This window comes from Paenibacillus vulneris (assembly GCF_039543185.1).
GTDB classification, from domain to species: Bacteria; Bacillota; Bacilli; order Paenibacillales; family NBRC-103111; genus Paenibacillus_S; species Paenibacillus_S vulneris.
In genome coordinates this window covers 115,343-173,013 of the sequence record NZ_BAABJG010000027.1, presented here as the reverse complement: position 1 = coordinate 173,013, position 57,671 = coordinate 115,343, and the positions used below count along the sequence as shown (strand labels likewise).

Below are 57,671 nucleotides of genomic sequence, written 5' to 3'. Positions count from 1 at the left end.
GATCAAATATTGGCTCTGTTCAAGGAAGAGCGCGGAAGCCATTTTGATCCAGCGCTCGTTGATACGTTCATGGAGCAGCTGCCCAAGCTGCTGGAGGTACGGGAAGCCTATTCCGATACGGTACGCTTCCCCTAGAAAAGGTAACAGCCATGCGGATGCATGGCTGTTGTTGTCATGTCGTAAGCGAAGGCTCCAGCGCTTCCTTCCAATGTACTCCCGGCGGCATCAGCCTCGCAATATGCTCCCATACACCTTCGAGCTCCGGACGCTCCTCACTGAAGATCGATATGATTCCGCGGTCCTCCCGCGAACGGATCAATCGGCCCATCCCTTGCTTCAGACGCAGCAGCATATACGGCATATCGACTTCTTCGAAGGGGGATGCCGAAGCCTGCCGTTTGGCCATAAAGACCGGATCCTGCGGCGGGAACGGCAGCGACCAAATAATGACGTTGGAGAGCGATGGCCCCGGCACGTCCAGGCCTTCCCATAAGCTGACCGCACACAGAATGCTTGGTTCGTCATTCTGAAATGCCGCTATCAGATGGCTAATCTCCCGCTCCCCCTCAAACCCGAAGCGCATATCGGCACATTCCGGGTAGTTGACAATCTCTTTCTTGAACCTCAGGAGCTCATCCTTTGCGGGGAACAGGATCAAGGCTCTCCCTTCCGTATGCTTCAATAGCCGTACGGCGGTTTTCATTTTCTCCGAGAACGTTCCTTTATGGGACCATTTGGGCACGATGACCTCCATTTGATGCTCATAATCGTAGGAGGACTCTACCGAGAACGATAAATACTTATCGATGCCCAAGCTTTCCGCAACGTAATCGAAGGAGCCCTCGACGGATAAAGTAGCCGATGAGAATATCACCGGCATCTGCGTGCTGAATACTCTCTCGCGAAGCACTTCCTTCACCATTCTTGGCATGATGACGAGAGACAGCCCGTTAATGCTTTCAGTTACCCAGCAAATCACATTGTCGGATTGATGGAACAGCGCAAGCGCCTTCTGCATCATCTCCAGATGCTCTTCGACAATCCGCAGCTGGTACTCGTTCAAAGTAAACAACTCACTCTCGAATACGAGCTCCTCCTCAATCTGAGTCAGCACATGTTGAAATGCTTGAATGGCCTGCAGCAGCCGATCATTTAGTATGACCTGCTTCCGGTCCGATCCGGCAATCGTCCTGCTCTGGGATTCGAGCACCTCAAACATCGCTTCACTCAGCATAATGGCTTCGTCTATGCGTACAGCCAGCGATTCTCGAACCTCTCCCTTGAGCAGTCGGGTGATAAGCTCCTCAAACACTACATGCTTCAGCTTATAGGTCAGTGCCTTCTGGGCAGCCGATTCCAATAAGTGCCCTTCATCGAAAACGACAGCACAGTGCTCAGGAAGCAAAGGCAGCTGCCCTTCCCGCTTTCTTCCCTCACTGGACCACACATGCTCCATATAAAAATCATGAGAGCATATGATCAAATCCGCTGCTCTCCGGTAATGATCCCGGGAAAGCGTCTGTCCGCAGCGATGCCTTCGATCGCATACGAAGCAGTCTTGGAAGGCATCCCAATTGATATTCTCCCATTGATTATCATTGAGAGAAGGGTACTGCCTACGGTCACCATAGGCATGAAATGCCTGCATCGTATCTCTGGCATGGACAAATTCGGGCAGCTGCTCATACACATCCGAGTAGGTGTCTACGTCAACGTGTCCCAGTCTGGCTTCATCCAGCTTAACCAGACACACATATTGGTCCGGCGATTTGCCTAATCTCGCGTCGATAGCCATGTTCAAGTGGCGAGACAGCTTGGCGATATCACCTTCCGGCTTCACCAGCTGCTCAATGAGCGATTCGTCCGCACAGGCAATGACAGCCGGTTTTCTCGTATATCTTGCGTAGCAGATCGCGTACAGCAAATAAACCAGCGTCTTGCCCGTGCCAACGCCCGCTTCGGCAAATATGGTCTGCTTTTCTGCAAAGGCCCGCTCGAGCTGGAACGCCATGTAAATCTGCTCATCGCGGACCTCAAACCCCGATTCCGGTAAAATATCGTAAAATACGTCCGCGACCCAATTCCCAACCTGTTGAAGAAAGGGCCGGGAATGATCATATTGAAAAGGATACCGCTCCAAAGTTCGTTTGCCCCCATGCTGTTCAAAATGTTGAAATCCCTCTATTGAAAAAAGGATACTGGAATCCATCCGGTATCCTTCCCCAATTATACCAATTGTACCGTAAATTCTCCCCAGGTTTCTTCTCCCCACAGGAGCTCCATCCGGTCGCCCGAGGACACAGCCGCCACACCCGCCGGTGTTCCGGTGTAAATAATATCCCCGCGACCCAGGCCATAATGCTTCGCTATGTAATCGACAATGACTTGAAGGTTGAAGATCATGTCATTGATGTTGCCGCGCTGAGCCTCCGCTCCATTGCGCCGCAGAGAAAATTCCGTTTGCTTCACCTTATCCGATCCCGGGAAGGCACGAAATGCTGTAACCGCAGCCGAGTTCCGGAATCCTTTGGCCGGCAGCCAAGGCTGTCCCTTCTTCTTGATAACCGACTGCACGTCCCTCAGCGTAAAATCAATGCCCAGAGCCATCGTATCCACCAGCTGATCCACGGTCATTCCCGGTTGATAATCAGTCCCTATGTGAAGCACCAGCTCCGTCTCAAAATGAAGCTCCCCCCGATCTCCCGGAAGCGCAATCGGCTGGCCCTGAATGACAGCAATCGCATGGGTCGGCTTCGTAAAAATCATTGGCTCATCCGGTACTTCATTGCCGAGCTCAGCCGCATGAAGGCCGTAATTGCGGCCGACGCAGTAGATATTGCGAATGGATTCCATAGAGGTCATTCCTTTTCTCATAATAGTTACTTTCCAATAGCATAATCGAATGGAGAAGAAATCTCAATGGCTGGCCTGGCTGCCTCTTCACATCCTTCAAGAGCCGCCAGCTGCGCATGGTCAATGCCCGAACAATGGCAGGACATGCACGCCATGATTGTTTCAACTAGCGAAATCAAGTTTCAAAATATAATTATATTCTAAACCATTCCATGCTATATATCTAGTGGTTTTGAAAGTATTTATTATCCTGATCAGCCATAGTCTTTACGAAAAGCAATAAAAAAGTGAAGGCATCCGATTAGATGTCCTTCACTCTCCTAAGCGATGATTATGGGTCCTTGTTATCCGAATCCGGAGTCGGTGTTGGTTTCGGCTTGGCCGACGTTTTCGGTTTCGGTGTCGCCGTAGGTGTCGGTGTCGGCTTTGGCGATGTGCTTCCCTTAGGTTTGACCGTCTGCTGCGGTTCTCCCGGTTTGGAGGTAGCAGAACCCGTATTATTTCCGGAGGACTTCGTCGATCCGTTATCGGAGGTGATTCCCGATTTCTGCGAAGGGGCTCCCTGGTCCTTCTTCGTGTCCGTTCCTGACGGCTTTTTCGTTGGGGCCGCCGGCTTAGGCGTAGGAGTGGGCGTTGGCTGCGGCGGCGGAGGTCCTTCCGTTATATTCCCTTCCTTATCCACCTTGGCGTTAATGGACAGGCTGCTAAGCTTGTCAAACAGCTTGGCTCCGTCCTCGTCCGTCATTCGAACGGGCTGCGCCCATTTCGTCAGGATCGGGACCATTTGCAGCTCACAGGTCCTCTCCTTTGTACATTCCGCATGGAGAACCATGCTTTCCCATGTGGCCGGCTCCTCATTCGTTGTGAATATAAAATTACCCAGGCTGTACGCAATCCATTTGCCTTTGTATACCTCAAAGCCCTGTACGACATGCGGATGGCTCGCAATGACCAGGTCGGCGCCCTCATCGATATATTTATGGGCCAGATCCGTCTGGTCCTTAACCGGACGATCTTTGCGTTCCACGCCCCAGTGAGCGATGACGACAACCAAATCCGCTTCCGCTCTCGCTTTGGCGATCGCCTCCAAGGGGAGCTTCGTGCTGTAGGATTCCGCTACGCCAGGCTTGTTCTTGCCCGCGTACCAGTCCGTATTTTCCGCTACCCGGCTGAATCCGAGAAATGCGATCTTGATTCCATTGCGTTCCATAATAACCGATTGATAGGCTTCATCACTGTTCCGCCCCGTTCCGACGCGCTTCATGCCTATCTTATCCAGCTCGTCCAGCGTATCGAGAAGGCCCTCCGGACCATAATCCAGAATATGGTTATTGGCAGTGTTCACCAAATCGATACCCGCTGCCTGCAGCGCAGGAAGTGCTTGCGGAGACGATCTGTATACATAATCCTTGGATTGGGCGCTTCCGCGCATCGTAATGGGAGTCTCCAAATTCGCTACTGTAATGTCGGCCTTCGATAAGTAGTCCTTTACATAACGGTATGGATAGTCCCAACCGTTCTTCTTCAGGATGTCCTCCACCTTGCTCCCGAACATGACATCCCCTACAAAGCTTAGCTTTACGGTCTGCTTGCCGCTATCCGCTGCATCTGCGGCAGGAGCGGGATCTTTGGCATTTCCGTTAAGCGCGGAATCGGTATTCCCTGTGCTGCCGTTGACGAGATTATTCCCCGGCGCGGCGCCGCTCGATCCCTTGGGAGATACTTCAACCGGAGGTGCGGATAATTCCGGATTATCCTTCTTGTTCAACCAGTTCATAAGATAACTGAATGAGGCAATGGTCAATACGGTCAGAACGCCGAGAGTGATCCAGGTCTTGCGAATATTTTTCTTTTCCTCCAGCTGTTTTTGGGTGCGTGATTCCACCAATTCCTTTTGTTCTTCGGATGGTGCTTCTATCAGTTCCTGCTGGATTTCGGATCGTGTTTCTTCTATGATGATCTACCCCTTTTTAAAAATGCTGCATGAAAGACAGCCGTCCGCTCAATGACGTCGTACGGGAAAAAGAAGACCTTCTGCCATTATACCAAATCTTCCCGAGCGGGTCATGGAACCAATAACCTATAAAGTCCTGTATAACTCGTTGGAGAATAAGCCATGGTACTAGTCGAGGGGGCAAAATGTGAATATTTCCCAAGCATATGGTACAATGAGATTAGACGGGTTAGGCGATTCTCAGGTCGCGACTCAATACGCATATGGATAGACATCAGGAAAAGAGGAGAACCGTTTTGGCAAGATGGCAAATTAATTTAATCGTCCTATGGATCGGACAATTTCTAGTGATGAGCGGCATGACGATGATTACTCCGTTTTTGCCGCTGTATATTCAGGAAATGGGCATGTCGGATCCCCATCAAATCGCGATGTGGTCAGGCTTCATCTTCGCGGGTAATTTCGTCACCTCATTTTTATTCCAGCCCATCTGGGGAGGACTCTCCGACCGTTACGGGCGCAAGGTCATGCTGCTTCGTTCCGGCTTCGGCATGGCTATTGTCATGACACTGATGGGCTTCGCAACAAGCCCCTGGCAGCTGCTCGGACTCCGCATTATCAACGGCGTCATCTCCGGATTCATGCCGGCGGCCGTCGCTTTGATGTCCACCAATACGCCCAAGGACAAAATGGGGTTTGCAATGGGAACGCTGCAGTCCGGCGGTGTTGCTGGCTCGATCCTTGGTCCGTTCATCGGGGGCTTGATGGCCGAATGGGTCGGCTTCCGACCGATCTTCTATATTACCGGACCGCTGCTATTCTTCGCTTCGCTGCTCGCCATGTTCCTTGTGAAGGAGAACTTCGACGCCGCCGCAGCCAAGAAAAAAGCGAATATTTCCACCATCGAGGGCTTCAAGGAAATTAAAAAAACGAAAGAGCTGCCCGCCCTTTATGCAGTGACTTTCGTCATTCAATTTTCCATGCTGAGCTCCATGACGCTGATCCCCTTGTTCGTTCAGGATTTACACGGCAAAGGCGAAATGCTGGCCTTCTATTCGGGGCTCGTCAGTTCTGTCACCGGTTTCTCCAACATGATCGCCTCACCGCTTCTGGGACGGTTAAGCGACAGAATCGGGTCGGTCAAAATCCTGGCCGTCTGTTTGATCGGCGCCGCTATCTCCTTCATCCCGCAAGCCTTTGTCACGAATATTTGGCAATTGTTTGCCGCACGTTTCATGCTCGGGGTCTTTATGGGCGGAATGCTGCCTTCCGTGCAGACATTAATTAGCAGCTTTGCTCCCAAGGGAATGGAAAGCCGCGCTTACAGCTTTAATACCAGCGCCCTGAGTCTCGGCAATATGCTGGGCCCGGTTATAGGCGGTGTATTGTCCGGCTGGCTTCATATTCAAGGGCTGTTTCTTATGGCCGCCGTGCTGCTGTTCGCCAATGCATTATGGGTACGCAAAGCGCTCTTCAAGTCTCAACCCCGTATTGGGGATTCATCTCCATAACGGGGATTATTTTACGAAGTTTCGGGGGTGCTTACGTGAAAGTGAGTGTAAAAAAGGTTTTGTTCGTCATCGTATGTGCAGAGCTGATGATATGGTATTGGTCACAGTGGGATGTCCTTGACCACAACAAGCAAGTTGTCTACCATCAAAACAATCATGAGAAGCAAGCACCTCAGAAACCGGAAGATAACGAAACCGTACTTCAGAAGGCTTCGTAAATCGGTAAGCTCCTCTTAGGAACGGATCCTGCGGAACAACGCGGGCCAGGTATTACATAATAAACCCCAGAGAAGGAGTGAACTTGAAGCCGATTCCGTTCTTTTTCGGGGAAATCTTAAAAAAAAGCCGCTGACACCGCGCCCCGATCAGGGAGCACGCATGCAGTGGCTTTGTTGTATGCGGCTTTTTAGCGGATTCTGGCAATAGCCAACCCGTCGTAGGCCGGCAAGATAACACCTTCCAAACGCGGATCGCGCGTGATGCCCTCATTGAACTCCCGCATCTTGATTACCCGGTTCCCGTTCTCCTCCGGGTTCATGGAATCCCCGTGCAGAAGCGTGTTATCCCCGACGATAACGGCACCCGGGTTAGCCAGTTTGATCGCCCATTCCAAATAATTCGGATAATTGCCTTTGTCCGCATCGATGAAGAACAGGTCGAACCTGTGACCTTCCGCTTCCAGCTGGGCCAGACTATCCAGAGCCTCCCCTACCCGATACTCAACCTTATCGCCAAGCCCCGCTTCCGTAAGATTGCGATGGGCCAGGTCGGCATATTCCTGCTTCAGCTCCAGCGAGTACAGCTTCCCCTGCTCCCCTAATCCGCGGGCCAGACAGATGCCGCTGTAGCCGCCGAGCGCCCCAATCTCCAGTACATTGCGTGCTCCGTTCATTTTGACAAGAAGCGTCAGCAGCTTGCCGTAGCCTTTGGCTACCGAAATGTCCCTCATGCCGCTTTCGGCAATGCTCTGCGTTACCTTTTCCAATTGCTCATCCTGTTCCAAAAGAGATTCTACGTATTGCTCCGCCGTCAGCTGCTCCATGCAATTTTTCCTCCCGAATCATTTGTATAAACGCCATGTTTATCCTATACTAGACTATTGTATGGCTTTTCCAAAAAGACTTCAACCGAAGATGAAGCGGCAATTTGAGATTGATCACAGACTACGGAGTGAATAATTGATATGTCAGAAATTCATTTGATTGCTACGGCTCCTATGGGTTTGGAGGCTATTGTAGCAAGGGAGGTTCGCGACCTCGGGTACGATCAGGTCACGGTCGAGAACGGACGGGTGACCTTCGTTGGGGATGAGCTTGCCATTGCCCGGGCCAATCTATGGCTGCGCACCGCGGACCGCATCCTGGTCAAGATGGGACAGTTCAAGGCAGTCACCTTCGACGAGCTGTTCGAAGGAACCAAAGCGCTGCCTTGGCCGGATTGGATCCCGGAGCATGCGGAATTTCCCGTGGAAGGCCGTTCCCATAAATCCCAGCTGTCGAGCGTACCGGCCTGTCAGGGGATTGTTAAAAAGGCGATCGTCGAGAGCATGAAGCAGCGCTACCAAACGGAATGGTTCCGCGAAACCGGAGCGCGGTACGTCATTGAGGTGGCGCTGTTGAACGACGTGGCGACGCTGACCCTCGACACCACGGGCGTCGGCCTGCATAAGCGGGGCTATCGCAAGCTCGTGACGGAAGCCCCGCTCAAGGAAACGATGGCTGCAGCGATGATCCTGCTGAGCCGCTGGCAGGCGGAGCGCCCGCTGTACGACCCGTTCTGCGGGTCGGGCACCATTCCGATCGAGGCTGCGATGATCGGGTGGAACTTGGCGCCTGGCCTCAGGCGCACCTTCGCCGCCGAGGCGTGGCCTGTCGTGCCGGAGGCCCTGTGGGCCGAGGCACGGGAGGAAGCCTTCGATCTCGTGCGGGACGATGTGCCGCTCGAGATCACGGGCTCGGACATCGACAGCAAGGCGATCGATGTGGCGTTGGCCGCCGCCAAGGCGGCCGGGCTGGCGAAGGAGCTGAGCCTGCAGGTGGTGCCTGTAGCCAAGGCGCATCCCCGCAGCGATTATGGCTGCATCATCACGAATCCGCCGTACGGCGAACGGCTTGGCGACAGCAGCGAGGTCGAGAAGGTGCTTCGCCAGCTTGGCGGGGTAACAGCCCATCTGCCTACCTGGTCCACCTTCATTCTGAGCCCAAGCAAGCAGCTGGAACGGTATATGGGCCGGCCGGCCGATAAGAAGCGCAAGCTGTTCAACGGACGGATCGAATGCAACCTTTATCAATACTTTGCTCCCGGCGGGCTCTATGGCTGGCGCAAAGAGGAAAAGAAGGAGCCCGGTTCAGCTGCTCCATGAGTGATTCCACTGCAAGCGCATCCTTGTGATACAAATGCTCAAGTATAATGTTCTTCGATTCCAGCGCTTGCTCCAACCGGTTCAGCAGGCGCTGCCGATCATATAAATCAGCAACCTGAATGCCGATTTTCAAATATTTATCCGCATAAAAAGGCGCTATCCCGGATTTCGTAGAACCGAATTGTCTGCTTCCGAGCCGTTCCTCCTCCAGCGCGTCGAACAGCAAATGATAGGGCAGAATGACCTGGCACCGATCCGAAATCCGAAGCTGAGGCTTCGGAACTTGTCTTGCCAGAAGCTTCTCATACTCCTGAACCAGGCCGCTTATATTGAGCGCCGCACCCGGCCCTATGACATTGATAACCCGTTCGTGGAAAACGCCGGAAGGAAGCATATGCAGCACGAACTTGCCGAATTCATTGATAATCGTATGCCCCGCGTTGTTGCCTCCCTGAAATCGAACCACCACATCCGCATCGGATGCCAGTAAATCCGTTACCTTCCCTTTCCCTTCATCTCCCCAGTTCGCTCCTACGACTGCCGTTACCGTTCCTTTCAAAGAGTATCCTCTCCTTTTTGATTTTGTAAGCCTCACATTGTCATTATATTGGTTATTGTGATATAAAAATAATGAATAATATGAATATCTACTATAAATGGAGATAATGGATGGAGACGAATCTGGAAGGATTAAAAGTATTTTTGGCCGTGGCCAAAGCCGGGAGCTTCTCGAAGGCATCCGAAGCATTGTTTATCACCCAGCCTGCGGTCAGCCATTCGATCAAGCAGCTGGAGGAGCAGCTGGGAGGTCCTCTGTTCTTCCGAACCTCCAGGGGCGTTAAGCTGACCGTAGAGGGGGAGGTGCTGCTTCGTTATGTGGATCAAGCGTTCCAGCTCCTGGCTGAAGGAGAGCGCAAGCTGACGGAAATGCATCAGATGCTTGGCGGCGTCGTGCATATCGGAGCTAATGATACCATTTGTAAGCACGTGCTGATGCCTTACCTGGAATCGTTCCACAATAGCTATCCGCAAGTGAAGATGCATGTAACGAACCGTACGACGCAGGAAACCGTCAAGCTCTTAAAGGAAGGGAAGATCGATTTCGGGGTCGTGAATCTGCCCATTCAGGATCATCAGCTAACCATTCGAAGCTGGAAGCCGCTGCATGATATCTTCGTTGCCGGAGCAAGCTATGCCGAGCTGATGAAAAGGCCGGTGACAGCCGCCGAGCTGGCCCTGCAGCCGCTCATTATGCTCGAGCGGGACAGCAGCATTCGTCAATATGTGGAACGTTTTTTCCATGGTCAGCAAGTTAGAATCACTCCGGAATTCGAGCTGGGGAGCATGGATCTGCTGATCCAGTTCGCCAAGGCAGGATTAGGCATTTCCTGCGTCACCAGGCAGTTCGTCAGCGATGAGCTGGCTTCGGGCGAGCTGTTCCCGGTGCTGCTGGAGCCCGAAATTCCTCCCCGTCATATCGGTATCGTGACCTTGAAGGATGTCCCGTTATCGATTGCGGCTACAACGATGCTTGATCTTTGTCTGAAGGACGGACCTGCCGCTCAATAGCCGGATAGAAGCAGCTTCTTATGAACAATTTTAAACTCCGACAAACATCTTTTTCAGTATGGCTATGTTGGTTTTTAATATTTCCGAGCATTGGTTCTATCATTTGTGTAATACTATGGTCGAAGAGGATTCCTTTTGGTTGAGAGGGGATAGTGAAATATGTCAGAGGGCAACATTGGATACGGTCAAGTGAACATTATTTGTGCAGAAGATTGTGGAAATGCAACAAAAAAAGAATTACTTAGAGCGTTTAATGCTGCCTTTGTACGTAACGATATTGGCTTCATCACGGATACCATCATAGAAAATATCCAATGGAATTTTATCGGCAGCAATGTATTACAGGGCAAGGATCAAGTGTTCAGAATGCTTGAAAAACTGATGGATAAAAAACCAACGGAGCTAGTTATTAGCAATATCATAACGCACGGATATTCCGGTTCTTTACATGGCACCCTAAAACTCGATGGCAACATTAGCTACGCTTTCTGCAATATTTATCGTTTCAATAGCAGTTTGAACAAAACAAAAATTAAAGAAATTACTACTTTTATTATTGACATTTCAAAGTAGTAATAGCTAAATCGGCCGCCTTTCTATTAGGCGGTTTCCTATTTGATCGAAAAACAACAGTTTAATTTCAATAGCCATATAAAAAAAAGAATGCACCGCTGCTTGCAGCAATGCATTCCTTTTGGCGGCTAAGCCAGCCTTCTTGCTTCGAGTCTGCAGCTTAAATAATCGTACAGGCTCAAAAACAAATCATTCACGAAATCGCACCGAAACGAGAATTTCACTTCCCCGCGCCAGTAAAAGGTCAGCAGATGGCTGTTTTTACCCATAACCATCTCTACGTCCCAACAGGGATGCTGCAGCTCGAACACTTCCTGGTTAATAAACATCTTGGGTCCTTCATTAGACAAATATACGCCGATCAAATTGCTTCCGAGCTTTGTAAAAAAGCCTTGCTTGGTCATAAACTCCCGTTCTTCACCCGACATGGCGAGACCCTCCTGACTGTAACTTTTGCGTACCCAAACACGACGAAAAGACCCCTCTGAGCCTAGGCAGGAGTCCGCTATCTATGCGTAACACCGTTCCTTCGGCAGCTGGCTGGCAAGAACCTCTGCAAGGATTCGTAGCCCCTGTAGCTTTGCGTCACAAGCTTTCACCTGCTTTGCCTTTTCGAGATCGAAATCTGTCAATTCGCGCAACAAAATACGACATTCCTAGCATATAAGATAGGCCCTAAGGAATACATATTCTTTAATACCTAATTTCGCAAATTTTCCACGGACTTTAGACCTAATTTATAAACTTGTTCTCCCCTGCGGTAGAATAAGGTTCCGAACAAGGTAATCACAGCCATTGTGACAAATAGTCCCGATCCGCCCCAATGCGTAAGAAGGACGCCCCCCACCATCGGACCTATGAAATGTCCCAAATTATTGAACGATTGCGCACCGAAATAAGTGCCCCTCATGCCTTCCGGTGCCAGCCGGTCTACCAGTACGTTTGCCTGCGGATAATTCAGAATTTCTCCCAGCGTGAAGAAGAACATGGATAGCATAAAACTGATCCAGCCCGCCGACAGAGCGAATCCGATATCCCCTACGGCAAACATCACGTTCCCGATTGCAATAGCTGTCATCGGCCCCCACCGTTCGAACAGTCTTGACAACGGAACTTGAAGCAGCACGACGACAACGGCATTCAGGCTCATAAGCAGCGCGAATAATGAGGCGCCGCCGGCAATATTTTGTTCAATATACTGCGATAAGGTCACGGTCATCTGGGAGTATCCGATCGCTCCCATGATAGCGCCGCCGATATAAAAGCGGAACACCCTGTCTTTTCGTACGATATTCCATGCGGATAATATCGTTACACTGCTGCGTTTCTCCCCCTCGATCCGTTTGATGCCGAACCTGCGCAGCAGCACTCCCAGACCTGCCGCATACAGAAGATAAAATAACCCCGTAATCATAAATGGCAGCCAAGCTTCCATCGTACCGAAGAAAGCGCCGAGCAGCGGCCCCACCGATACGCCTACATTAATGGCAATATACCGTAAGGAAAATACCTTGAGCCGTTTCTCCTTGACCGTCACGTCCGCCATTAACGCCTGGGATACCGGTTCGTATAAGGAACGGCAAAGTCCGTTCAGCATATTGAGCAGCATGAATGCAACCGGAGACTTCACCAAGGCAAAACCAAAAAATACGAGCACCCATCCGTACAGTGCCGCCAGCATGATGGTTTTCCGTCCCAGCCTGTCTGACAGCGCTCCGCCGACGAATCCTCCTACCGTGGAGGCTAACGGCCCTAATCCGATAATCATTCCTATGAGAACGGGACTGAGCTGCGTATCCTTGGATAAGTAGATAGCCAAAAACGGCATACTCATAGAGGAGGCTGTGCGGGCTAATATGGTTCCGAAAAGAAGAACGTGGACAATGGGATGATATTCACGAAAAAATGATGCTAATCGCTGCATGCAGTGTTCTCCTTTGCGGCCAACTCTAGTTTTTCTACCATTGGTAAATAAAAGATTTACTCATTATACTTCAAAACCTCCATCCTGTCTTTAGTCAAAAAAAGAGAGCCTCCCTCATGGGAAAGCCCTCTGGAAACATGTATTGTTATTTTAAATCTTCACTTACCTTGATCACGTACATTTGAGACGGGTTCTGGTTCAGCTTCAATTTGCCCTGATCATCGTAGCCGTCCACGCCAAAGTCGTTGTCGTTTACAACCGCAATCGTATTTTTATCAATGACCGTCAAGCCTTCCAATTTTTCATGTGGATAGCCTAGCTTGGCGACATCGACAACCAGTTCCTTCGTAACAGGAACGATTCCTTTCTCTTTCAGCTGCGCTATCGTCAGCTTCTCCAGATCGTTGCTGGCCTCAGTGCCTAACAGATTCGTTGCTTTGGAAAAATCCGCTCTGTAAATCCGCTTGAGCTGCGCTTCCTCTCCCGCGTTTTTATCACGCTCGTCTACCAGAACTACGTCAGAGCTAAGCGCGGACAAGTCGCTGATGACGACATCCTTTTGTTTGACATTTTTGAAGCTGCTTGCGTTTTCAGCAACATAGACGTACTCGCCGATGATTTTCTTGGTGGACAGATCCATCTTTAAAATCCGCAGATGGCGGGATTCCTCGCCGGTCTTTTTATCGGGTACCGCCATCGGACTTTGAATGGAGGTGTACAAATACTTCCCGTCCGGAGAAATGGTTACGCCCTCGAAGCCGCGATTGGCAATACGGTTGTTGTATACTGCAGGCAGCGTATCATAGATTTCCATCTGAGCGCCGGCAGCCACAAGCTTGTCCTTCGAGCCTTGAGGCACATAGCGGCCGATGACCGTTCCATCTCTCTTCACTTGAAGGATGGACGGACGGTATTCATCGGACAGCCAGAAGGTATCGTCGCTCGGGCTGTAGGCGATGCCCTCCAGATCCAGACCATCCGGATCGTAGCCCAGCTTCTTCGTGCCGGAGCCGTCATACGGTACCTCGTCGCTTCCTTCCAGGTTCGGCATTCCGGTCAATTCCGAGGTTTTGGAATAGACATCCGTTTTGCCTTCCGGTAAATGCAGCTTGATCGTTTCCAGCACTTCGATGGTTCCGTTCGCCGCTTTTATTTTATATATGCGCGGAGCGTACTTGTCGTCCGGGAACGTGCGCAGCTTGTCCTTGCCGAATTCGCCGTTCGGTCCGCGATCAGCCAGCGTATAGAACACATCGGCCGGATCGTTCGGCATGTGAAGCAGTCCGGAGAAGCCGCCTTCCTTAATTCCTGCCGTCAGCTCGGACGGGTTTTTCCATTCATGGATGGCCTCTACTTTAGGCTGCTCCTTTAGCTGAATCGTCTGGGTCGCTTCATTCCACTCTACCTGCTTGCCAAGTGCTTCACTGAGCGCACGCAGCGGCACGTAGGTACTTCCGTCGATGACGACTGCATCTTGATCCAGCTTCACCGGCTTGCCGTTGGATACGATATTGAACTTAACCGCTACCGCCTCCAATGCATTTTGCGCCGCTCCGGCCGCCTGCGTTCCCATTAAAGCAAAAACGGCCAATGATGCGATCAGCCATTTTCTTTTTCTTAACCACTTTTTCATAGAACCCCTCCGCACTCTTCATCGTAGACTCACGATTTCAAGTATAGAAGCGATTTGTTTATGGAATATGAAGGCCATTTGAAGATTTTGTAAAGACAACCTCATAGAGCCAGGACTTCACGTCGAACCTCCGGGTACTTTGCAGAATCAAAAAAAGAACGCCTAGCTTCAGCTAAACGTTCCCTTAATGTACAACTATCCTTTTTTGACATATTTACTGGCTTTCTCGATGGCTTCGTCCTCTGTAGCCCCTGTAACGTAACGGCCATTGATATAAATGAATGCAAATCTGGAGCAAGGACCACAGTACGATTTGCACGCCACTTTAATGTCGGCGTCCGGAGCCAGTTTTTGCAGCTTGGGCAGCGCCGTCTTCATCTTCATATGCTTGCACTTATCGCAAACGCGAATATCATTCGCCATGGTGAACCCAATCCTTTCGTAACCGAAGACGGCTTAGTGGTCTCCGTGGTTACCCTTGCTAGGATTGGTAACAGCAAAGCCCTCTTCTGGCGTATAGAAATAATCGATGCGCACGCCATCCAACAACGGCTGGTCTTTTTCCAGAATGACATCGATGTTCTTGTCCGTGCTTACGACGACGTCCTTATCAGTAGGCGTATCCAGGCTCATGCCATAATGGGCATGATCGCCATGGCTGTGCGTAATGTAGACACGCAGCTTCAAATCCTTATTTTCTTCTTTTTCCAGCTCAGCTAAAAGCATTTTGGCGGCATTGCGCGAAATTTTGCAATTCATCTGTATGACATCTCCTACTGATTGTTTTCTCCTTATTGTAAAGAAACCTGTCCGGGAAAGCAACCTGATCCTGCCGATTTATCGGGCAGTTTGTAGGAATCGGGTAATACTGGCTTCGTCAAGCTTGGAATAATGGAATGAATTGGGGAATCTACCTTTCGTCTCCTCTTCCAGATGATATTCTCTTATTGAGTCCGTATCCTTCAGTATATGCCCCGTCAATATGCAGACGGCTGTAGAGTCCTTATCTATAACACCTTGACCTGCCAGCTTGCGGAGTCCCGCAACCGAAGCCGCAGAAGCAGGCTCGCATCCAATACCGCTTCGGTCCACCTGCGCCTTGGCGTCCATAATTTCCTCATCCGTAACGGACACGGTGATTCCTTGAGTCGGCTTTAATGTGTACTGAAGGGCTTTCTTCCAGCTTGGCGGGTTGCCTATATTCAGCGCTGAAGCTCTTGTGGCAGGATTCGGCTCCGGCTTAAGCTCGCTTAAGCCTCCCTCCACCATCGCATGAAACGGACTTGCCCCGTCCGCTTGTACTATGGCAACGTTCGGCAGCTTATGGATGAATCCGAGCTCATACAGATCCTTGAGACCTTTACCCAAGGCCGTTGCGTTGCTTAAAGCTCCCCCTGGCACCACGATCCAATCCGGCAGCTGCCAGCGGAGCTGATGGGCAATTTCATATAGGATGCTCTTCTGTCCCTCGATCCGGAAAGGATTAACCGAATTGCATACGTATAAGCCGAGCGCCTCGCTGTACATTTTGCTAAACCGGATCCCGTCGTCGTAGGTTCCCGGGAACGAAATCAAGTGAGCTCCGTAAGCGAGGGTTTGCAATACTTTGTTCATCGAGATGCCTCGGTCCGGCAAAAATACGTAAGAAGAACAGCCTGAAAGAGCCGCATACATGGCTAAGGAAGAAGAGGTATTCCCCGTTGAGGTGCATGTAAACCTCGTATAACCGACGGAACGTCCATGGGAGACCGCTACCGTCATCCCATTATCCTTGAAGGAGCCGCTGGGATTCTCGCTCTGCGCTTTCAGCATCAGACTTCGTACTCCCGCATACGAGGCCAGGACGCCAGAGGAGTAAAGACCTGTGTTCCCCTCATATTTCGTCGTCATGAAGGCATCCGGCAGCAGCGGATGAATGAGCTCCTTATAGCGCCATACCCCGCTTGCATAAGGAGACAGGCGTTCCGACAACCGGTTATCGAACTCCCGCTTCAACCGTTCCGTATCGACAGACCGAAAATCCTGCACGATATCAAGCAGACCTCCGCACGAGCAAATATAAGGGTTCCTGGCCTCGTCTATTGATAATTCCGCTTGGCAGTCTATACATTGAAACCGCATCATAAGCACCTTCCTTCGGGTAGTTGAGTTTTCTATCGCTTACCCATTACAATAATAGAAACTCATTCATAAAACTAATATATGATTTTTATAAAAACATAAATTATATTGATGCTTTAAAGGAGAAGCGATTAGGTTATGAACTTGCATGCTCTAAAGCTTTTTTACGAGACGGCCGTTCGCGGCGGGGTCACGAGGGCTGCAGAAGCTCTCCATATCAGCCAGCCGGCTGTAACGGCGCAAATTCGTAATCTGGAGCAGGAGCTCAGCCTGCAGCTGCTGACCTCCCAAGGCCGGGGAGTCCAGCTGACGGAAGCCGGGGAACTGCTCTTCGGTTACGCAGCCAAGCTGTTCGCGCTGGAGAAGGAAATGGATGCCCGACTGAACGAATACCGCACCGGAAAGCTCGGTACTTTATCCATTGCCGCTACGTACCTGCCTGCCAATTTTGTTCTTCCTTCCCTCATGGCTGCCTTCAAGCAGCAGAACGAGCACGTTGATCTTACATTAACAACGGCCAATTCCCAATCGGTATTCAGCAAGCTGCTCCACTACGAAGCCGATATTGCCGTTATCGGGGGCAGTAAAGAGGCCCCTGCCGGTATCGAACGCGAGGAGCTGATGGAGGATGAGCTCTGGTTCATCGTGCCTTCCGGTCATCGACTGGCTAACACCACCGTTGAACTCAAGGAAATCGTCCGTGAGCCGTTCATTCTGAGGGAGCAGGGCAGCTCTACCCGGGAGAAGCTGTTCGCGCTGTGCTCGCTCCATAATATCGAGCCCCCGAAGGTCGGCTTGCAGTTCAACGGTCTTGGGGAAACGATCCGTGCAGTTTCGTCCGGGTACGGCGCCATCCTGGTATCCGCTATGGAAGTCGGCGAGCATGTGCGTCATGGTACGGTTGCGAGAGTTCATGTGGAGGGCGTTCAGCTAACCAATCCGATCGCATTGTACAGCAGAGCGAATGAGGAGCTTTCACCGGCTGCCCAGCATTTTGGTTCCTTTGTGAAGCAAAGGATGCCCTTTGTTCCTTTGACCTAGCCATTGTGCAAGAACCAGGCTTCCTCAAAGGGATGGGGTGTGATAATGACGTGCCGGATTCAGCAGCACTGTCTCTCGCAGTACCGTAACATTGCCTGGGATTCGCGAGCGTTGGAAAATGGCAATGGAGGTTTTTCAAACCAGTAAAGTGGGTAAGTTAAAAAGGCATAGGATAATCGAGAGGAGCTAAGCAAGAATGGATATCGCTAAAGCTGAACGCTATGCCAATATTCTGCCCATGGCCGAGCTGGATACGAAGGAGAAGAGACTGAACCCTTTTGCCGTATACAATCGTCTTCGGGAAAGCCATCCGGTCCGTTATGATGAAAGCCGCAGCTGCTGGGATGTGTTTCGTTATGAGGACGTGCATAGGATCTTGAAGGATCCCGCTACCTTCTCCTCTGTTCGCAAGCTGTCGGAGAGAGAAACCCTTCTGACGACGGATCCGCCGCGGCATACTCAGATGAGAGCTATCGTCAACAAAGCTTTTACCCCCAAAGTAGTCAACGATTTGGCTCCGCATATCGCTTCCATAACTAACGAATTGCTGGATAAGGTTATCCGCTCCGGCCAGATGGATACGGTTCATGATCTGGCAGTTCCGCTTCCCGTCATCGTTATTGCCGAGCTGCTCGGGGTTCCTCCCAAAGACCGGCATCTGTTCAAGGAATGGTCCGATGTTCTCGTTAAAGGACCGGAAGTGAATACGGATGAAGCCTTTCATCGCGTGATGACGGAAAAGGCTCAAGCCATGAAGGAACTAAATTCCTATTTTGCTACGATTGTTGAGGATAGACGACGGCAGCCGCAAGAAGACCTGATCACGCTTCTGCTGGCTGCAGAAATCGAAGGAAAAAAGCTGGAGCAGGAGGAGCTTCTCGGTTTCTGTATCCTCTTGTTAGCCGCCGGCAATGAAACCACAACGAACCTGATCACAAATGCCGTACGGCGATTGACAGAGGACCAGGAGCTGCAAAGACAGCTTCGGAATCAGCCGGAACAGACAGCCGGCTTCATCGAGGAAGTGCTGCGCTATTACCCTCCTATCCAGGCTATCGGCCGCGTAGTTACCCAAGATGTTGAAATCCACGGAACACCGATTCAAGCGGGCCAGCAAATTGTTTCATGGGTTGCGTCCGCCAATCGGGATGAATCGCATTTTCCGAATCCGGATCAGTTCATTGTAGACCGCAAGCCGAATGCCCATCTCTCCTTCGGCTTCGGCACCCATTTTTGCCTCGGCGCCCCCTTGGCCCGCCTGGAAGGTCGAATCGTCATCCAGCACTTGCTTGAACGGCTCGATGAGATTCAATTTATCGAAGGCACCGAGCTGGATACTATTCAAAGCCCGTTCGTCTATGGCGTGAAACAATTTCCGGTTCGTTTCAAGGCTAAGTCATGAGGCGAACCCCTGCGTAGTACCCAAAAGCCGCCCATCTCCCGAGAGAAGGACGGCTTTTTGAGTTGTCCAGCCTGCTTCATCTATTCGCCTGCATGGGGTTAACAAAGGAATGCAGAAGCATTCTTATCTATAGCGGTACGGGAGCATAGCCATCTGGAAGCCACCTTGCAGCATCTTTATATCGGCCTAGCGGACGTCATCCCGAATATCCGTTCCAAGCTTCTTTGAAGGTCAACCCGCCTCCGGCTTTGCTTCCGGCTTAGCTGCATACCGCATCTCAGGCTTAGCTTCCGGCTTTGCCGCTACCTCGGGTTTTGCTTCCGTTTTGGCACTCACAGCAATAGGAACTGCAAGCGCTGCAATCACCATCGCTCCTAAGATCCATTTCAAGCCTTTTTTCATGTTCATCATCATGACCTCCATACATTGAATTTGACTTTCTTCATCCATCTTACAGCAAGGGCAGCTGGGATACATGAGACATAGCCGGGAAAAGTCCGGGAATATTCCGGGAATCATCCTGCACCTATTCCCCTTATGCTAAATGCAAGCTTTGTTCAGACATTGCGAAAAAAAGAAGCCCCTCATCCTCTACAAAGAGGATTGGGCTTCTGTACCTTTAACTATCCTGAACGGCTGATCTCAATCGACCCGCATGTTTGCCGCTAATTGTGTCCTCGTGTTGACTCCCAGCTTAAAGCATATATTCGATTTCAAGTATTTTTGACCTCATCTCATCCTATTCCTCGCGCGATTTTTGAACCAAACGTTTTGCAGCATTACGGTCCGTAACCTGAAGTTTATTTAAAATATTGGACACATAGTTCGCCACCGTTTTATTGCTGATATGCAGCCGGTTAGCGATCTGGGCATTGGTATCCCCCTCAGCGATCCGCTCCAAAATTTCCAGCTCGCGTCTGGTCAGCTCTGCAAAAGCAGGATCATCCACAGCTACCGCTGAGGGCTGCGAGAAGTAGTGCATCATTCGGCTGGCAATATCCGAGCTGAACACCGCGCCGCCGCTGCCCACCATCCGTATGGATTGCAGCAGCTCTACTTCATCGGCATCCTTCAGTACGTACCCTTTCGCTCCCACACGCATAGCCGTAAAAACCGACTGATCATCCCTCGTTACTGTTGGTGCTTATGCTAATGTCCATTGTGCTCCCTGTGGAAGACAACAAATATTTCGCCTTCTTCTGGGGGCTGGCGTACGTAGGGATGGGCTATGCCATTTGGGCTGGCAAAACAAATCAAAATAAACATGGATAAGCCGTCGAATGGAGGAATAAATCGCAAACCATCTATTCCAATAAAATCTTAGGAAGAAGCTGTACCTTAGATGGCAGGCCTGGCTTGCTATTTTTTTCTTTGTTCTTTACTATTAATATAGTAGCGATTCTTTGATTACATAATTACCAATTAACTAGTAACTTACCCCGGTGTAATCAACTATAAAGGGAAAGGATGGTTGGCCATGTCCATGCCAGAAACGGAGAAGAACCAGGTCATTCAGAAGAACAATTACATCCCGAAGCAGCCTACCCATATCGAGTGCTCTATTGAAAAAACATTAGATGCGATCGGGGGAAAATGGTCCTTTCTAGTCCTGCGGGAATTGTTCGGCGGAACCAAGCGCTTCGGCGAGCTGCAAAAGAAAATAAAGGCCATCAGTCCCAAATCGTTAACCGAAACACTCCGCCATCTGGAGGAGCAAGGGGTTCTTGAACGTACCGCTTATCCGACTGTGCCCGTCACCGTAGAATACACGCTAACACCCAAAGGGCAGGATCTTCATCAAATACTGAAAGAAATGAAGCTGTGGGCCGCCAAGTGGTCCTAACATCCCCTGCTGACGAGGTGTAGAATGATAGCGTTTTACAAGAAATATTGGAAAACTGTTTTTGATATTGCCTTACTGCTGCTCACAGTATATTTGTTTATGCTGTTGTTCAGCTATTTGTATGGCATAGCCACACCGATTTTCCTCGCCTTTATCGTCTTTCTGATTATCGAGCCGTTCGCCCGCTTTCTTAACAGGAAAGGGGTAAGCAAGAGCATAGCCTCGGCTATTTCAACGATCGTGTTCATTCTTGTTATCCTGGGGGCGTTAACGGGAGTCGGCGTCATTTTTACAAGCCAAATCATGAATTTAAAAGAAAAGCTGCCGGAATACTCATCGATCCTGCAAAAGCAGCTGATTCTTAAGACAGAGCTTCTCCAGAGCCGTCTTGAATCCATGCCATCATTACCTGATGATATAGCCCAAAAAATAACGGAGTACTCCACACAAATTACGCAAAAATTGACCATGCTGGCCGGCCAGTTCTTGACCGGAACCTTCAACATGCTGACCAGCTTTTCGACCTTTGTCGTCAATTTTGTTATTGCTATCATTTTGGCCTATTTTTTAAGTATCGAGATAGAGTCATGGAAAAAAATCGCGAAGGAGAAAACGCCCAGAACTTTCAAGTCGGCCTTCACTTTTTTGCGGGAAAATGTTTTGAAGGGCATTATCGGGTACATAAAAGCCCAGGCCAAGCTGATCAGTCTGACCTTCATCGTCATTTTTGTCGCCCTGCTTGTTTTGGGGGTGAAAAACTCCTTTTCCATCGCCTTACTGTCAGCTATATTCGATGTGCTTCCGTTGCTCGGCGTTTCGACGTTGTTCATTCCATGGATCATCTACTTATTTGTCGTAGGACAAACCGTGCTAGCCATATGGCTGACTGCGCTGCTTGGGGTTGTCATCCTGGTGCGTCAAATTATGGAGCCCAAAATTACGGGGGACTCTCTCGGAGTATCGGCCTTCACCATGCTGTCCTTCATGATTATTTCGCTATCCTTATTCGGAGTCGCCGGGCTTCTCTTATCCCCGGTTTTGATCATCACGATCAAAGCGCTCTACGAACAGGGATACCTGCAGCGCTGGATTCGTTGGCCCGAAGGAGAATAATCCGGTGCGGTACCCAGTCTAGACAAAATAACCCCACAAAGTGGGGCATTGGCTTCGAAGCCGATTCAGGTACTTTGCGGGGAGCCCCGAAAGTTATAAATTCTATACTGTCTAGAAAGACTCGAACCTCCGTTCGGGTCTTTCTCTCATTTCGTGGATAAATATTTACGTTCCACACGGTCGGTGAACAGGTTCATTAAAAACAATGTGACCGCGATATCGTCAATGGGCAGATACGGCATCAAGTCGGGCATGACCCAATAGACGATAACCGGGACGGCAAACAGCAGCTTTTCGGATAAGGGCACTCTAGGAGAGGTAAGGATCGGCCCTATGCGGCGAAACACATGTCCCCAATATTTGAATGATAAAAGTCGTTTCCACATCTGTACTTCCTCCTGTAAGCGCGACTTCCCTATAGTATAACGAACTTTTCTTTAAAAACAAAAAGCCGTCCATCGGACGGCCTACACCCCACTAGCCATGGCCTCAAGTATCATTCGGGCAACGGCCTCATACATGGCGGGAAACTGGGAAAGAGGCAGCGGATTTACGCCAAGCCCCGCTTCGATCGTAAAGCCCGGCCGCCGAAATTCCTGGATGAACCAATCTTTATATCCTGCGTCGCTATCCGTTAACTTAATAGGGATATAGCCGCTCACGAGGGAGAGCCTGCAGGCCATCTCCTCCGACTCAGGCGGTTCCAAATCACGATAATTCCAATAAATTTCTTCCCCCTGAGTATGCAGCGCAAGGACCATCCGAAAATCACGGCTTCGCGTAAGCTCTGCGATAGCACAAGCTTCTGGCTCACTGAGCGGCTGCTCACCTCCGTAATCCCTGGGTCCTGGCGCCGTTACTCCTCTGCGTTCCTTTTCCTCCCCCCAGCCTGCAGGAAACTGGTCATTAAGATCGACGCCCCTGGCATTCGCCTTCCAGCCGGAGAAATCGGCGGAGCCATGGTTCCAATCCAGCAATTGGGCATATATCGGGGACTCTGGAGCCATTCGTCCGTGTACTAGCTCAACCCCGTCGGGATTAACCATAGGAACGACCCAAAGCGTCGTCTGCCCAAGCAGCTGATCAACATCCATTCCATACAGGCTCTCCTTATTTGCGCACGCTTGGGCCAGATCTTCAACGAATTTCATTACCAATAGCGACGTAATCCATTCATTGGCATGAAAGGATGCATTGACATGAATAGGACAATCTCCCGTTCCGATCCGAAGCACGGGTATGCTTTTGCCGAGAACACTTCTTCCTGCATGACCCGCTTCAAGAAAGGAATAACGCTGCTCAAGCTCCGCGATATCTGCCAAAAGCTCTTCATAGCCGTATACTTGGCTCGTATCTACGATACACCTCTTCATAGTCCGCCCCCTTGGCTATCATCTGAAGCTATATCAAATACATATGTATGCCATGCAAAGGCTGCCGATGATAACACCCTGCGACATATCCCCCCTCGTTTTATCCATAAAAATAAGACAGACAAGCCGGGACATTCCCAGCCTGCCTGTTCGGAATCAAATGATATGCGGGACTTGCCATACAACAGGAGATACACGAATCTGCTCATTCAGCCAAGATTGTGCAATCTGCTTAAACAGCACAGGATCCCCGCTGCACAAAAATTGATGAATCGGAATCGAATTGGAGGTCGCCAGCATTCCTTTGTGGTACAGGATGGTGCTAATTTCTCTGGCTGTCTCGTCCGCCGAGCTGATCAGCGTTACATCGGGTCCCATCACATCCGAGATCGCATCGGATAAGAACGGGTAATGCGTACAGCCAAGGATCAGGCAATCCATCGGCTCACTCTTCAGACGCTGAAGCGACTGTTCTACGACCGAGCGGGTATGTTCCGTGTAAAACTGCCCCGATTCTACCAACGAGGCGAGCTTGGGACAAGGCTCACTGACCACCCGAACGTAAGGCGAGATTTGGCGCAGAGCATACTCATATGCGTTGCTTTTGATAGTCCCTTCCGTTCCGATAACGCCGATCACACCGTTACGCGTCGTCTTGATTGCAGCGCGAGCGCCCGGGTGGATAACGCCGACCACAGGAATAGACAAACGTGCGCGAATTTCGTCTAATGCGACAGCAGTTGCGGTATTGCAGGCGATAACTACCATTTTCGGCTGAAACTGCAATAAATAATCAACAATTTGATGCGTATATTGAACCACTTCATGTGGAGCTCTGGGTCCGTACGGTGCCCGAGCGGTGTCGCCAAAATAAATGATCTTCTCTTGTGGGAGCTGACGCATGACTTCCTTCACTACGGTCAGCCCGCCTACCCCGGAATCCAGAATGGCTATCGCTTGCTGCACTAGTGTTCGCTTCCTTTGACTGTGAATTGATAATACGCTGCATGCCTCTAATAGAGTATGATGGTAGAAGAAGAAAGGTACCAGCAAACAAAGCTAGACCAGCGCCAATTCATCATACCAGAGGGAAACCGGGCCCATCCATCATGCGAAGCTGAAGAAACGTTATCATTTGGCTGACGCCGGTATATCGCTTAAAAGGGCAAATTCATAGCCTGCCTCACGCACGCCTTTAATTATGCGGTCCAGAGCCTGAATATTCTCCTCCGAGCCTTGATGCATCAGAATAATGTTGCCGTCATGCAAATTATTCATGATATCGTTGTAAGGATCGTCCGCCCCGTTCTTCCTCGGCTCCCAATCCCTCATGGCCGTAGACCAGAATACCGAAGTATATCCCATCTCGGAAACCAGGCTCAACAAATGCATATTGTAGCTCCCGTAAGGAAACCGGAAGTAAGGCTGAATGTCTTGTCCGGTTACTTCTTTATACAGCTTCTCGTAATCCTGTATTTCCTTTTTTACCTGTGCATCCGTCTGCTTATTCATATCCGTATGCGTCATCGTATGGTTGGCGACAAGGTGCCCGTCCGCTACAAGCTGACGAACAAAATCAGGATCCTTCTTCACGTTATAGCCTGCAATGAAAAAGTTAGCTTTCGCATCGTTATCCTTCAACGATTTGAGCAGCAGCTCCGTATCTCCCATCGGACCTCCCGTATCAATCGTCAAATATACTTTTTTCCCTGTGCCGACCCAGAGTGCCTTCATATCTTTGGTAAAAGATTTCGTTTCATTCGGAAATGAAGGAACCTGTCCCTTCGGTTTCTTCATGTAGTACCACGAAAGAGCCTTCTTATCGTTAGCCGATGCAGACTTGGTTCCCGTGCCCGATTGGTAGGTCGCCGACACGGCCGTTTCCGGTTTGGGAGCAGCGGCTTCCTTGACCGGCTCAGGCGATGCAGTAACAGACGGCGCAGCCGTCGGGCCGGGTTCTGCCTTGGCATCAGCCGCTGAGGAGGACCCTGCGGCCGGGGCTTGCGAGCCTGCGGCCGGGGTCGGCTGGGCAGCAGGAGTATGGCTGGATGCTTCGCCTGACGGCAGCGGCTTCTCCCCTGCGGAAGAGGTAGGGTTAGAGTTTGAACAAGCCAAAGTCGTCCATACGAGGCAAAAGATTACTGCAAAAGCACCTATCCTTGAGCTGTTCATCATCATCGATGTCCCCTTTAAGTAAAATGATCACACATTCAAACGGCAACTGCTTGTCCCGAAAGTTATGCAAAGACGGCAATGCGAATTTTTGTTCGTATATATTTTACCAAATACACCTACTTGTGACAATGAAATTCCGATGATATCAGATAAGCTGTCCGGATGCGATGAGCTTGTACAGCAGCATTTAGGCTGGAGGGGCATGTCAATCGTGTAGAGCAGATGGCTGACGAGCCACATAATGTAACATATCGGATTGTTCATAGCGGGAAGGTGCTGCTAATGAAAATTGATCTTGGATGCGGGACGCAGAAGAATCCCGGATTTATCGGAATTGACAAGAAAGATGGACCCGGTGTCGATATTGTATGTGATATCCTGCAGGGCATTCCTCTGCCGGAGGACTCGGCGGATTGCTTATTTGCGGTTCATTCGCTCCCCTACATAGATCCTCTGCTGGATACTATGAAGGAAATATACCGGATATGTAAGCACAAAGCTATTGTATGCATCGTCGCTCCTTATGCGCACACCTACTTTCATGCGGCTAATCCGCATTACAAAAGCTGGTTCAATGAATACAGTCCTTTCTATTTCACCGGCCGCCTTCTAAGGGAAACCTATTTGAGAGAGCTGATAACCCCCTATGCATTCCCATCGCATGATATGGATCGGGAGCCAACTGACTACGATTTTCAGCTCTTGAGGATGGAGTTCTTCTATTCCATGCCCTTCAAGACCAACATGTACGACGAGGAGGAACGCACAATTGTAAGGCATATTCAACCGAACGTCGTCGACGAAATTATGTACCATTTTCTAGTGGTAAAGCAGCCGCTTACCGTTGATGAAATCGAAGATATGGCTATGAGGAGTCTGGAGGAGCCTATGCAAATAACAAATCGCCGCCGGGAACGGCCGGAATCCGTGCAAGAGTTTGATGCAGGCCAGCTCCTGGAGAAGACCCCCTCTTTAAACGATACCCCGCCCCCTGTCATTCACAAGCGAAGCTCATCTAAGACAAAGTCATCTTTACGCCATAAGAAAACCGGTATGACCAAAGGAAGACGCATGATAAAAAAACAAAAAGCCAAAAACGGAACGAAATGATCTTGATTTTCGTTCCGTTTTTGCTTGACGTCAGCTATTCTTCCTCTTCCACGACAATGACTTCCGTTCGGTTTGATCGGGCTGCTGCCCTAAACACGGCCCCCGATTCTGCGGTATATTCATATTCTGCTACCGCGTCGTTTGCAAGATGCCTGTTGGCATGAATGGCTTCCACCCGGAACTGGATGACGGCTTCATCCCCTGGCTGTAACGTACCAAGTGGAATTCCCCCTTCAGGAGTAAGCTCTGACTGAATCGTTCCGTTGACTTTGACACTGCCTTGAATGAACGAGCTGCCGCTCTGTAAAAGATCCGACACCCTTATCTGCCTAGCTTCAAAAGGGCCGACGTTCCGAACGGTTATGGTGTATTCTATACTGTCTCCTACCGTGACTTCCCTCACATTGGCATGCTTCGTAACACGAAGCAGCGATTCCAATACCGTAACCGAAGCCGAAGCGGTGACCGGATCGGTCTGCCCGGACTGAGCTCTGACAGAATTCGTAATTACAGAACCTGCCGCTGCCGTATCGGGTATGGTGAACAGCGAGGTAATAATACCAAAGGCTTGAGCCAAAACCCGGACATTCTCCGGTAATGTATCAATCCGATTGTTCAGACCGAGCAGCGGGTCCACTATCGTCACCGGAGAGAGTCTAACATTGCCTTCATTCGCGATTCGGATGAGGAAGGTGACGGTTTGCCCCGGCCGTGCCTCGTTCGGTACGGCGATTTTGCTTAACCCCAGCTTGGGAGCCGCACCAACTGTCACCGATGCAGACGCTTGCTGCGGCGGTGTTTGATCTGAAAGCGCAGTAACCGTGTTGCGAATGATGGAGCCGGCTGCTGCCGTAGACGGAATCACAAAGCCGACGACCAGTTCAACAAAGGCGCCTGCCGGGATGCTCGTGACCCATTCGGATATTCCCAGTAACGAATCTACAAACCGTACATTCGTGATATCGGCGTTTGATTGGTTGCGAAGCATGACAGTATAGTGAACGATCTCGCCGGGAACGGCGGAAGGTTTATCGACGCTCTTCTCCAACGATAGACTAAAGCCTGGTTCCACAATGACGGAAGCGGAGGTCTGATCCGCGGCAAGTTGATCCGTCTCGACGGTGACCGTATTTACGAAAACGGCTCCTGCTGGAGCATCTAAAGGTATGGTAAAGGGCTGCTTGATGACTTCGGTCGCTCCGACAGCCAGAAAGGGCAGAGTGGCATCGAGCCCGATCAGCGTATCAGTGATATGAACCCCGGTCAGCGGTGTATTTCCGACATTGGTCACCGTCACGGAGTAGATGACCGTTTCCCCTGGGAAGGCGCTCGCCACATTCGTTGTTTTATCGATATCGATCCGCGGGTCGGCAAGCACGGTGACCGTGGCGCTGGCTTCCAGAGTCTCCGTTTGGTCGGATATAACGGTCGTTGTATTGACGATGCTGCTGCCCGCAAGCTCCGTCGCAGGAACGATGAAGGTGCCGGTGAGGACCCGTGTTTCACCAGATCCCAGCTCATCGAACCGCACCTCCAGACCGATCAGCGGATCGGACACCGTAACGCCTGTCAAGGTCACCCCGGTTCCATTCACGATAGTAATGGTATATTGAATGGCATCTCCCGGTGCGGCAAGGGTACGATCCGCTGTTTTGGCAATGGTCAATCCAACGGGAGGATCGATCGCCACTTGCTGTGGCTTCTTGTGGCGGTGTTTGATCGGAAACGGCGACAGCCGTATTCACCAGCACGGTCTGGGAAGGAGCTCCGGCTGGAATCGTGAATGGGACGGTGAAGGATTGAGTCCCGCCAACCGCAAGCAGCGAAAGGGTCGTATGGAAGCCGATAATCGGATCATCGATGGTGATATTCGTGAGCGGGATATTTCCGCCATTGTGCACGGTAATCGTATATTGAATCGTTCCTCCCGGGAGGACAAGATCAATATCGGAGGTCTTATCAATCGTCAATAGAGGCGCAGCAAGGACGACGACCGCCGTCTCATCGGATGCCGGCTCGGTCTCCGCCGTTGTTACCGTAGCCGTGTTGCGGATTTGAACACCGGCAGGCGTGTTCTCCGGTATGGTAAAGAAGGCTCTAAAGTCGACCGCTTCGCCGGGAACAAGCTTGGCAATCGATTCGTTCAAGCCGATGTCAGGGTCGATAATGACCAGGTTGGTCAGATCGGCCCCGCCCGTATTTCTGACAACGATCGTATAAGACACCACTTCGCCGGGGGAAGCGCTGGATGGTTCCACTGATTTGAAAATATCGACACCGAACGTAGGAAGAACGGAAATGGCTGCCTCTGCCTCCAGCGGCTCCGTTTGATCGGATACAACAACAGCCGTATTGGTTATTACGGTACCGGCCGGGACTGTCAGCGGGACGGTAAACGAAATATCGAAGGTTTGTACTTCGTTCGGCTGCAGCAACGGCACAATGGTTTGGAATGATAACGCAGGATCGGTAATCCTTACATTCGTTAACGGAATGAGCCCGGTGTTGACGACGCTTATTGTATAGAGGACTGTGCCTCCCTGTTGGATATGAGAATGATTGACCGTCTTCGTAAAGCCTATTGAAGGCTCCGCAACAATAGTCAAAGTAGCCGCATCCATTGCGGTTAGCCGTTCTCCGCTTGTTAGCGATTCCGCAACGGCAGTATTGACAATCGTCTGACCCGCCTGAACGATGTCAATCGAAACTGGAATATCCAGTAAGAAAGCATCTCCTGCCTTCATATCTCCAATAGTTAAATGAAGCTGGAGCGTTGCATCCATCAAGATAACGTTAGTTAATGTCGTAAGCCCGCTATTGAACACTTCAATGGTGTACACGACCACGTCTCCCGGCCTTGCGATGTCCGGAGATACGCTCTTCCTGATTCCGAGACTTCCCGGCTCCGGCAGCACGATTACGGTAGAGCTGTCAGAGATAGGCGGAGTTTCATTCGTCGAAGCTGTTACCGTATTCTCGATAACGCCGTTATGCACAAAGCTCGGATCAAACGTCAGTACATATTGGATCGTTCTCGTCTCGCCAATCCCCAAAGTAAAAGGCAGCTCGGAGATCGGAACCAGATGATACTGCAAAGTAACGTTCGTTAACGGCACATTGCCGGTATTGGTGACTTCGACGGTATACACGATGGGCGTAGAAGGCGTCGCCGCCGCCCGATCCGGTATTTTCACTATTTGTATCGAGGGCAATGCGGTAATAACCACAACAGCCTCGGCTTCCGCCGACACCCCTTCGTCCGTCGTAACGGCAGATAGGTTGATAAGAGTCTCTCCGCCCTGCAGCGGCGGTACGACAAAAGGAACTTGGAATACGACGGACTCTCCTGGAGGAAGCTCCGCAATATGCTCCTGAATCCTAAGAAGCCCGTCGGTGATGACTACATTATGTAAAAAAGCATCTCCATTATTCGTTACCGTAATGGAATAATGAATCACGTCACCCGGCAGCGCTTCAATCCTATCGACTTGCTTGGTTATTTGCACGCTCGACGTTAGCGATCTGCGATTCGAAATCGTAGTGAACGAATAGCCTTCCAGAAACAGCACCAAAGGCTCGTTTGGTTCAAAGCCCGGAGGGGTTATTTCCTTAAGGGTATATTCTCCCGGGGGAACCAGGATGACGGCAATGCCGTTGGCATCCGTAATGACGCTTTGAACAAGATTGCCTGCACTATCAAATACGTCGAATTGACGTTCGGTATGGGGGTTTGCGTTACTACATCGATCTTCTGTATAAAGTTCTCCGATATCTCCGGTATATTGAAAAACTCCAGGAAAGTAACGCTTCCCGGAAACAATTCAACAAAATGCTCGTGAAATTCCGGGAAAAACCCGGGCGGAGGCGCAATTTCCCTAACGATATATCTTCCTGACGGCAATTGAAGCTTCGCTCTTCCTTCGAAATCCGTAACCACTTCAAGCAGGATTTGACCCTGTTCATTAAAGATTCCGAATATCGCGTCTAGGAGCAGTCTTCCGGTGTTTCGATCGATTTTTATAATTTCAATGGTGGAGGTCACAAAAAAATCCCGCAGAACCGCGACTCCGTAAGGCCCATTCCCTACGGGAATGCTTTGGATCGGGAATCGGCCTATGGTATCGATAACTGTCAATAAACGATTGTTGGGCTCGACCACATAGGCCAGGCTTTGGAAAGGGTCGAATACCACACCCGCCGTTGGCCCGGAGAGCGGGATGAATCCCGATACCGTATTGGTGAAGGTGTCGATCACAATAACATTCGAACCTCCGGCATCCGTCACATAGACCGTCGTGCCATCAGGAGAAACCGCTGCAAACAATGGTGTCGTTCCGGCCGGAATCGTTGTGATCACGGTATCGGTTACCGCATCGATCACCGTAACGGTCCCGTCCCCCGAATTTGCCACATACACCCGTGAGCTGTCCGGCGTGACGGCAACTCCATTCGGCGCACTGCCCACAGGAATCAACGTCAGGACCGAATTCGCAGCCGTATCGATGACCGCTACAAAGCCGCTATCCAGCGTAATGTAAGCCCGGCTGCCGTTGTTCGCAAAAGCCCCCTGATTAGGCAAACCGCTTAAAGGAATGGTGTCGATCACAGAGTTTGACGGCGTCCCGATGACCGAAATCGAAGGATTTCCGCGATTCAGGGCATACACCGTCTGCTCATCGGGAGAAATGGCAATCCCGGAAGGGTTACTGCCTACCAGAATGGATTGAAATGCGAATTGCACGTTCACGTCAAGCCTGCGTTTGTGACATAGACCGAAGGCGGACCGAGATGAGGCGCAACGACTGGAATTTGCGGATTGACATCAACCGGAATAAATGCCATGACGGTATTGAATTCCGTGCTGACGACAGCTACAGTGTTATCCAGCGAGTTGGCCACATAAACAATGGACATAATAGCCTCCTCCTCTACATGATCTTCTGCAAAAACCCGCTGCATCAGACTTGATACATGGAGGCATGGCCTGATACTACCGCACTTCGGCGCAAAAAAACTCCCTCCAGCATTGCGCTGAAAAGGGAGTTCAATCGGATCATTTAGACAAACTTGGGAAGCCAGTTACCGTGAGCCTCGATCAAATCGTCGCACATAGCGACAATGTCGTCAATGGACAGCTCCGCCGCCGTATGAGGATCGAGCATAGCTGCATGATAAATATGCTCCTTCTTGCCGGTTATCGCCGCTTCCAATGTCAGCAGCTGCGTGTTGATGTTCGTACGGTTCAGCGCAGCCAGCTGCGGCGGAAGATCGCCTACATAGGTCGGTGTTACGCCGTCGGCATCCACAAGGCAGGAAACCTCGACGCAGGCTTCTTTCGGCAGGTTCGTAATTAAGCCGGTGTTCATCACGTTGCCGCCGATTTTGAACGGCACGTTCGTTTCCATCGCATCGAAGATATAGGAGGCATACTCTTTGGAGCGCTTATGCTCCAGGCTTTTGTTATTGACAATCTCGTCACGAATCGTCTTCCACTTATCGATTTGACGAATGCAGCGGCGGGGATATTCATCCAATGGAATGTTGAACCGTTCGATCAATTCAGGATAATTGCGTTTAATGAAATATGGATGGTACTCGGCGTTATGCTCAGAGGATTCCGTCACATAGTAGCCAAAACGGAACATCAGCTCATAGCGCACCATATCCTTATGAGTTTCCTTCTGCTTCTCGCGGGCGCGGCGTTTGATTTCCGGATACAGATCGACGCCATCCTTCGTGACTTCCAAGAGCCATGCCATATGATTGATGCCCGCAATTTTCCAATGAACGCCTGTCGAATCCATCTCCAGGTTTTTGAACAGATGCGATACGCAGCCCTGAACGCTGTGGCACAAGCCTACGGTCTTTACCCCGCCGTACGTAATCATAGCGTTGGTAAGAACCGCCATCGGGTTCGTATAGTTCAGGAACCAGGCGTCCGGACATACCTCTTGGATATCCTTGGCAAAATCAAGCATGACCGGAATGGTCCGCAGATTGCGGAAAATGCCGCCGATCCCGACGGTGTCGGCAATCGTCTGGCGTAAGCCGTATTTCTTCGGAATTTCAAAATCGGTAATCGTACACGGATCGTAGCCGCCGACTTGAATGGCGTTGACGACGTACTTGGCGCCGCGGAGAGCTTCTTTACGGTCCGTATACGCTTTTACCACACACGTGCTGCCGGTAGTTGCCTTAAGGTTGTTCAGCATGTTCTCCGAATCCTTCAACCGTTCCAGATCGATATCGAACAACGCCAGCTCAAAGCCCTGCAGCGATGGGGTCAGCATGCAATCCCCAAGCACGTTTTTAGCAAATACGGTACTGCCTGCTCCAAGAAAAGTAATTTTGGACATGTTTCTTCCTCCCCTATTTCCCAAGTTAAGTCTTACTACCTTACCTAGACTATACTTGCCGGAACCGGAAATGCATATGGAGACAAACCACTTTTACATGGATAATTGTAGTTTCGTTTCACCGGCTGTTCTGACGCTCGACGGCTAGCAGCAATAGATGCAATATCGTTATGAGAGTAAAGGCTATCAACGCAAGGAACGGGATCGTAATAAAGCCCAGCCAATTAATATAGTCGACATCGCACGGAACCGGTCCGCATCCGGTTGCCGCCTCTTTAAACCAAGAAGTCTTTTGCATCAAGTAATGATAGAGTGAAATGCCCATTCCCCATACACTGAGAGGAAGCACATAGAGGTACTGCTTCGTATCCTTGCGCACGGCCGCGATGGCTAGTATAATCACGAGAGGATACATAAGAATGCGCTGATACCAGCATAATTTGCAAGGCAAGAAATGCAAAACCTCGGAAAAATAGAGACTTCCGAGCGTGGCGACAAGAGCTACCACCCATGACAGATGTAGTGCATTTTCTTTTATAAATCGGTTCCCATTCATCTTAAACGGCTCTCTCCTCAAGTCATTAGTACCATACTTCTCCAAATCTTCTATCATCATATCAAAATTGATTGAGGTGTACCATATGAAGGCATCCTATCATTCCGTATCCTTTAATCCCCGTCCCGGCAAAGGCGAGCTGACGGTTCTTTTCAGCGGTCAATCCCAGACGAAGCCGCTGCACCGGGTCGGTCCCCAGGTGCTTGACTATTATCTCGTCCATTATGTTGTATCCGGGCACGGCACCTTCAGCTGCATGGGAACGGATTACCGTCTGGAGAAGGGGAGCAGCTTCTTTATCTTCCCCGGAGAGCTGGTCAGCTACGCTTCGGATGAGCAGGATCCTTGGTGCTACCGTTGGGTAGGGTTTAAGGGAAACAGGGCGGACGAATATTTAAGCGGATTCGGAATCTCCCCGCACCAGCCGGTGGCCTTAACCCAGAACCATCGTAAAATGCAGGCGCTGTATCATCAGATGGAGCTGACCATGCGCAGGAGGCAGCCGCATTGCGATATGCAGTGTGAAGGCTATTTGCGGCTGCTTCTGGCCGAATATGCACAGGAGCTCGGTCACGACAGCATCCCTAAGAAAGAAACCTCCGGCATCCAGCAGCAGATAGAGCAGGCGATTCGCTGGCTTACGCTGCAGTACCATCAGCCGATATCCATAGAATCGATGGCCCAAAGCCTCGGCTATCACCGTACGCATCTATCCAAAATGTTCAAGCAGCAGACAGGGCTCTCTCCCATGAATTTTCTGCTGAAAATCCGTATGGAGCGGGCAAAGCTTCTGCTGCAGGATGAGCTGACTGTCGAGCAGGTAGCCTCGTCCGTCGGATTCAGCGATCCCTTATATTTCTCCAAGCAGTTCAAGAAATGGTACGGCCGCTCTCCTTCGGATTACCGTCAGGATCAGACGATGAATCCATATGATTGCAGCCAATAAATCAACGCAAACAAGCGGGGCCTTGGCTTCAAAGCTTATCCAGGTACTTGGCGGGAAGCCCCGACATATATACAGAACAGCAGAGCGATTCTTCAGCCTGATGCCGATGAATCGCTCTGCTGCTATACCGAAAAGCTGTAAGCAACCTGACGGGCGTTGTCCGTAAGCAGCTCCTGCCATTGGGACTCGGGGACCAGATCGACAGCTGCCTTGATGGCGATGCGGCCAAAATCCAGTTCCGGCACCTGCTCCAACGTGAATCGGTCCGTAATTAACCGGCCCAGCAGGCCCGGGAACTTGGCTTCCATTTGCTGGAGCCGGTAGATTCCGGTTTCAAAGTCCTTTCGCGAGGCATTGACCGAGCCCAGCACGCATTTATTCTCCAGGACGAGCTCCTGGTTGATCATATCCGAAGAAATCTTCAGCGTCCGGCTGCCCGGCGTGACGCCTAACAAGGCAAGCACTCCGTTCGGGCTGAGTGCGGTCATCGCTTCGAATGCGAGCGGGCTGTAGCCCGTGCATTCGAATATCAGATCGGCGCGCTTGCCGCTCCGCTCCAGGAATCCGCTGAGCGTATCCGCGGATTCCTGGTCCGGCCCGCTTGCGCCGCCGGGCTCTCCCGCCTGCCGGTACTCGGCACCGCAGGCGCGAACCAGCTCCGCCGCCGGACTGTCGGCCGGCGACTTGGACCATACCACGGTGTCGAGTCCGAGACACCGTGAGGTGAAGGCCGCCAGCAGGCCGAGCGGCCCGGAGCCCAGTACCAGCACCGACCGGGGCTGCCAGATCAGACGTTGCTGAATGCGTCCGACTTCATCCCACACCTTTTCTACTATGCTTTGGGGCTCCGTGAGCACTCCGTAATGCAAGCAGGCCGGAGGCACCTTGACCAAATATCTGGCTTCCTCGACGTAGTACTCGGACAGATAGCCATGCCGGCCCTTAATCCCCCGTTCGACGTAATGGCCGGTCTCGCAAAAATCCGCATGGCCGTTGCGGCAGTTGACACACATCGGGTCATTGCACGGTCTTCTCACCAGCGCGCAGACCAAATCGCCTTTGGCAAGACCGTAAGCTTCGTCCGCCTCGATAACAACGCCAAGCGATTCGTGACCAATCGTCAGCCCGTTCTCTCCTTCCGGAGGGACGCCGTATTTCTCCGTCATTAACTCGCGGTCGGTACCGTCAAGACCGATGCACAGCACGCGCACCAGAACGTCATCAGGCTGCTTCCGCTCCGGCTGATCCACTTCCATCAGCTCAAGCCTTACTTGATCGCCTGCCGGATTTGCGGCGGTATTCCGATTGTCTTGCTTGGCTTGGTCGTGCGAGCCTTGTTCTGCTGCTGCCGATGCATTCGCATCTTTGCCGCTTCCCTCAGCCTGAGGCTGAAGTCCGTTCAAACGTACCGTCTTCATTGGGACGCTCCCGTGGTCTGCAGCAGCTTCGCGTCGCTGATGTCCTCTTTGCCGAACTGTTTATTTTGGAGGAGCTTCTTCTTGGATATATACTCCTGTACCACCTTGACGTAGGAGGCGTGCGACCAGGTGAGCGGCGAAACGGACAACGGAGCTCCTGTATAAGGATGAACCTGTTCCGCAAGAATACCCGTAGGCAGGGCATGCTTCATCGTCCAGCGGATCAAATCCTCCGCTTCCTTAAGCTCGCTCTCACTGCCTGCAACGGCTATAACCCACTCCGCGTACCAAAGCGTGCAGATAAACCACGGATTCCCCGGAACCTTGCCTATATCGTGAGTAACCTGATGATAATAATCGTCGGTGTACCGGCCTATTCCTCCTACCTCCGACTGAATCCACAGCTTCTCCCGAATCGCCTTCATCGTAGAGACAATCCGTGGATCATTAGCGGCGAACATCTCAAAGTCAAACAGAGCGTACAGGCTGGCGTCCAGCGTCATATCCGGCTCGTAGGTATTTTTCTCCCGATTCCAGTACAACGACCGAATAAAACGGTTCTCCTGCTCCGAAAACATATATTGCTCGACAGCGCTTTTCACCTTACCCGCCGCTTCCCGGAAATAGACCATCCGTGCTTTATCCTGGAAATGCTCGGCGAACTTGCTTGCCGCAAGCAGCCCCGCATAGACGCTCGCCACCGTGAAGGCATGAACGCCGTACCGTTCCTCCCACAGATCGTACGAAGGAAGAGGAAGCCCCGAAGCATCCCTATAGCTCGCCAGGAAGCCTGCAGCCGGAATGACGAATTTATCGTAGTCGTCTCTCGCGTTATCCAGTGTTTTGGCCAATTCATGATGATGCCACAGCGCGAACAGCACCAGGGCGGTCTCGTCCTCCTGAATCGGAAACTGCTTCTCTCCGGCCGGGTTCATCCATGGATGCCAGCTTGAGCCTACGGAGCCGTCCGGATTATACTTGTGCAGCAGGAAGCCGTCCTTCGTAATGGCTCGTTTGCAAAATTCAAAAAAACGGCTCGTCAGCGCCACATACCCCGATCTATCCAGCGCATGGGCAATCAACGCTCCATCCCTTGGCCACATATAGGAGTACGTATCCTTGGCAAACTTCAAAATATCCGAATCGTTCGCCGCTATAATAGCGCCCCGGTTATCCATATTCGCGCGCACAACGAGCAAGCTTCTTTTATAAAAGGATGCCATATCCTTATCTATCAGGCTCAGATCATGGCGATCCTTGGCAAGCCACTGTTCCCAGTAATTGTAGGTTCTTTGCAGAAACGCGTGAGGCGTCGCTTGGCGGATATTTTGCTCGATGCCGTTAATCTCATCCAGGCTTTTGCCGAAGCCAATCCAAAACCACGCCTCCGCCTTGCCGCTGGCTGGAACCTTGAGCTCCAGCTCTATCGTCCCGTCCACCGAGCCCTGTGCAATCGGGTTGCGGCCCAGCTGACCGTCCTCGGCATCTCTCCAGGTGCCTTCCATGCCATTCATTTCCTTCTGGCCTATGGCAAAGCTGGTGCAGCCGATGCCTTTCCCTCCTGCCCCGCTGCAGGATAGAGACAGGTAACGATGTCCTTTGTAAAAAATAAGTGACCGAAGATCCGGGTCATAGTACACCGTATCCCCCACACCATTTCCGTATAAGTGCAGGTCCAAATGAAAATAAAGCTTGACCACTCTCTCCTGCGGCCTCATATTCTCAACCACGACTTTACGTACGAGTACATTTTCCTGTACATCCACCCCATCGCGAAGCAGCAGCTTGAGTCCCAGCCGTTCATGAATCCCTTCCACATTGGTGACCATGGAATCGTTAAGATAAGAGGACTTGCGTACCAGCTCCGGATGGTCGATCCAGAAAAAGTCTTCCGCCGTCCATACGCCAAAGTGAGATAAATGATCCGCCGACTGATTCTCTTGCCCCACATAAGGGTAATACATATCGCGTAGGTTATAGCTTGTATCGAAATTTACCAGCACATTGCCATTACCCAAAGGTAAATCACGCGCCATACATTGCTCCTCCTTCCTATCTCTCCCTAATGTCCCCGAATACAAGCCTAATTTATGCAAATCAGCCTTAAAGTTCTTTAAGCACCAGTGAAGAAAACACAAAAAAAGCATGCAGCATCACACCGCATACTTCTTTTTTAACAACTGGCCAATATTTATTTGCGTTTACGGCCATGTTTGACCAAGGTCATCCGCCGCGAATGCCGCAGCCATGAATAGTAAGCTTTCAAATCACGCAACTGGATGTCTTCAGACACTCTTCCAAGGAAGGTGACGACAATCATTTTATGTAAAGGATTTCCCGCTATATCCACTTCGTCCTTGATGGTCATAAACTCGGCCACCATAACCAGATCTTCGTCGATTAAATACACGTCTTTTTCATTCTCGTAATAAGGCTTGATCCGTTCAAACTTTAATGCATCCCACAGATAGGAGCAAATGTGCTCAATGCCGCCTTGATCGGTCTCCACGCGTTCGGACCAGCGGGATATGGCATGGCTTGTTATGACGATATCTGCAATCTTATACCCGTTAAACGCCACATAAAAGGGCTCATAAGTGCTCCAACGGTTCATGACCTTATCTCTCATCTCCATGATCCCCCTTCATGATGATAATCAGCCCTTTATGCTAATGTAGTATTTATACTACAAACCGTCAAGATTTACTTTATTTTATTAATTATTTTTTAGATTCATGCCTAGTAACCCCTATATTTTTTTTTAAGAGCTATTTCTTTTCGGAAGCTTGTCCATTACAATAAACAAAGAAAGAGGTGATTTACAAAATGGGACAACCTATCCCTGAATTTGGTAAATTTTTAGAAGGCTTGCGCGGTTCCATGTCCTTAAGGGAAGCAGCTAAAAAAAGCGGTTTATCGCACGCATATATCCGTGATTTGGAGTTGGAAAAAAACCGGTCCACCAACGAAAAGATTACCCCTTCTCCCGATACTCTCAAAAAACTTTCCGACGCCTACTGCTACTCCTACACCGATTTGATGATCAAGGCCGGACACTTGAAAGCCCAGGACTTTAGTGACGCGCCGAGCACCAATATAGATATAGATTTGGCTACCGTCTATTATATTGAGGTAGGGACCAAAGACATTATGTACTGCAATCAAGCAACGAAAGTAAGACATAGCATCGATTCCTTACGAGACTTCAGCGAGTTCCTGGAAAAGCTGGACGATCTGGAGTTCAAAAAAGTGGACGCGGACGTCTACGCCAATTTCCAGCATATCCGCAAATATGATGAAAAGAACGGCCGGCTCTACTTCGATTCGAAGGGTGAAGGACTATTCGTCTCCATGTCCGCCCTGCGCCAACGCAAATACCACGATCTGATCCTGCGCAAAATCGCCAATAACAATCTGACCAGCCTAGAGTTTACCTTCGGCAAGACCGCCGGGATTAACCCTTCGTTTATTAAGGGGTAACTTATTCATTCGGAATACTATTGAAGAAATGATGGGACATTATGCCGACTCTACAGTTAGCTGTTTTTTATTTTTTCGGTTGGGCTTCATTGCTTTCTCTAGGTTTTGTTCTATTTCGTTTTCCCCTGAAGCCCTACTTCGTTCAGATCATACTTTCTTCCCTGTTACTGGACTATATCTCCGTTTTTCTGAGAAGCTTTGACAAAATCTACTTAATCGCAACTGTTCAGCCTATCTGTGCAATTTTGTGCTATAGGCTTCTTTTTCGCATTCGCCTAGTACCTTCTATTATCATTACGATTGTAGCGTACTCCATAAATTTTGCTCTGGAGTTTATCTTGAACATGGCTTTGGTTAAATTTAACGTTAGTCGATTTCTTGTTGTTATTCAGGACGGCACTTTTGCTATTGCAATCCTTATACTTGTTATCGATGTATTTTTATGTTACATACTATCAAAATACCGTATTGGTTTCTCTTTTTTATCTCAATATGATAAAGGGAGATTCCTATTCAAAAAACAGAACAAACCGTTTATGTACGCCTGCCTATTTGCATTAGCTTTTCTTTTGATTTCTAGTATTACTATATTTTATGTTCAACAATATGCTTTTTATTTTCAGTTAGCTGTAATCTTTGTATGGTTCATTGTGTTAAGGCTGTCTTATCAAAAGGAGCTGGCTGATTGATAGGTGAATGGGTAAATAAACTAATATGATAAATATATCATTGACATAGTGTTCGGCCTATTTGTACTATGAGTGCAATTAGGCTGATTTTATTTTTTAGGAATGGTGAATGAATGAGGCAGCTATGCGAACTTCTTATCTTCGCAGTAACTTGGACTTCTATGCTTTCTTTAAGTCTGGCACTATTTCGTTTAAAGTTTAGAAACTACATACCACAATTGACTCGATTGTCCTGCTATCTCAAATTACATACATCATTCAAAGCTTTCATTTGGCTAATAAGAAGGAAATTTCGGAGTAATTAATGAAGGGTTGGGCCTCATCCCTTATTGGCATCACTGTCTTACTATCGTCTATTTTGAAAAATCATTATGCTTTTCTATCACCTTATTATTATTGATCGTAAGCGTCATATTTCATTTATCTGATTTAAGGGAGATTGAGGATTAGGGGTGGGTTAGTTTGGAACAGATAAAAATGATTATACTTTATTTGGTATTCTGGCCCTCTGTTCAGCTAATGGGCCTTGTACTTTTTCGTATAAAGCCTCATTTATATTTAAAATGTATCATTATCAGTACTTTAGTTCTGACACAAACCTCATATTTTCTACAGTCTTATAAACTTATTTTCTTAATGTCGATTCTACATCCTATTGTTCTTTTACTTTGCTTTTGGGTGTTTTATCGTCTCCAAATAGTCCAATCCTTACTCATGACTACCTTGGTCTTCGGCCTAAATGTTGTGTTGGAATCGAGCTTTAACCTGCTGCTAGCTCAATATAATTACATTGAGTTTATCCGTATCTCAAGAAACGATTATTTCATCCAAGGTTTAGTTCTAACAACAATCAATTATTTAATTACAGTGTTACTGTACTTTTATAGAATCGGCTTTACTTTCGTAACAAGCAATATAATGATTCGAAAAAAGGCTTTACCGAAAAAACTCATCTTGATGGTTATCCTTGGATGGCTTCCTATTATGATTACTAGCCTAACTATTGAGTACTTTTCTGAAATTATCATGCTAGCTATAACGATTACGTTTTTTGCACTGGTTATTATTTTGCATCTTTCACATGAGAAAGAGATGATGGAGTGAGTAGAGGTTTTATTCTAGCACCGCATATTCCATTACTTTTTCAAGCTTAGTTAGTTTAATCATGAATTTGTTTTATAGGAATGAGTTATTAGAGTACATAATGCACAACAGCGGGGGAATTTCTAGATGGATCAGATTTGGACAACTTTTCTTCAAGCATGTTACTGGTGGTTTACACTGCAAATATTAGGACTATCTATATTTCGTTTAAAGATCACTAGATATCTAACACACGTTATTATTTGCACATTACTATTATCCCAAGTCACAATAGTACTGCTAACATTCAAAATTATATACCTCTTATCGATACTCCAGCCTGTCGGTTATTTTCTTTGTGTATTCTTAATCTATCGTTTTAGGTTGTGGCATTCATTTCTTCTAGTTTCTATAACATATCCTATCAACGTTATGTCCGAGCTTTTATTTAATATGGCCTTAGCTAACTTCGACCATGGCAAGTTTATTGAAATTACTCGTAACGATTACGACATTCAAGTCTATTTTTTATGTTCAGTGAATTTAGTTTTATCTATTGTTCTCAATAAACTTCGGATAGGATTTACCTTTATCTCATCAAGAAATCTTAGTTCAAAATCCGCAAAATTTCCATCAAAGTTTTACATAGTGCTAGTCCTTGGATCATTGTTACTATATCTGGGCAGCATTTCAATCATATTTTACGAAAAAATCATACCATTTATTATTTCCATGCTATTTCTTGTCTTTTTATACTTAATACATATGTCCTACGAAAAAGAGCTGGAGGATTGAATTTGATGGTACAAAAGATAGATTTATATTACTAAAATTTCTTATCACGTCAGGGTAACATCGCCTATGTTTGATACGTACTCGTAGCTAGAAAGCGCTTTATTCGACAATTTTCTACTTGTTAAGTTTACAATAGTATATTAAACTTAATTTAATTAAACAATATAACTTTTGACATTTCTTAAAGGGGCATCGTGATGTTTTATTTCGCCAAGATCATTGCAAATTCAATAGAGTTTGCTTCAGTAATTCTTGTAAGTTTGTCTTTTTTCCGAATATATTTTCGCTATTCACTACATAAAGTAGCCCTCATAGCATTTTTTATGTCCCTTATTTCTGTTTATTTTAGAGATGTTATAAATGAGCCCGGTCTCGCAGCTATTCCTATCATAGTCTCTGGAATTGTCTTAATTACTCTATTTTTCGGACTACCAGTAATCTTTTCTATTTTAGTTATGGTTATCGGTTCGCTAGTTACAACACTTTTTGAAGGATTAGTAGCATCAGTTGGAACCGATTTGAATTTATTTTCTCCCGAAACGTTTCAAACATCACTTTCCCAATTTATTATGAGTGAGTTGATTGTTTCTGCCCTACTATTATTACTACTATACCCGCTTCAAAAATATAAGCTAGGGTTTCATACGACTATTAATGATGCACAAAAAGGGTATAACTTTTTACTTTCTGCTGTATTAGTTATTGCCGTTGTTATTATCCAAGTGCAAACAGTTGCTTTTAAAGAATCCAAACTGCATATTATTGTTCCTATAATTATTGGAATCCTTTTTCTAGTTGGAATCTATCTATCCTATAAACATAATCAAAAATTATGGAAGAATAGACGTGAAAGGTTGTCACGAAAATGAATGTTATCGATCAATCTGCGGAATACCTTGCAAAAAGTATACGTAATAATCACGCAGGTGCTGGGTCGGAAATTGCGCTGAAGTACTCTTTGATTTTATTAATAAATACTTCTTTAGCTATGATAATCTCTATAATGATTTGTTTAGCAACCGGCCATTTATTACAGTGCTTACTTGGAATTTTCGCTTATATGCTTATACGATTTGTTTCTGGCGGCATGCATATGTCATCCTCATTATCTTGTTGTTTATTATCGATAGTTATTTTTGTAACCATCGCATTTACTACCCATACTTATAATAGTTTTTTTATTATTCTTGATATCATATCACTTATTACTTTCTTTATAACTGCTCCTAATAATATACAAGATGTGAGTAAGATTAGTCCCAAGTACTATCCATATTTGCGAATATTAGCAATTATAATTGTATCTTCCAATTTTTTCATTCAATCCTCCATTCTTTCAACCGCATTTTTTATTCAGGCATTTCTAACAACGAAGTACTCTTATATTTTAAGAGACTTCGTAGAAAGGAGGTTTATACATGAAAAATAAGCTTGCAATCTTAGCAAACAGCATTCTAATGACTCTGGCTGCATTTTTTGTCACCACTAATTCAATATCAACTCACCGCCCAGAAACACCACAAGAACTACTGAAAAAATAATATCTGGGGCTGTCCCTCAAGACAGCCTACCAATCCTTCTCTTATGGAGCTGAATTTCATGCAGAAAATTCCTGTGACACGAGACGGCAAGAGAGGGTCGGAAATTATCATCTTGGATTCGAGCAGTGTTGTCAAAATCGATAAGATTCGAGAACGTGAAGTTATCGTTCACACCAAGGATCAGCAGTATTATCTTGATTTTTCTTTCGATAATTTGGAAGAATGGCTGTTCGAGGACGGGTTTCGGCTCTTAGATAGCGCTAATATCGTCAACATGCACCACGTAGAAGATTATGATACGAAAAAAGGCATCGTTTATTTAGGTGAAAAAGACCGCAAACGTTCCAAAACAGCCTCTGCCGCACGTATTCACAAAGAGCACATCGAAAACGTAATACAATTGCTTACAACCTCTGACCCCTCTTCCGCCCATCACAATCCCATTCAACACGATGAATTGTTTGCCCGTATTGTTAATGAGACTAAAGACGATCAATTTCTGCGTTCCTATGCAACCATTCGGGCGATGAATGAACGTAAGCGGGCAGAGGAAAAAATCATTCATATGGCTTATCACGATTCGTTGACAGAGCTTCCGAACCGTCTCTATTTTGATGATCGTCTCAAAGCCTGCCTTCAGGAATCGGAGAAAACGGGAAATCGGGTAGCCGTTATTTTTTTTGATCTGGACCGATTTAAAGTCATTAATGATACGCTAGGCCATCACATTGGAGATCAGCTCTTGCAAGCTTTGGCGCGCAAGCTTCAAATATATATCAAAGACCACAATGTTGTCGCCCGTTTTGGCGGGGATGAGTTTATGATTCTGCTTTCCCAAACGACCCATGTCGATGAGCCCGCGCAGCTGGCTAAAGGGATTCTTAATCTTGTCAAGGAACCTTTTCACATTGAAAAGCATGAGCTGTTCGTAACAGCAAGCATAGGGATCAGCCTTTATCCCAATGACGGAATTGATGCCGAAACCTTGTTGAAAAACGCCGACAATGCCATGTACCGCTCCAAAGAGAAAGGTGGGAATTCATACCATTATTACCATCCCGACATGAACAAACGCTCGCTGCACACGCTGAACATGGAGCTTCATCTGCGTAAAGCGTTGGAACGAAAAGAGCTTCTTATTTTATATCAGCCTTTGGTCGATTTGCACACCGGCACCATCAATGGAATGGAAGCGCTCGTTCGTTGGCACCATCCGGAATGGGGTATGATCTCTCCCGCTGAATTTATCCCCCTGGCCGAGGAAACCGGACTCATCGTCCCGATCGGTCATTGGATTCTTAAGCAATCCTGTATTCAAACCAAGCAGTGGATAGATTCCGGATATCCTGCACTATGCGTCTCCGTGAATATTTCGGCCATTCAATTCCATCAGCCGCAATTTATTCCGATGATTCAAAAGATTTTGGACGAAACCGGGCTTAAGCCTGAGCATTTGTGCTTGGAGATTACAGAGAGCGTTGCTATGAACCATATCCCGCAAGTGATCGAAACGATGCACCATTTGAAGGAGCTGGGAGTTCGAATTTCTATCGATGATTTTGGAACGGGTTACTCCTCCCTCAGTTATTTGAAACGGTTCCGCGTTCATACGTTAAAAATCGACCAATCCTTCATTCGGGACGTCACATCCGACGAGGATAATGCCGCTATCGTGACGGCGCTTATTGCAATGTCGCAGCAGCTGAAGATGAAATCATTGGCGGAGGGCGTAGAAACGATGGAGCAGCTCGAATTTCTTCTGTCCCGGGGATGCGATGAAATCCAAGGGTATGTGTTCAGCAAGCCGGTAGCTGCCGATGATTTTGAAAAGATGATAAAAGAGAAAAAACAGCTATATTTGCCGAAATAGGGAAAAAAGTGCGGTCTTGAACTGAAACTTTTTTCTCTTTTTTACGTTTATAACTGTAGAAAATCCAATATTTTGAAGGGAACGAAGACATGCCAGCCAATTTATCGAGCAGTCCTAAGACGCGTACGACAGTGGCCGTCAAGAAGCTTCCTTCCTCTCGAAAAAAGAAGAAGAAGAAGAAACGGGCTTCCGCTCTTGTAACTCTTTTCTTTTATACGATGTCGGTATTGATGACCTTCGGGATGATCTTCAGTCTCTGGTTCTTTTTGACGGAGTCGGGAACGAATCTTCGCTATCTGATGGCGGATACGCTAATAACAACGCAGCATCGGCATTGGGCCGCTTACCTGATTGGCAATGATGAGCTGGACAAACGGGTCAATCGGTACTGGCAGCAATTTGACACTTACACGGAAGTGAAGGACCAGCACCTGGTGCAGGTCAACAAGCCGGCCGCCGCGGAGCCCAAGAAGGAACAAAAGAAGCCCCTCGTTGAGATTGAGCCGATTGAAGGCAAAAATTTCAAAGGAAAGCTGCTTATTGTGAATGACCCCAAAAAGCTGAGAATTGCCGTTCCGAACAAGGTAGGCAAAGGAGAAAAGGTATCCTCCATGGTGAAACGGCTTGGAGCTGTAGCAGGCGTCAATGCTGGCGGCTTCGTCGACCCGGAATGGATGGGCAACGGATTCCAGCCTACAGGTCTCGTCATGTCCGGGGGCAAAATTTTTTATAACGACGGAAGCATGAATACACCGAATCATATTGTAGGCATCGATAAGGACGGGCGGATGATCGCCGGGAAGTACAAGCCATCCGAGCTGCTGCAAATGGGTGTTCAGGAAGCCGTAACGTTCGCTCCGCGGTTTATCGTTAATGGAGTAGGCCAAATCAAGAATCAGGCGGACGGATGGGGAATCGCCCCTCGTACTTGTATGGCACAGAAGGAAGACGGTACTATCATGTTTGCCATTATTGACGGCAGACAGCCGGGCTATAGTATCGGCGCGACGCTGTACGATATTCAGAATATTTTTCTGGAGCATGGAGCCATTACAGCGGCCAACCTGGACGGCGGCTCGTCCACGGTATTGGTACATGATAACCAAATCATTAACAAGCCTGCCAGTGAGCATGGTGAGCGGTATTTGCCTACGGCTTGGCTCGTGTTTGACCATCCGGAAACCGCCGATATCCGCAACATATGGCAGGGACTCGATCCAAGCAAGATCGATCCTTCGAAATGGTAATGCCCCCACAAAGCGGGGGCTTGGCTCCGAAGCCGATTCAGGCACTTTGCGTGGAGCCCCGATTATAAAGCTCTACCATGTCAAAAACCATCCGCCTCAAGTCTTCTGCCTTGGACGGATGGTTTTTGTGCTATATGTCTTGTTCGGTTATTTCCCTTCCTCTTCAGCTTCCCGGTCTTCATTCACGATGACCGTTGCTGCAACAGGAACCTCAGCCGATTCGTCGGTTTTTCCGTTTTTCCAAGACAACGCTTTTTCCTTGACCTTGCCTGCCCATTCTGTAGTGGAGCTGCCGAGGGAATGAGTTTTTTCCGAAATCGTGCTGGCTAGTTGTTTGGATTTATCCAATACGTTACCTGCAACCTGCTGTGTTTTCTCGGAAACGTTGTGTACGCCTTCTGCCAGATCGGCTCTAAGCTCTTTTCCTGATTTAGGTGCAAGCAACAGAGCGGTCACCGCTCCCAAAACGGTGCCTACTACGGCTCCGATCAACATATCTTTTCCTTTTTTATCCGCTGCCATGCTGTTCATCTCCTTCGTCTTGATCATTCGCCAGTCTTGCCCTTGGGGGAGGCCTTCTGGGCCTGCCATCTTTGCCATAGCTGGATTCCCGTTGTCGTCAGCTCTATCAGGTCCTTAACTGTATCCTGTCGGCTATGTAGCGATTCCCGAGCCTCCAGAACCGTATCGGACAATGTGCGGGAGACCAGCTTCACCGAATGGGATAGCGTACTGGCAGCTTCCCCCGTCTGCTCCATTGCGGCTACAAACCCATCCGTTGCCTTTAATCTTCCCTGTACGTCCTCCAGCAATTGTCTGGAAAGACGAATCGTACGGACCGATTCTTCGGTAGTCAGCTTCAGCTGCACTTGAATGGCGCTTAATGTCTCCTGAGCCTGGGCCATGGCCTTGCGGGATTCTCTCAGCATAAAGAGGAGATACCCTGCCAAGACGATGAAAGCCAAGGACGCCAGGCTTACGCTGATTTGCCAAATCACGTACCGCCACCTCCCCCACTGGCAACTTTCCTAGACGAATGCCTATGGAATAGTACATTATAAGTAGCATGCGCTTGTTTTGACACTGAAAATGGAAAAAATTTTTCTACCCATCCCAAAAAAGGCCCCCAAAGGGACCTTAGGGGTTGTTGAGAAACCCTAACGTACCGAAAAATGCGAAAGGTGATAGGTGGGGTGTCCCTTGGAGGAGCGATAGCGTCCGCCTTTGTTTTCGGAAAATATCCGCTGTAGAGCGAATATATTCATAATTTTCCGAAAACAACAGCGGCCGGAGGGGGATACCCCACCGGGGCACCGAAGCTATTTTACATTTTCTCAACAAACTCGCGCCTCGTAGGGGCCTTAGGGGTTGTTGAGTAACCCTGTTTTGCGTGAACTATGCTACATATGGAGGTGGGGTATGCCTCGGAGGAGTTTACGTCCGCCTTTGAAACCCGTGAAAATACCGCTAAATATAATAACATTTCACGGGTTTCAATAGCGGCTGGAGGGGCATACCCCACCGGAGTATATTGGCAATAGTTCAAGCTCTCCAGGTTTCTCAACAACTAAAAAGGCCCCCGAAGGGGCCTTACCTCATCACTTCCATTTTAGCTGCTGCAAAAACGAAGTGACCTTTTGAACTGCGTCTTCAGGATTTTCGACGGGAAGGTGAATGAAGTCATTCGCATGCTTTTCGCCGGAATGCTCATAACGCGGATCATAGTAATGCTCGAGCAGCAGCGCGACCGCCGCGGCATACTGGTTCATGATGAGCGACCTTTCGATTTCAGCCGCAATCGGAGTATGGAGCCGCCGACGTATCCGTTCAAATGCCGTGAGACATTCTTCTTTGTGAGCCGCGGGATCGTAGTCCTCCATAATGTGCCTTATCCTGGCTTCCATCGGCATGTCCAAATGCAGCTGAATTCCCTTATCCTTCGCTTGGACCAGAAAATCGGGCATGACGGCTTTGCCGATCCGCTTGCTCTCCGCCTCCATCACTATGAAGGGACGATCGTTATACCGGAGCAGATCCTGAAGCAGAAGCGCTTCAAACGTTTTTTGATTATTCGGCTTCAGGCCGATTTGTCCGAAGATGGAGCCGCGGTGACCTGCAAGCCCCTCGATATCCAGTACGGGAATGCCTTGCTCAGCCAGCCTGTGCAGCAGCGTGGTCTTCCCGGTTCCTGTATAGCCGTTGATTACGATCATTTGCGGCTTCAATTCGAAATGCTCGAGCGATTTGACAACCCACTGGCGGTAAGAGCGGATACCGCCAGCCAGCCGATAAACACGGATGCCCATAAGCGAAAGCACTGTGGCCGTTGTTCTGCTTCTCATGCCCCCGCGCCAGCAAAAGACGGCCTTGCGGGAATCAATTTCTTCGAATTGCTTAATAAATTTCGGAAGCTTGGCGGAAATAATCTCAAGCCCCCGGTCTTTGGCTGCCTGAAAGCTGACCTGCTTGTAGATCGTGCCGATCTCCGCACGCTCCGCATCGTCGAGAAGCGGAATGTTCATGCTCCCGGGAATGGTGAAATCCCGGTACTCGCCCGGCGATCGAACATCAATCAGCGTCAGCTCCTTCTTTTGCTCCAGCAGCTCTTCTACGGTGATATCTTGAAACAATTGCCTCTCTCCTTATATAAAGAACGAATTCGCTTAAGCAACCGTCCTTCATGGTTCCTGCTGCAGACCGATTCGGCTACAGCGTATCAACAACTTGAATCTGCCCTGGATGATCGCTCGTCACTTCACCGATCAAGGCAGCCTCTACGCCGGCCTGAACCAAGCTATGAAGCAGCTTGTCAGCCTCTTCGGCTGCCACGGAGATGAGCAAGCCGCCGGAAGTGACCGCATCGCACAAAATCCATTGATCGATCTGATCCATAGAGGAAGGGAAGGTTACAGTGCCTTCCAGATGTGCGTAATTGTTCTTCGTGCCGCCTGGAACAAACCCGGCTTCAGCAAGCTCGCGGACACGCGGTAGTACCGGAACCTGGCGGAAGCCGATGCGAACGCCCACCGAGCTGCCCTTCGCCAGCTCCGCAGCGTGGCCCAGCAGGCCGAATCCGGTCACATCCGTACATCCATGAACCGAGAACGGCTCCATCACTTCAGCAGCTGTTTTGTTCAGCGTGCTCATAACTTGGGTCACACGCTTGACCTCTTCCTCGCTCAAGGCATCCTTTTTGATAGAAGTCGTCATAATGCCCACTCCGATAGGCTTGGTCAAAATTAATTTGTCGCCTGCCTTCGCTCCCGCATTCGGCTTCACTTTATCCGGATGGATAATGCCCGTAACCGCCAGACCGAATTTCGGCTCATTATCATCAATAGAATGACCGCCTACCAAGGTCGCTCCCGCTTCCTGCACTTTATCCGCCGCCCCGCGCAAAATATCGGCCAAGACCTGCTTATCCAGCTTTTTGATAGGAAATGCCACAATATTGAGCACGGTCAGAGGCTTTCCTCCCATGGCATAGACGTCGCTGAGCGCATTGGCAGCGGCGATTTGACCGAAGGAGTACGGATCATCCACAATCGGTGTAAAAAAATCAACGGTTTGAACAAGCGCCAATTCGTCGGTCAGCTTATAGACCCCGGCGTCATCGCTCGTATCCAGGCCAACCAGCAAATTGGGATTCGGCATGGCTTGAGGCAGTGTTTTGATGACCTGCTGAAGATCCGCCGGTCCGATTTTACAACCGCAGCCTCCTTTGCTCGAAAGCGAGGTTAATTTGATTTTATCTGTTAGCCCTTCACTCATGGAAATCGACTTCCTTTCTCTCTTATACAAATACCGTTTATACCAACATTATCACAGTATTCCCCGAAAATACAGATTTGGAGCTTAGATGGACAGGCAAAAAATAACCCTTCGTGATGGGGCGATTCTGATAAGAAAAACTACTTGATTTCGAAGCTGAATCAGGTATTTTGAAGGGGAACCCGTCTTATATGCAAAAAAGCCGGCGAATGAGCATAACTCATCCGCCAGCCAGCCTGTTTAGCTGAGAAACTGTCCGTTCTCCATAATCGAACGATCATCGATGTATACCGTCGGCTTCGTAACGACGCCGTCAATATGTACTCCTGCGGCAATGACCCCGCCGAAGGTATTGTTGCTGCCGAACGCAACGTGAATCGTTCCGTATACCTTCTCATCCTCAAGCACGACGCCGGTAATCCGGGCCTTGTCGTTGGTTCCGATACCGAATTCGCCCAACTGACGCCCATCCCCGTCGCCCAGAATTTGAAGCAGCCTTGCAGCATCCGGGCCTTCCGCATCGACAATACGGCCCTTTTCGAGAGTGACCTTAAGCGAGGATTGCAGCTTGCCTATTCCCGCTACAGAGCCATCAATAACAATCTGCCCTTCCGCCGTTCCTTCCATCGGCGCAATATAGGCCTCACCGGATGGCAGATTGCCCGACTCCCCCGGGTTCAAATACATGCCGGTGCTCGGAACTCCGTTCCTGCCAGCGATCGAGAAGGTTAAGATGCAGCCGTCCTTCTCAATCCGAACCTTTTGACCTTCGGTCAATATATCTGTGACCTTCTCCGTCAGCTCCTTCACCTTCACATAATCCGCTGAGATTGCCCCCTCCAGGAACATGTCTTCGGTAATGCCCGGCATAGTCGCCAGCCTGGCACCAGCTGCCGCTGCCTGCTTGCGGGCCTGCGTATGGGTCAAGGAATGCTTCGTGATGCAGACCACCACGTTGGAATTAGCCATTGCCGTCGCAACGGGCGCAGGCGGCTCTTCCCCCGACTTGGATCGTTCCTTCATAACAACAAGCATCGATTCCGCTCCAAGCTGCTTTCCCGCTTCGAATAGGGACTCGGCCAGCTCCTTCTTCACTTCGTCGGCAACGACCAAAAAGGTTTCGTTCTCTTTAAGCCCCAAACAGTTTTTCAGGACGTTCTTGCTAATTTCTGTAAGTTTCGGATTCATCGTCTGTCTTCCTTTATCGTCAAATCATTTCCGATACTAATTTTGCCATAAGTGCATTGGACAATACAACTGGTAATCCGGAGGCTTGGGCTGCAAGCTCCCGGGCTTCCTCAGTATAACCCATGCAGTCCATCACGATGAGATCCGCTTTGTCCTTCAGCTCGAACGCCGCCTGCCGATAATGATCCGGTTGATGAAGGTAAGGTGAAGCGACGGCAAAGAGCGGATTGAGGCCCAGAGATGTATATTTGGGCTTAAGATCCTCCTTCTGTTCCTCGAGCGGTACGATCACACCTAATCGTCTGCCTCCAGCCATAGCTTTCAACGCAGGAGGAAGAATATGGTCCGGTTCGATCAGATAAGAAGTCGTTGTGCGAAGCCCCGGAAATACACCGGTGCACAGAAGCAGGATCTGCCTGATCCCGCTCCGCTCCAGCTCCGTAATTTTCTTTTGCAGGATGGGCTGAATCTTCTCACGGGACATGACGACGGAATCCCCGTTCCTCAGTCGTGAGGTCAGCACATAATCCCCTTCTCTCGGGCTTACCTGCTGTTCTATAGCTTCCTTATCCATTCCATCCATTACACCGACCTGTACAAGCTCCGCGCGACCCTCCAAATATTTCTCCATGATGGGCGCCACGTCGGGCCGGGGAGCCTGGCCGATCGTAATCATTCCTAATTGGGCTGCCATCCTAATGCTCCTTCCCCGCCAAGGGAGGGCTGATGCCCTCGTCTAGGCCTTCCCCGAGGTTTGAAAAATTTTCATTGAGCCGTACAGCTGCTGGATTCGCGCGAACTCCTGTTTACTGTAAAACTCGCAGGTGCCGTTGGTAACCTCCTTGGCGACCTCGACGGCAAAGCGGACGGCCGTAGCGATGTCGATCTCATGGCTGGCCCCCGTACCGCAGCCGGGAACAATAGATTGCGCGGTAATCGCAACCCCCACTACCGGTGCATCCGTTGCTACAGCCGGCTGGAGGATCGAATTGATATGATACAGATCATTACCGTAAGGAGTAATATCCTGCGTTGTGATTGGAAAGGTGACCGGCAGCTGTCCGGTTGTCATTTCCATAATGCGCAGCAGGTCGTCGCTGATCCGCAAAATATAGCCTTCCTTTACCGTCGGCGAAATCGCGATGCCTTTATGATTAATCACGCGGTTCCCTTTGGTCGTATCTATGGACAGAATTGCCTCCATCTCCGGAACGATCTCATGCTGGTTCATGGTTAAAATATCGACCGGTGAATCCATGAAATCAACCGGCTCATGGGGTCTGGTCGGAGCGTCCGGGCAAATGTGAGTCGTCACGATCACATCACCCTTTAACGAGTCTCCTCGCGTTTGCATTTCTGCGAGCTTCAAGGCGGAGGCCACAGCAGCCACCGCGCCGTCTGCATCAGACACAAGCCCGATGCGCGTCGGACGCGCCCCGATTCCGCCAAGACGGCCTACGATGCCGAAGGTCGGAGCGTTTCCTCCTTTGCTTTTGCCCTCCGTACCCGGAATGACCATCTTAATGAAATCCGTGCTTCCCTTCTCTCCCTTAACGACAGTTACCTGAACGGAAACGTCCGGGTAATCCTTGAACAGCTGCTTGACCCTTTCTCCGTTTACGTTTCCGTCGTCCAATACATCCAATGTGATAAGCGTCTGCTTTAATGTCATTCTTGGAATCCTCCGCTGCGTCTTGTTAGTTTATTTGGCATGCAAATAAGGCAGAATCGATTTGTGGATAATATCCTCCACCGGCTTCATCAGCTTCTCGTTGCTCATCGTGGTGCTAAGCAGCAGCTTACTCTTCGGTACGGCTATTACCGCTAATTGCTGACCCTTTTGAATGGCAGCCGTTACGATAGGCTTGGCTGTCCTGGCATCCAGTGTCATGATGAGATCGGGGAATGTCGCTAATCTCTCGCCGTCCTTCTCCAGCGTCATGTATTCGTTCCAGAAGGTCATTTCGTGGGAGCTATCGATCCGCACCGTTCCGACATCGAAGCCGCCGGCCGTTTCCAGCTGGAATTCAGTGACCGTCCCTGTCACGATCACTTGTCCTCCCAGCTTGGCAACCACCGAATCGATGGCCGCTTCTCCCTTGTGAGCAAGAAGAGCCTCTCCGACCTCGATGGCTTGAGTAATAGCTCCCGGGGCACCGTTGGCCAAAGCGTAAGCCCGTGTCACAGGGTTGCGCGCCACTGCCACCAGCCCCCCGGCTTCGATCGAAGCCTTGCGAATCAAGGAAGCGGCCTTGTCAAGCGACCCGGAAATACTGATTTCCACGTAGTTATCCTCTTTACCGCCTACCCCCGCCTGGTGGGACAGGTAGCCTTCTACCTCGGACAAATTCATCGAGCCCATGGCGCCTGTAGGATGCGCCCTCCCATTGCAGGCAAAATCGACAAGCGGAATCCCTGTGATGGCGGACTGAAACCAGCCGTTGACGGTCGTACCCGCACCATTCTCGTTCGTATGAAGCGCATGAACGGTTTTGCCGATTTTTTGCGTTAAAATGTCCAAAGCCTTGCCGTAATGAATCGGCTTCACGAACTGGTCCTTGGCGGCTGGAGCGCCTACCATCGACACCGTTACAAACAGGTCGTCATCATGGAACTCGTCTATGCTGTACAGCTTAGGCTGTCCGATCTCGAGGGCCAGCCGGCCAATCTGAAGGCCGTCATCGATCCATCCGCCCCCGCCGCCTCCCAGCACGGCCCCGCCATACACCGCGTATTCCACCATTTGTTCATCCAGCTTGATAATCGCCATGGAGGTACCTCACTTTTTCATTTTGAATATCGAGTTAAAGAAGCTGTACAGCGCATCCCCGGCGATAAAGCCGGCAGCCAAAATGCTCATCGGGGTTTCGGCGTCCTTGCCTTTGGTTTTGAGCACGATAAGGCGCAGCGCAATACCAACCAGCACGGCCCAGCATGCATTCGGTGTCGCTATGAGCAGTCCGGTTGCAAACAGAACGCCGATCTGCCGGGTCGGCCCGCCGAGCAATTGGACAATGGCCCCCGGAATGGCCCAAATCAGCAGCTGCTTCGCCACCGTAGGTGATGTACCCGCTTCGATTGTAGATACGTATACCTTGTCAATCGGAGGGACCAGGTTCTGGGAGAAATAACTGTTGTAGGTGACAAGCACCGTCAACAGCGCGACGCCGAAGGCGATCATCCCCGTAATGTACTGCTGCTTTCTTCCCTGCAGCTCGTATTCCTTGTTCTCCCCGTTACCACGGAGAATATAGCCTGTTTTGAGGTCGTAGCCCATATCGGCGAACGCAGGTCCTGTTGCAGCGCTGAAGCCTGCAAGCAGAGCGAGCGCAATCGGCGGGAAGCCGATCATCATTCCGAACAGAAGCGTTATAAAAGCAACGGCAAAGGCCGGGAACCAGCCGGAATGCATGGCCGCGATACCTACGATCAGCTCATGAACGAAAGCGGCAAAGGCGGCGAAAACAATGAAGCCGATCAGCATCCCCGCGGACATTTCGGAGACGATCCCGCCGATAAACGCGATAAGCAGCGCAATGACCAGATAAGCGACGAATCCCCAGCTTAGAGCTCTTCTTGCTTCTGGAACCGACCGCGTGAGCTTGCTCTCGTCGATCTCGTCGCCTGCCTGCTTTCCGTCCCTTTTTTTGGCCGGATTGCTGAAGATAAGCATCCCCGCCTGGATGAGAGCGATTATGCCTGCGCCGATCATAACGCCGTGAGCGATATACAGCTTATTGACGTCGACATGAAACCATGGAACCGAATATTGGCGGATCATCAACCCGATACCGAACATCGTAAGCGCCCAGATGTTGCCGATAAATGCGACACCGAACGCGGACATGGAAATATTGAAATAAGAGCCGATTAGCCCGACAACGGCTCCTACCCCAAGCAAGCCTGCACGTTTGCCGCCCGTATCGCCTGCTTTAATGGATTCGGCTGTCGCTACTCCGGGAGCCCATGTACTGGATGCCGGGAACAGCTTCGAGTCGAACAATTTGTACAATATCGCGGCATCGACGAACATAGCCAGCGCCGCCCCGATAAGCATCGGTATGACCAGATTAGGCGCCCCCATAGCAAAGGGGATTCCTATCGGAATCAGCAGGCTGTTGGCAGCCCCGAAGGTAGCGGACGAAATGGAGGTCTGCACCAGATTTTGACGGTGCACCGATTTATACTTTTTCAGCATTTGAACCGGTATTCTTGCGATAAGCATAGCGACCAGCGCGCCGATAATCGCCGTACTGGGCGTTACCCCGAGCGTCGTCACGATTTGCATGCCGATAATAGCTCCCAGCACTGCGGTTACAATGTTTAGAACTAGCGCAAACGGCTCGAATATACTCGGATGGTTCTTTTCATTATCCATGAAATCATCCCCCTTGGGTTGCGGCAGAATCTTCTCTGCGGCCTAGGCCCCCTGTTTTTTACATACCCATTATTCGCTTTTTCAGGTTTGAACATTCCTTCTCAGGAACAGCTTGTACTGTGCTCATTCTGGCAGTACAGGCAATTGCAGCCAGGGCATACGACCGTTTGTATCGCTTTGGATAGGTTCAAAGATTAACAACCGCGCCAAAGCATGGCATAATAGATTCATAACTTATAGATAAGGTGGATGGGTATGCTGAGGGAAGAAGGCTTGCGGCTTATTGAGCAAACGAGAATCATCGCGATTGTCCGCGGTGTAGAGGAAGGCCATATTGCCGGTGTGGCTCAAGCGCTGCTGGACGGCGGCGTAAAAGTGATGGAGGTTACCTTGAATACTTCCGGAGCGGAAAGCATGATTGCCAGGCTTCAAGAACAGTTTGGGGATCGCATGTACATAGGAGCAGGGACCGTGCTGGACCGGGAGGATGCCGAGAAGGCATTCAAGGCAGGCGCCTCTTATCTGGTCACCCCTAATATGGATGAAGACGTCATCCGCTATGCCGTAGAGCAAGGTGCTCCGGTATTCCCGGGAGCTATGACGCCGACAGAGGTGGTTAAAGCCTGGAAGGCGGGAGCGACAGCGGTAAAAATATTTCCGGGAGCCAGTCTAGGCATCGGTTACTTGAAAGAGCTGCAGGGACCGTTAAGCCATATTCCGATGGTTGCCGTCGGCGGTGTAACGGAGGACAATATCGCCCAGTTTCTGCAAATCGGCTGCTATGCTGTAGGCATTGGCGGTTCACTCGTCAATTTGAAGGAGATCGCGAACGGCAACTACGAATGGGTTCGAGAAAAAGCAGCGCGTCTAACCGCACGCACCCAATCCCAAGGGTAACCGTGTACAAAGCTTTTTTACCATTTCATGCTCAACGCAGATAATAGCTTTCCCTGAAGGGCTGTGCCTGAACGGGAGAGCTTTTTTACAATGGTAATGTTTTATTGCAAGGGCTTCTTCGGAACTTTGGACGGAAGGGGTTCACTCCACCGGGGCAGCGAAGCAGGTGCTCCGGTTTTTCTACAGACTCGCCCCACTTGGTTGGGGCTATTTTATTGGCAAGGCTGCCTCCGGCTTTGCAGCTAGGTCACCTTCTCATTTACAACGTAACATTGTTATGCTACACTAGGTTTGCAAGGAGGCGCTGCCGCATGGAACAAGAGATCATATCCAAGAAAGACCTGCTGGAGCAAACCGGCCTGTCCTATGGCCAGCTATACCGATGGAAACGGAAAAATTTGATTCCTGAGGAATGGTTTATACGCAAATCAACCTTTACAGGGCAGGAGACCTTTTTTCCCAAGCATAAAATACTGGCCCGGATCGATAAGATCAAAAATATGAAAGACGATTTGTCATTGGATGAGCTGGCTGACCTGCTTTCTCCGGCCCCTACGGAAATATCGCTCTGGAAGCAGGAGCTTATAGACCGTAACATTGTTTCGAATGTTGCTTTGAATTTCTTTACAGATCGTCTCGGGGACACGGACATCTTTCCTTTTGAACGTATTCTCTATCTATTCATTCTGGAGAAAATGCTCCAGACCGGCGAGATGAGTCTCGATGAAGGAGCAATTTTGCTGCAGGTCCTTAGCGAGCATTATCCTAAACTGCAGGAGAGCCGCGGGGACATCATCTTTGTAAGAAAAATGGGCATCTCCACCTTTTTACTGTGCTCCGGTTCTGGCGAAGTATTCTTTGAGTCCGGCGTTCGAGTCGTTACCCGTTTGAACGTTGCC

The 57,671-nt window shown here is 49.5% G+C and carries 54 protein-coding genes, 1 pseudogene and 1 riboswitch (2 of these 56 running past the window's edge); of the genes and pseudogenes, 20 read left to right on the top strand and 35 right to left on the bottom strand.

Annotation, left to right across the window (positions count from 1 at the left end; genetic code table 11):
* Positions 1 to 135 carry the end of an HD-GYP domain-containing protein gene (locus ABEA66_RS23695; protein ID WP_256865201.1) on the top strand. 1,041 nt of this gene lie to the left of the window's left edge, so only the last 135 of its 1,176 coding nucleotides appear in the window; its start codon lies off the left edge, out of view; the stop codon is at positions 133 to 135.
* Positions 136 to 172: 37 nt separating this feature from the next.
* On the opposite strand, the gene ABEA66_RS23690 is transcribed toward ABEA66_RS23695, so the two are convergent.
* The 3 genes from ABEA66_RS23690 to ABEA66_RS23680 form a co-directional block, all read right to left on the bottom strand.
* Positions 173 to 2,140 carry an ATP-dependent DNA helicase gene (locus ABEA66_RS23690; RefSeq protein WP_345591719.1) on the bottom strand — a complete coding sequence of 656 codons (1,968 nt, stop codon included), beginning with the start codon at positions 2,138 to 2,140 and terminating at the stop codon, positions 173 to 175.
* 86 nt (positions 2,141 to 2,226) lie between these two features.
* Positions 2,227 to 2,853, bottom strand: coding sequence for a fumarylacetoacetate hydrolase family protein (locus ABEA66_RS23685; RefSeq protein ID WP_345591717.1), 627 nt, complete (start codon positions 2,851 to 2,853; stop codon positions 2,227 to 2,229).
* A 331-nt stretch (positions 2,854 to 3,184) separates the two neighbouring features.
* Entirely contained in the window at positions 3,185 to 4,738 is a 1,554-nt protein-coding gene (locus tag ABEA66_RS23680; RefSeq protein WP_345591367.1) for a CapA family protein, read from the bottom strand.
* A 365-nt stretch (positions 4,739 to 5,103) separates the two neighbouring features.
* On the opposite strand from ABEA66_RS23680, the gene ABEA66_RS23675 reads away from it, so the two are divergent.
* A complete protein-coding gene (locus ABEA66_RS23675; RefSeq protein WP_345591365.1) occupies positions 5,104 to 6,318 on the top strand; it encodes an MFS transporter in 1,215 nt (404 codons plus the stop codon).
* A 35-nt stretch (positions 6,319 to 6,353) separates the two neighbouring features.
* Positions 6,354 to 6,536, top strand: coding sequence for a hypothetical protein (locus ABEA66_RS23670; RefSeq protein ID WP_345591363.1), 183 nt, complete (start codon positions 6,354 to 6,356; stop codon positions 6,534 to 6,536).
* A gap of 188 nt (positions 6,537 to 6,724) precedes the next feature.
* Here the strand turns inward: ABEA66_RS23670 and ABEA66_RS23665 are convergent, their stop codons facing one another.
* Entirely contained in the window at positions 6,725 to 7,360 is a 636-nt protein-coding gene (locus tag ABEA66_RS23665; RefSeq protein ID WP_345591362.1) for an O-methyltransferase, read from the bottom strand.
* A gap of 141 nt (positions 7,361 to 7,501) precedes the next feature.
* On the opposite strand from ABEA66_RS23665, the gene ABEA66_RS23660 reads away from it, so the two are divergent.
* Entirely contained in the window at positions 7,502 to 8,680 is a 1,179-nt protein-coding gene (locus tag ABEA66_RS23660) for a THUMP domain-containing class I SAM-dependent RNA methyltransferase (protein ID WP_345591361.1), read from the top strand.
* Here ABEA66_RS23660 and ABEA66_RS23655 read toward each other — a convergent pair.
* Positions 8,667 to 9,239: pseudogene (locus ABEA66_RS23655) on the bottom strand (adenylosuccinate synthetase); the annotation flags it as partial. The gene ABEA66_RS23660 and the pseudogene ABEA66_RS23655 overlap by 14 nt on opposite strands.
* Before the next feature lie 110 nt (positions 9,240 to 9,349).
* Between ABEA66_RS23655 and ABEA66_RS23650 the strand changes: the two are divergent.
* The gene (locus tag ABEA66_RS23650) at positions 9,350 to 10,249 is read left to right on the top strand and encodes a LysR family transcriptional regulator (RefSeq protein ID WP_345591360.1); all 900 of its coding nucleotides are present in this window, start codon (positions 9,350 to 9,352) and stop codon (positions 10,247 to 10,249) included.
* Between the two features lie 159 nt (positions 10,250 to 10,408).
* Positions 10,409 to 10,822, top strand: a complete 414-nt coding sequence (locus ABEA66_RS23645) for a nuclear transport factor 2 family protein (protein WP_345591359.1) — start codon at positions 10,409 to 10,411, stop codon at positions 10,820 to 10,822.
* Positions 10,823 to 10,950: 128 nt separating this feature from the next.
* Here the strand turns inward: ABEA66_RS23645 and ABEA66_RS23640 are convergent, their stop codons facing one another.
* The 6 genes from ABEA66_RS23640 to thrC form a co-directional block, all read right to left on the bottom strand.
* Complete coding sequence (locus tag ABEA66_RS23640; protein WP_079908584.1) at positions 10,951 to 11,250, bottom strand: hypothetical protein; 300 nt, start codon at positions 11,248 to 11,250, stop codon at positions 10,951 to 10,953.
* 100 nt (positions 11,251 to 11,350) lie between these two features.
* Positions 11,351 to 11,441, bottom strand: a riboswitch (cyclic di-GMP riboswitch).
* Positions 11,442 to 11,522: 81 nt separating this feature from the next.
* Complete coding sequence (locus tag ABEA66_RS23635; RefSeq protein WP_345591355.1) at positions 11,523 to 12,746, bottom strand: MDR family MFS transporter; 1,224 nt, start codon at positions 12,744 to 12,746, stop codon at positions 11,523 to 11,525.
* A gap of 145 nt (positions 12,747 to 12,891) precedes the next feature.
* Entirely contained in the window at positions 12,892 to 14,379 is a 1,488-nt protein-coding gene (locus tag ABEA66_RS23630) for an esterase-like activity of phytase family protein (protein WP_345591353.1), read from the bottom strand.
* A gap of 195 nt (positions 14,380 to 14,574) precedes the next feature.
* A complete protein-coding gene (locus tag ABEA66_RS23625) occupies positions 14,575 to 14,802 on the bottom strand; it encodes a YuzB family protein (protein ID WP_079908581.1) in 228 nt (75 codons plus the stop codon).
* Between the two features lie 33 nt (positions 14,803 to 14,835).
* Positions 14,836 to 15,138: a heme biosynthesis protein HemY gene (locus ABEA66_RS23620; RefSeq protein WP_079908580.1), complete on the bottom strand. Its 303-nt coding sequence runs from the start codon at positions 15,136 to 15,138 to the stop codon at positions 14,836 to 14,838.
* A 78-nt stretch (positions 15,139 to 15,216) separates the two neighbouring features.
* Positions 15,217 to 16,500 carry a threonine synthase gene (gene thrC / locus ABEA66_RS23615; protein ID WP_345591715.1) on the bottom strand — a complete coding sequence of 428 codons (1,284 nt, stop codon included), beginning with the start codon at positions 16,498 to 16,500 and terminating at the stop codon, positions 15,217 to 15,219.
* 138 nt (positions 16,501 to 16,638) lie between these two features.
* Here thrC and ABEA66_RS23610 point away from each other — a divergent pair, with 138 nt between their 5' ends.
* Positions 16,639 to 17,541: a LysR substrate-binding domain-containing protein gene (locus ABEA66_RS23610; RefSeq protein ID WP_345591350.1), complete on the top strand. Its 903-nt coding sequence runs from the start codon at positions 16,639 to 16,641 to the stop codon at positions 17,539 to 17,541.
* A gap of 196 nt (positions 17,542 to 17,737) precedes the next feature.
* Positions 17,738 to 18,943, top strand: a complete 1,206-nt coding sequence (locus tag ABEA66_RS23605) for a cytochrome P450 (RefSeq protein WP_345591348.1) — start codon at positions 17,738 to 17,740, stop codon at positions 18,941 to 18,943.
* Positions 18,944 to 19,174: 231 nt separating this feature from the next.
* On the opposite strand, the gene ABEA66_RS23600 is transcribed toward ABEA66_RS23605, so the two are convergent.
* Both ABEA66_RS23600 and ABEA66_RS23595 read right to left on the bottom strand, forming a co-directional pair.
* Positions 19,175 to 19,351: a hypothetical protein gene (locus ABEA66_RS23600; protein WP_345591346.1), complete on the bottom strand. Its 177-nt coding sequence runs from the start codon at positions 19,349 to 19,351 to the stop codon at positions 19,175 to 19,177.
* A gap of 331 nt (positions 19,352 to 19,682) precedes the next feature.
* Positions 19,683 to 20,045 carry a LuxR C-terminal-related transcriptional regulator gene (locus tag ABEA66_RS23595; RefSeq protein WP_345591344.1) on the bottom strand — a complete coding sequence of 121 codons (363 nt, stop codon included), beginning with the start codon at positions 20,043 to 20,045 and terminating at the stop codon, positions 19,683 to 19,685.
* Positions 20,046 to 20,420: 375 nt separating this feature from the next.
* Between ABEA66_RS23595 and ABEA66_RS23590 the strand changes: the two genes are divergently transcribed.
* Positions 20,421 to 20,786 carry a winged helix-turn-helix transcriptional regulator gene (locus ABEA66_RS23590; RefSeq protein WP_079908574.1) on the top strand — a complete coding sequence of 122 codons (366 nt, stop codon included), beginning with the start codon at positions 20,421 to 20,423 and terminating at the stop codon, positions 20,784 to 20,786.
* A gap of 24 nt (positions 20,787 to 20,810) precedes the next feature.
* Entirely contained in the window at positions 20,811 to 21,899 is a 1,089-nt protein-coding gene (gene ytvI / locus ABEA66_RS23585) for a sporulation integral membrane protein YtvI (RefSeq protein WP_345591341.1), read from the top strand.
* Between the two features lie 146 nt (positions 21,900 to 22,045).
* Here the strand turns inward: ytvI and ABEA66_RS23580 are convergent, their stop codons facing one another.
* From ABEA66_RS23580 to ABEA66_RS23565, 4 genes are all read right to left on the bottom strand, one after another.
* Positions 22,046 to 22,285 (bottom strand): hypothetical protein, encoded by a 240-nt coding sequence (locus ABEA66_RS23580; RefSeq protein WP_345591339.1) that lies wholly within the window; start codon positions 22,283 to 22,285, stop codon positions 22,046 to 22,048.
* Between the two features lie 81 nt (positions 22,286 to 22,366).
* A complete protein-coding gene (locus ABEA66_RS23575) occupies positions 22,367 to 23,272 on the bottom strand; it encodes a M14 family metallopeptidase (RefSeq protein WP_345591337.1) in 906 nt (301 codons plus the stop codon).
* 156 nt (positions 23,273 to 23,428) lie between these two features.
* Positions 23,429 to 24,238 carry a glutamate racemase gene (racE, locus tag ABEA66_RS23570; RefSeq protein WP_318780970.1) on the bottom strand — a complete coding sequence of 270 codons (810 nt, stop codon included), beginning with the start codon at positions 24,236 to 24,238 and terminating at the stop codon, positions 23,429 to 23,431.
* Between the two features lie 165 nt (positions 24,239 to 24,403).
* A complete protein-coding gene (locus ABEA66_RS23565; protein WP_345591332.1) occupies positions 24,404 to 25,450 on the bottom strand; it encodes a polysaccharide deacetylase family protein in 1,047 nt (348 codons plus the stop codon).
* Between the two features lie 279 nt (positions 25,451 to 25,729).
* Here ABEA66_RS23565 and ABEA66_RS23560 point away from each other — a divergent pair, with 279 nt between their 5' ends.
* On the top strand, positions 25,730 to 26,557 hold the full coding sequence (locus ABEA66_RS23560) for a methyltransferase domain-containing protein (RefSeq protein WP_345591329.1): 828 nt from the start codon (positions 25,730 to 25,732) through the stop codon (positions 26,555 to 26,557).
* Between the two features lie 34 nt (positions 26,558 to 26,591).
* On the opposite strand, the gene ABEA66_RS23555 is transcribed toward ABEA66_RS23560, so the two are convergent.
* The 6 genes from ABEA66_RS23555 to ABEA66_RS23530 form a co-directional block, all read right to left on the bottom strand.
* Positions 26,592 to 28,172 carry a DUF7507 domain-containing protein gene (locus ABEA66_RS23555; RefSeq protein ID WP_345591713.1) on the bottom strand — a complete coding sequence of 527 codons (1,581 nt, stop codon included), beginning with the start codon at positions 28,170 to 28,172 and terminating at the stop codon, positions 26,592 to 26,594.
* The gene (locus ABEA66_RS23550; protein WP_345591327.1) at positions 28,075 to 30,126 is read right to left on the bottom strand and encodes a DUF7507 domain-containing protein; all 2,052 of its coding nucleotides are present in this window, start codon (positions 30,124 to 30,126) and stop codon (positions 28,075 to 28,077) included. The genes ABEA66_RS23555 and ABEA66_RS23550 overlap by 98 nt, the downstream gene beginning before the upstream one ends.
* 32 nt (positions 30,127 to 30,158) lie before the next feature.
* The gene (locus ABEA66_RS23545) at positions 30,159 to 31,304 is read right to left on the bottom strand and encodes a SpaA isopeptide-forming pilin-related protein (RefSeq protein ID WP_345591325.1); all 1,146 of its coding nucleotides are present in this window, start codon (positions 31,302 to 31,304) and stop codon (positions 30,159 to 30,161) included.
* Complete coding sequence (locus tag ABEA66_RS23540) at positions 31,301 to 31,471, bottom strand: hypothetical protein (protein ID WP_345591323.1); 171 nt, start codon at positions 31,469 to 31,471, stop codon at positions 31,301 to 31,303. Before ABEA66_RS23540 ends, ABEA66_RS23545 begins: the two co-directional genes overlap by 4 nt.
* 143 nt (positions 31,472 to 31,614) lie before the next feature.
* The gene (gene melA / locus ABEA66_RS23535; RefSeq protein ID WP_345591321.1) at positions 31,615 to 32,913 is read right to left on the bottom strand and encodes an alpha-glucosidase/alpha-galactosidase; all 1,299 of its coding nucleotides are present in this window, start codon (positions 32,911 to 32,913) and stop codon (positions 31,615 to 31,617) included.
* Positions 32,914 to 33,031: 118 nt separating this feature from the next.
* Positions 33,032 to 33,469, bottom strand: a complete 438-nt coding sequence (locus ABEA66_RS23530) for a disulfide oxidoreductase (RefSeq protein ID WP_345591319.1) — start codon at positions 33,467 to 33,469, stop codon at positions 33,032 to 33,034.
* 85 nt (positions 33,470 to 33,554) lie between these two features.
* Here ABEA66_RS23530 and ABEA66_RS23525 point away from each other — a divergent pair, with 85 nt between their 5' ends.
* On the top strand, positions 33,555 to 34,415 hold the full coding sequence (locus ABEA66_RS23525; protein ID WP_345591318.1) for an AraC family ligand binding domain-containing protein: 861 nt from the start codon (positions 33,555 to 33,557) through the stop codon (positions 34,413 to 34,415).
* Between the two features lie 122 nt (positions 34,416 to 34,537).
* On the opposite strand, the gene ABEA66_RS23520 is transcribed toward ABEA66_RS23525, so the two are convergent.
* The 3 genes from ABEA66_RS23520 to ABEA66_RS23510 form a co-directional block, all read right to left on the bottom strand.
* Positions 34,538 to 35,833, bottom strand: coding sequence for a glucose 1-dehydrogenase (locus tag ABEA66_RS23520; protein ID WP_345591317.1), 1,296 nt, complete (start codon positions 35,831 to 35,833; stop codon positions 34,538 to 34,540).
* A complete protein-coding gene (locus ABEA66_RS23515) occupies positions 35,830 to 37,869 on the bottom strand; it encodes a glycoside hydrolase family 15 protein (protein ID WP_345591316.1) in 2,040 nt (679 codons plus the stop codon). The genes ABEA66_RS23520 and ABEA66_RS23515 overlap by 4 nt, the downstream gene beginning before the upstream one ends.
* A 155-nt stretch (positions 37,870 to 38,024) precedes the next feature.
* On the bottom strand, positions 38,025 to 38,462 hold the full coding sequence (locus ABEA66_RS23510) for a hypothetical protein (RefSeq protein WP_079908562.1): 438 nt from the start codon (positions 38,460 to 38,462) through the stop codon (positions 38,025 to 38,027).
* A 197-nt stretch (positions 38,463 to 38,659) separates the two neighbouring features.
* On the opposite strand from ABEA66_RS23510, the gene ABEA66_RS23505 reads away from it, so the two are divergent.
* From ABEA66_RS23505 to ABEA66_RS23485, 6 genes are all read left to right on the top strand, one after another.
* A complete protein-coding gene (locus ABEA66_RS23505) occupies positions 38,660 to 39,313 on the top strand; it encodes a helix-turn-helix domain-containing protein (RefSeq protein ID WP_079908561.1) in 654 nt (217 codons plus the stop codon).
* A gap of 2,764 nt (positions 39,314 to 42,077) precedes the next feature.
* Complete coding sequence (locus tag ABEA66_RS23500; protein WP_079908557.1) at positions 42,078 to 42,749, top strand: hypothetical protein; 672 nt, start codon at positions 42,078 to 42,080, stop codon at positions 42,747 to 42,749.
* Positions 42,746 to 43,309, top strand: coding sequence for an accessory gene regulator B family protein (locus tag ABEA66_RS36400; protein WP_079908556.1), 564 nt, complete (start codon positions 42,746 to 42,748; stop codon positions 43,307 to 43,309). The genes ABEA66_RS23500 and ABEA66_RS36400 overlap by 4 nt, the downstream gene beginning before the upstream one ends.
* A complete protein-coding gene (locus ABEA66_RS23495; protein WP_144027730.1) occupies positions 43,299 to 43,421 on the top strand; it encodes an AgrD family cyclic lactone autoinducer peptide in 123 nt (40 codons plus the stop codon). Before ABEA66_RS36400 ends, ABEA66_RS23495 begins: the two co-directional genes overlap by 11 nt.
* Positions 43,422 to 43,479: 58 nt before the next feature.
* Entirely contained in the window at positions 43,480 to 45,291 is a 1,812-nt protein-coding gene (locus ABEA66_RS23490; RefSeq protein WP_345591312.1) for an EAL domain-containing protein, read from the top strand.
* Positions 45,292 to 45,380: 89 nt separating this feature from the next.
* Complete coding sequence (locus ABEA66_RS23485) at positions 45,381 to 46,538, top strand: phosphodiester glycosidase family protein (protein WP_345591310.1); 1,158 nt, start codon at positions 45,381 to 45,383, stop codon at positions 46,536 to 46,538.
* 147 nt (positions 46,539 to 46,685) lie between these two features.
* On the opposite strand, the gene ABEA66_RS23480 is transcribed toward ABEA66_RS23485, so the two are convergent.
* The 9 genes from ABEA66_RS23480 to ABEA66_RS23440 form a co-directional block, all read right to left on the bottom strand.
* Positions 46,686 to 47,060: a YtxH domain-containing protein gene (locus ABEA66_RS23480; RefSeq protein ID WP_079908963.1), complete on the bottom strand. Its 375-nt coding sequence runs from the start codon at positions 47,058 to 47,060 to the stop codon at positions 46,686 to 46,688.
* Between the two features lie 23 nt (positions 47,061 to 47,083).
* Positions 47,084 to 47,536 (bottom strand): DUF948 domain-containing protein, encoded by a 453-nt coding sequence (locus ABEA66_RS23475; protein WP_079908553.1) that lies wholly within the window; start codon positions 47,534 to 47,536, stop codon positions 47,084 to 47,086.
* A 600-nt stretch (positions 47,537 to 48,136) separates the two neighbouring features.
* Positions 48,137 to 49,168, bottom strand: a complete 1,032-nt coding sequence (gene mnmH / locus ABEA66_RS23470; protein WP_345591306.1) for a tRNA 2-selenouridine(34) synthase MnmH — start codon at positions 49,166 to 49,168, stop codon at positions 48,137 to 48,139.
* A 76-nt stretch (positions 49,169 to 49,244) separates the two neighbouring features.
* A complete protein-coding gene (gene selD, locus ABEA66_RS23465) occupies positions 49,245 to 50,309 on the bottom strand; it encodes a selenide, water dikinase SelD (RefSeq protein ID WP_345591304.1) in 1,065 nt (354 codons plus the stop codon).
* A gap of 240 nt (positions 50,310 to 50,549) precedes the next feature.
* Positions 50,550 to 51,497, bottom strand: a complete 948-nt coding sequence (locus tag ABEA66_RS23460; protein WP_345591302.1) for an aminopeptidase — start codon at positions 51,495 to 51,497, stop codon at positions 50,550 to 50,552.
* Positions 51,498 to 51,516: 19 nt separating this feature from the next.
* Positions 51,517 to 52,191 (bottom strand): AroM family protein, encoded by a 675-nt coding sequence (locus tag ABEA66_RS23455; protein WP_345591300.1) that lies wholly within the window; start codon positions 52,189 to 52,191, stop codon positions 51,517 to 51,519.
* Positions 52,192 to 52,233: 42 nt separating this feature from the next.
* Positions 52,234 to 53,169 (bottom strand): DUF1177 domain-containing protein, encoded by a 936-nt coding sequence (locus tag ABEA66_RS23450; RefSeq protein ID WP_345591298.1) that lies wholly within the window; start codon positions 53,167 to 53,169, stop codon positions 52,234 to 52,236.
* Between the two features lie 30 nt (positions 53,170 to 53,199).
* A complete protein-coding gene (locus ABEA66_RS23445; RefSeq protein WP_192701018.1) occupies positions 53,200 to 54,267 on the bottom strand; it encodes an S-methyl thiohydantoin desulfurase family protein in 1,068 nt (355 codons plus the stop codon).
* Positions 54,268 to 54,276: 9 nt separating this feature from the next.
* On the bottom strand, positions 54,277 to 55,875 hold the full coding sequence (locus tag ABEA66_RS23440) for an OPT/YSL family transporter (protein WP_345591295.1): 1,599 nt from the start codon (positions 55,873 to 55,875) through the stop codon (positions 54,277 to 54,279).
* Positions 55,876 to 56,130: 255 nt separating this feature from the next.
* Between ABEA66_RS23440 and ABEA66_RS23435 the strand changes: the two genes are divergently transcribed.
* Both ABEA66_RS23435 and ABEA66_RS23430 read left to right on the top strand, forming a co-directional pair.
* Positions 56,131 to 56,772: a bifunctional 4-hydroxy-2-oxoglutarate aldolase/2-dehydro-3-deoxy-phosphogluconate aldolase gene (locus ABEA66_RS23435; RefSeq protein WP_345591293.1), complete on the top strand. Its 642-nt coding sequence runs from the start codon at positions 56,131 to 56,133 to the stop codon at positions 56,770 to 56,772.
* A gap of 311 nt (positions 56,773 to 57,083) precedes the next feature.
* Positions 57,084 to 57,671: the 5' portion of a YhbD family protein gene (locus ABEA66_RS23430; RefSeq protein WP_345591291.1), read on the top strand. It continues 36 nt past the right edge of the window; only the first 588 of its 624 coding nucleotides appear in the window; it begins with the start codon at positions 57,084 to 57,086; its stop codon lies off the right edge, out of view.

Excerpts from the sequence above, each read along its gene's own strand:
- ABEA66_RS36400 (WP_079908556.1), top strand. The coding sequence starts at position 42,746 with ATGAATGTTATCGATCAATCTGCGGAATACCTTGCAAAAAGTATACGT.
- ABEA66_RS23495 (WP_144027730.1), top strand. The coding sequence starts at position 43,299 with ATGAAAAATAAGCTTGCAATCTTAGCAAACAGCATTCTAATGACTCTG.
- ABEA66_RS23625 (WP_079908581.1), bottom strand. The coding sequence starts at position 14,802 with ATGGCGAATGATATTCGCGTTTGCGATAAGTGCAAGCATATGAAGATG.
- ABEA66_RS23480 (WP_079908963.1), bottom strand. The coding sequence starts at position 47,060 with ATGGCAGCGGATAAAAAAGGAAAAGATATGTTGATCGGAGCCGTAGTA.
- ABEA66_RS23605 (WP_345591348.1), top strand. The coding sequence starts at position 17,738 with ATGGATATCGCTAAAGCTGAACGCTATGCCAATATTCTGCCCATGGCC.
- ABEA66_RS23620 (WP_079908580.1), bottom strand. The coding sequence starts at position 15,138 with ATGAATTGCAAAATTTCGCGCAATGCCGCCAAAATGCTTTTAGCTGAG.
- ABEA66_RS23580 (WP_345591339.1), bottom strand. The coding sequence starts at position 22,285 with ATGTGGAAACGACTTTTATCATTCAAATATTGGGGACATGTGTTTCGC.
- selD (WP_345591304.1), bottom strand. The coding sequence starts at position 50,309 with ATGAGTGAAGGGCTAACAGATAAAATCAAATTAACCTCGCTTTCGAGC.
- ABEA66_RS23560 (WP_345591329.1), top strand. The coding sequence starts at position 25,730 with ATGAAAATTGATCTTGGATGCGGGACGCAGAAGAATCCCGGATTTATC.
- ABEA66_RS23510 (WP_079908562.1), bottom strand. The coding sequence starts at position 38,462 with ATGAGAGATAAGGTCATGAACCGTTGGAGCACTTATGAGCCCTTTTAT.
- ABEA66_RS23485 (WP_345591310.1), top strand. The coding sequence starts at position 45,381 with ATGCCAGCCAATTTATCGAGCAGTCCTAAGACGCGTACGACAGTGGCC.
- ABEA66_RS23635 (WP_345591355.1), bottom strand. The coding sequence starts at position 12,746 with ATGCAGCGATTAGCATCATTTTTTCGTGAATATCATCCCATTGTCCAC.
- ABEA66_RS23500 (WP_079908557.1), top strand. The coding sequence starts at position 42,078 with ATGTTTTATTTCGCCAAGATCATTGCAAATTCAATAGAGTTTGCTTCA.
- ABEA66_RS23600 (WP_345591346.1), bottom strand. The coding sequence starts at position 19,351 with ATGAACATGAAAAAAGGCTTGAAATGGATCTTAGGAGCGATGGTGATT.
- ABEA66_RS23435 (WP_345591293.1), top strand. The coding sequence starts at position 56,131 with ATGCTGAGGGAAGAAGGCTTGCGGCTTATTGAGCAAACGAGAATCATC.
- ABEA66_RS23590 (WP_079908574.1), top strand. The coding sequence starts at position 20,421 with ATGTCCATGCCAGAAACGGAGAAGAACCAGGTCATTCAGAAGAACAAT.
- ABEA66_RS23525 (WP_345591318.1), top strand. The coding sequence starts at position 33,555 with ATGAAGGCATCCTATCATTCCGTATCCTTTAATCCCCGTCCCGGCAAA.
- ytvI (WP_345591341.1), top strand. The coding sequence starts at position 20,811 with ATGATAGCGTTTTACAAGAAATATTGGAAAACTGTTTTTGATATTGCC.
- ABEA66_RS23450 (WP_345591298.1), bottom strand. The coding sequence starts at position 53,169 with ATGACATTAAAGCAGACGCTTATCACATTGGATGTATTGGACGACGGA.
- ABEA66_RS23530 (WP_345591319.1), bottom strand. The coding sequence starts at position 33,469 with ATGAATGGGAACCGATTTATAAAAGAAAATGCACTACATCTGTCATGG.
- ABEA66_RS23630 (WP_345591353.1), bottom strand. The coding sequence starts at position 14,379 with ATGAAAAAGTGGTTAAGAAAAAGAAAATGGCTGATCGCATCATTGGCC.
- ABEA66_RS23610 (WP_345591350.1), top strand. The coding sequence starts at position 16,639 with ATGAACTTGCATGCTCTAAAGCTTTTTTACGAGACGGCCGTTCGCGGC.
- ABEA66_RS23540 (WP_345591323.1), bottom strand. The coding sequence starts at position 31,471 with ATGTCCATTGTTTATGTGGCCAACTCGCTGGATAACACTGTAGCTGTC.
- ABEA66_RS23595 (WP_345591344.1), bottom strand. The coding sequence starts at position 20,045 with ATGCGTGTGGGAGCGAAAGGGTACGTACTGAAGGATGCCGATGAAGTA.
- ABEA66_RS23455 (WP_345591300.1), bottom strand. The coding sequence starts at position 52,191 with ATGGCAGCCCAATTAGGAATGATTACGATCGGCCAGGCTCCCCGGCCC.
- ABEA66_RS23645 (WP_345591359.1), top strand. The coding sequence starts at position 10,409 with ATGTCAGAGGGCAACATTGGATACGGTCAAGTGAACATTATTTGTGCA.
- ABEA66_RS23685 (WP_345591717.1), bottom strand. The coding sequence starts at position 2,853 with ATGGAATCCATTCGCAATATCTACTGCGTCGGCCGCAATTACGGCCTT.
- ABEA66_RS23445 (WP_192701018.1), bottom strand. The coding sequence starts at position 54,267 with ATGGCGATTATCAAGCTGGATGAACAAATGGTGGAATACGCGGTGTAT.
- ABEA66_RS23665 (WP_345591362.1), bottom strand. The coding sequence starts at position 7,360 with ATGGAGCAGCTGACGGCGGAGCAATACGTAGAATCTCTTTTGGAACAG.
- ABEA66_RS23650 (WP_345591360.1), top strand. The coding sequence starts at position 9,350 with ATGGAGACGAATCTGGAAGGATTAAAAGTATTTTTGGCCGTGGCCAAA.
- ABEA66_RS23520 (WP_345591317.1), bottom strand. The coding sequence starts at position 35,833 with ATGAAGACGGTACGTTTGAACGGACTTCAGCCTCAGGCTGAGGGAAGC.
- thrC (WP_345591715.1), bottom strand. The coding sequence starts at position 16,500 with ATGCGGTTTCAATGTATAGACTGCCAAGCGGAATTATCAATAGACGAG.
- melA (WP_345591321.1), bottom strand. The coding sequence starts at position 32,913 with ATGTCCAAAATTACTTTTCTTGGAGCAGGCAGTACCGTATTTGCTAAA.
- ABEA66_RS23640 (WP_079908584.1), bottom strand. The coding sequence starts at position 11,250 with ATGTCGGGTGAAGAACGGGAGTTTATGACCAAGCAAGGCTTTTTTACA.
- ABEA66_RS23575 (WP_345591337.1), bottom strand. The coding sequence starts at position 23,272 with ATGAAGAGGTGTATCGTAGATACGAGCCAAGTATACGGCTATGAAGAG.
- ABEA66_RS23460 (WP_345591302.1), bottom strand. The coding sequence starts at position 51,497 with ATGAATCCGAAACTTACAGAAATTAGCAAGAACGTCCTGAAAAACTGT.
- ABEA66_RS23505 (WP_079908561.1), top strand. The coding sequence starts at position 38,660 with ATGGGACAACCTATCCCTGAATTTGGTAAATTTTTAGAAGGCTTGCGC.
- ABEA66_RS23660 (WP_345591361.1), top strand. The coding sequence starts at position 7,502 with ATGTCAGAAATTCATTTGATTGCTACGGCTCCTATGGGTTTGGAGGCT.
- ABEA66_RS23515 (WP_345591316.1), bottom strand. The coding sequence starts at position 37,869 with ATGGCGCGTGATTTACCTTTGGGTAATGGCAATGTGCTGGTAAATTTC.
- ABEA66_RS23565 (WP_345591332.1), bottom strand. The coding sequence starts at position 25,450 with ATGATGATGAACAGCTCAAGGATAGGTGCTTTTGCAGTAATCTTTTGC.
- ABEA66_RS23490 (WP_345591312.1), top strand. The coding sequence starts at position 43,480 with ATGCAGAAAATTCCTGTGACACGAGACGGCAAGAGAGGGTCGGAAATT.
- ABEA66_RS23440 (WP_345591295.1), bottom strand. The coding sequence starts at position 55,875 with ATGGATAATGAAAAGAACCATCCGAGTATATTCGAGCCGTTTGCGCTA.